Origin of the sequence: Streptomyces similanensis (assembly GCF_039543625.1) — a bacterium.
GTDB lineage: Bacteria > Actinomycetota > Actinomycetes > Streptomycetales > Streptomycetaceae > Streptomyces > Streptomyces similanensis.
On the sequence record NZ_BAABKC010000056.1, the window covers coordinates 1 to 57671 of the forward strand.

Here is a 57671-nt window from a genome sequence, read left to right on the forward strand (position 1 = left end):
CCGAGGATCGCTCATGTGGTTGAAGCACCTCACCTCAACCACATGATCCGAACCTCAAACAGCCCCTAGTACGGGTTGTACATCCAGGCCGAGGTGTGGCACTTCTTCTTCGTGCAGATCTCGACGCGCATGCCGACCAGCGGCTCCTCACCCTTGAAGAGCTTGTTCAGCCAGGGCTGAGCGCCCTTCTTGCACCCCCAGGTGTTCTTGCGCCAAGGGCCCTTCCACACGTAGGACTTCTGGTTGGCGTAGCTCCACTGGCCGGCGTGGATACGCATCTTGGGACCGTCGGCGTCGCACTTGGTGTCGCGGACGGACATGCTGACGGACGCGCTGGTGCGGCCGGTGAAGGTGACGGTGGCGCTGCCGCACGCGCCGGTGAAGCACACGTCCTTGCGCTGCTTGGCGCCCGCCTTCAGCGCGGCCGCCTGCTGTGTGCCGACCGCGGCGTGGGAGGCGGCGGACGGCGCCGCCTGGGCCGGGGCGGCGGCGACGAGCGTTCCCCCGATGACGGCCGCCGACCCGAGCAGCGCCCATGTTTTCTGCGTACGCATCGCTGACTGCCTTTCCGTAGAGGCGCCGGGTGGTCGGCCCGGCAGGTGGTCGTCGCCGACAGTACGAAGAACTCACGAGCGCCGCGTCCGGTGAGGGGTGGAAACGGATCTGCACCCCCCGTCGTAGCCACCGAGTCCGTACACCCTGCGCCGTACGGTGCGGGGAGGAAGCTCGTCTGCCGTGGCCCGTCGTTCTCTTCGGTCTCCGGCGTCAGTACGCGGCCGACGGGTCCCCGGTCTCCTCGTCATCGGCCCCCTGGTGTTCCTCCACCAACTGCTCGATCTCCTGGGGAACCCAGTACAGCGCGTCCAGGACCAGACCCCACGCCCGGTCCCGCAGCTCCTGCGGCACCTCGCTCCCGATCTTCTCCGCGAGAGTGTCGATCCTGGAGTGGGCGTCATACTCGGTGCCCGTGGTCGGTGCGGTCACCACCGCATGCACCAGCCGGCCCACCCCGACCACCGCTCGGCCCACCTTGCCCAGCACCGAGCCCACGTCCATCTGCGCTCCCTCCCTTGGCGGTTGGCGTCCTGCCGCGGCGAGGACCACCTCAGTATGCGGAATCGGGCGGGTTGAGCCGCACGCCGCTGTCCGTGCGTGTGTGCTCGGGCCGTCGTCCGGTGTCCTCCGGACGACGGGTTCGGGAGAGGTCCGGTCCTCAGTGCCGGGGGCTGTCGTGGTCGAGTCGGTGCTCCTCGGCGGACAGCAGGTCCGCGGCGCGGCCTTCGAGGGCGTGGGCCATCCCGGTCGAGCGGGGCAGCATGGTCTTCTCGTAGGCGCGGAGGGCGTCGTCGACGCCGTCGGCGTGGACGAGGGCGAGGGCGAGGTCGCTGGCGTCGAGCATGGCGAGGTTGACGCCGACGCCGAGCGGGGGCATGAGGTGTGCGGCGTCGCCGAGCAGGGTCACTGTCGGGTTGTGCCGCCAGGTGTGGGGGACGGGCAGCGCGAAGATCGGGCGGTGCACGAAGACTTCGTCGTTGTGCGTGATCATCTGGCGCAGGCGCGGCGCCCAGTGGGCGTAGTGCTCCAGCAGCAGGGCCCGGATGCCGCCGGTGTCGTCGTCGGTCAGGCCGTGGGCGCCGATCCAGTCGGCGGGGAGGCGCTGGATGAGGTAGGCGCGGATGTGGTCGCCGCCGTTGCGCTGCGCGAACATGGCGCGTTCGCCGTCAGCGGCGTGGGCGCTGCCCTGTCCGACCAGGTCGGCGAGGTCGCGGTGGCGGTTGTCCACGTCGTTGAACCACGCTTCCAGGAAGCTGATCCCGGTGTAGGCGGGGAGGGCGGGCGAGAGGGCAGGCCGCACTCGGGAGAAGGCGCCGTCGGCTCCGATGACCAGGTCGGTTTCGACGGTGGCGCCGTCGGTGAAGTGCAGGTGCCGCGGTCCGTGGTCGGGGCCGCTGACGCGGTCGAGGGCGTGGCCCCACCGGACGGTGCCGGGCCGCAGGGAGTCCAGCAGCAGGTCGCGGAGCAGGCCGCGGTCGATTTCCGGCTTGAACAGCTCGTCCGGTTCGGGGACGAGGTGGCCGGTGAGGGCGCCGGAGACGTCGAACCGGCGCATCTCCTGTCCCTCGGGCCGGGACAGGCGGAGGAACGCGTCGAGCAGGCCGGCCTCGCGCAGGGCGATCTGGCCGTTGTCGGCGTGCAGATCCAGTGATCCGCCCTGGTTGCGGGCGTGCGGACCGGCGTCGCGGTCGTAGACGGTCACGGGGATGCCGTGCCGCTGGAGGATACGGGCGCAGGTCAGCCCACCGGGACCGGCGCCGATGACGCTGATCCGGGCGTGGGCAGGGGTGAGGGAGGGCATGGGCGTGTCCTTTCGCCGAGGAAGAGGGGCGCCGCGGGGCGGCTGCGAGGCGGCCGGCCGCCGGCCCCGGGGAACCGCATGCCGGGACCCGCGCGCCGGACGGCGGCGGTGAGCGCGATCGAGCAGGCGTTCGCACCGTGCCGGAAGGCACTCGTGGCAGGGCTCACGGGACGCCCGCCGAACCGGCCGGCCAGAAGTAGAGTACGCAAAAAAGTAGAATCTGAAAACCTAGAGACCGATTCCACCGTCGGGTACGCTCAGGACATGACCGAGCTCCCCCTCAGCCGTCGCGAACGCAAGAAGGCGCAGACCCGGCAGGCGATCGCCGACGCCGCACTCGACCTCTTCCTCGACCGTGGCTACGACCACGTGAGCATCCGCGACATCGCCGACGCGGCCGACGTCTCGACCGCCACGATCTTCAAGCACTTCCCCGGCAAGGAAGCCCTCGTCTTCGACCAGGAAGAGGACGTGGACGCGCAGCTGATCGCCGCGGTACGGCGGCGCGGCGATGGCCAGAGCATCCTCGACGCACTGCGACAGCACCTGATCGACACGTGGCTGCCCCTCGCCGCACACCCGCAGCGTCAGGACTTCGACGAGCTGGTCCAGTCCACGCCGGCGCTGCGCGCCTACGCCGAACGCATGTGGGCACGCCACACCGACACCCTGAGCGCGGCCATCGCCGACGAACTCGGCGTTCCCCACGACGACCTCGCCTGCCGCACGCTCGCCCGCTTCGTCCTCAACACCCCCGTCCTGTCCCAAGGGCAGGAGGACCGCCGGGCCGCCATCGACGAGGTCTTCGGCATCCTCACCCGCGGCTGGCAGCCGCCGAGCAGGCCGTAGCCGATCCGCAGGCGGCCGAGGCCGGCGGCCACCGGGACGGCCGACGACCTCGGCCGGCGGCCGCGTCCGTGACGCAGACGGCGACTACGGCCTGCGGCGCGCCGGCCGGCTCGTCACCGCCGGGACGGCGGGGTTCACCGCCGGGACAACGGCTTTCAGCCGTTGCGGCGTACGAGGGCGGCCTTGCGGGCCTCGGCGAGCTTGCGGGCCTCGCCGGCCTTGCGGGACTTGCCGCCGCTTCCGCGGGCGGGGTCCTTGGTGGTGCCGAGGCCGCGGAAGGGTGCGTTGGCGTTCTTGGGCCGGGGGACGGCGGGGCCGCCGTCGAGCGGGATGCCCGACGGAGCCTTGGCTCCGGTGATCCGGCTCAGTTCCGCCTCGCCCGAGCGCACCTTGGTGACGGCCGGCTCGACGCCGGCCTCGGCCAGGACGCGACTCGTCTCACGGCGCTGACCCGCCGGCACGAGCGTGACCACGCTGCCGGACTCACCGGCGCGCGCGGTGCGGCCGGCCCGGTGCACATAGTCCTTGGGGTCGGTGGGCGGGTCCACGTTGACCACGAGATCGAGGTCGTCGATGTGCAGGCCGCGGGCCGCGACGTCGGTCGCCACCAGAACGGTGATCTGGCCGCTCTTGAACTGCGCCAGGGTCCGTGTGCGCTGGGGCTGGGACTTGCCGCTGTGCAGGGCGCCGGCGTGCACCCCGCTGGCCCGCAGATGCCGGGTGAGCTGGTCGACGGCGTGCTTGGTGTCGAGGAACAGCAGGACGCGGCCGTCGCGGGCGGCGATCTCCGTGATGACGGCGTAGCGGTCGGGGCCGTGGACGACCAGAAGGTGGTGCCGCATCGTCGCGGCGGTGCCGGCGGACGGATCGACCGAGTGGACGGCGGGCTCGTGGAGGTACCGGCGGACGAGCTGGTCCACGTCATGATCGAGGGTGGCCGAGAAGAGCATCCGCTGACCGTCGGGGCGCACCTGGTCGAGCACCTCGACGACCTGCGGCAGGAACCCCAGGTCGGACATCTGGTCGGCCTCGTCCAGCACCGTGATCCTGACCCGTGCCAGGCGGCAGGCGTTGCGCTCGATCAGGTCGTGCAGACGTCCGGGGGTGGCGACGACCACCTCGGCTCCCTGGCGCAGCGCGGCGATCTGCCGGCCGATCGACATGCCGCCGACGACCGTGGCCATCCGCAGCCGCAGTGCCTCGGCGTACGGCGTCAGCGCCTCGGTGACCTGTTGGGCCAGTTCCCGGGTCGGCACGAGAATGAGCGCGAGGGGCTGCTTCGGCTCGGCGCGCCGGCCGGCCGTACGGGTCAGCAGCGGCAGACCGAAGGCGAGCGTCTTGCCCGATCCGGTGCGCCCGCGCCCCAGGACGTCGCGCCCCGCCAGGGCGTCGGGCAGTGCGGCGGCCTGGATCGGGAAGGGTTCGCGCACCCCGAGTCCGCTGAGGGTGCGCAGCACCACCTGCGGCAGGCCCAGACCGGCGAAGGAGACGGCCGCGGGCGGCGCCGGACGTGTGGTCGCCGCCTGGGCGGGGTCGCCGTGAGCGCTACGGGCGTCGTCGCGATGCTTCATGAACAGCCTTCCGCAGGGGGAACGTACCGAGGAAGGCCCGGCAGGACGGAACAGCCCACGCGGAAGCGGAACTGAACAGGCGGGATCGCCCACTGCGACGATCCGCAAACAAGAAACGCTAACACAAGACATGACAAGCGTCCCCCGCGAACCGGGGCGCCTGCTCACTCCGAGGCGATGTGAAACTCGAATTCCGGCCGGTCCCACGGCACGGCGGGCGGGTTCGCCGGCGCGGTTCCGGTCCGCACCGCACCGACGCGGTCGTAGAAGCCCTCGGCGGGAGGATGCGACACGACCTTGACACGGTGGAGCCCGGCGGCACGGGCCTCGGACTCCATGTGCGCGACGAGCAGCCGCCCGATGCCCCGTCCCTGCGCTTCGTCGGCGACGAACAGCAGGTCGAGCTCCGGCGGATCGAGGACGAGCGAGTAGAACCCGAGAACCCGGCCCGCGTTCTCGACGGCATCGACGGCATCGACGGCATCGACGGCCACGAAGGTGCGGTGGGCCTCGATGTAATCAGGCCCGACCCGGTAGTCGGCGACCGCGGCCGCGTACTTGCCGTCGTAGGCGGCCGAGCCGCGCACGAGCCGCGTGAGCCGTCGGGCGTCCCGCGCGACGGCCCTCCGTATCGTGACCGACCGGCCGAGCGGGGAAGTGCGTGAACTCATCGGGAGAGTATTTCGCACCCGGGTGCGCCTTTCCGCGGCGGGCCGGCCGCTCGGGCAGGCGTTCCCGCGCCGCGCCCGGGGGCCGCTCGCCCGGGTCCCGGTCGGCCCCGCCTCGCCCGGCAGGGTCAGCGGATGCGTTCGAGGCGGGTCAGCGGGTGCGTTCGTAGTGGCGCCGGACCTTCTCGCGGTTGCCGCAGACGGCCATGGAGCACCAGCGGGCCCGGTTGGCGCGGCTGCGGTCGAGCAGGAACAGCCGGCACTCGGCGTTGGCGCAGGGGCGCAGCCGGCCGGGCAGTCGCTCTTCGGTGGCGGCCCAGGCGAGGACCATCTCGACGGCCAGCCGGGCGTGCGGGGGCGTTCTGACCGTCCACCGCAGACCCTCCGCAGTGATCGACGGGGTCTGGTGGACCCCGTCGAGCAGCGGACTCAACACGGCCGGTGAGCACTCTCCGCGCACGACGTTCCCCAGGGCGTCCCGCGCCTCGCGCAGCAGCGCCAGTTCCGCGAGGGTGCCCTCACCGCCGTGCTCCCGCGCCCAGCGCCTGCCCCCGGCCGGGTCGCCGAGCGCGTCCCGCTCCTCGCCGTCGACCAGCGGCCTGCTGTTGAGCAGGTCCAGCAGCGCGTCCATCGGACACCACTCCTTCTAACCGGACTGGATCGTTTGACAGGTTAGCTCACCGCGTGCTTGCATGACAGGGAACTAACCGCATCAGGCATGTGAAGGGGTTAGACATGAGCTCGGTGCACCACCGGACCGCCACCGTCGGCGGCCACGAGATCTTCTACCGCGAAGCCGGCCCCGCCGACGCCCCCGCGATCGTCCTGCTGCACGGCTACCCGACCAGCTCGTTCATGTTCCGCGAACTCATCCCGCTGCTGGCCGACGACTACCACGTCATCGCACCGGACCACCTCGGCTTCGGCCACTCCGCCGCCCCCGGCGCGGAGGAGTTCGCCTACACCTTCGACGCCCTCGCCACACTCACCTCCGAACTGCTCGACCAGCTGGGCCTGGACCGCTACGCCCTCTACGTCCAGGACTACGGCGCGCCCATCGGATGGCGCCTCGCGCTCGAACACCCCGAGCGGATCTCCGCCCTCGTCACCCAGAACGGCAACGGCTACGAGGACGGCTTCGTCGAGTCGTTCTGGGCCGACGTCTGGGCCTACGGCGCGAACCCCGGCCCCGCCACCGAGAGCGCCGTCCGCGCCGCGCTGGGCATCGACGCCATCCGCTGGCAGTACGTGCACGGCGTGCCCGACCCGAGTCTGGTCAGCCCGGATACCTGGGAGCACGACTTCGCCCTCGTCTCCCGCGAGGGCAACGACGAGATCCAGCTCGCGCTGTTCCGCGACTACCGGAACAACCGCCCGCTCTACCCGCTGCTGCACGAGTTCCTGCGCACCAGCGAGGTCCCGGTGCTCGCCGTGTGGGGCCGCAACGACGAGATCTTCGGCCCGGCCGGCGCGCGGGCCTTCGCCCGCGACGCCGAGGACGCCGAGGTGCACCTCGTCGACGGCGGCCACTTCCTGCTGGAGAGCCACCTGGACGTCGTCGCCGGCTACCTGCGCGGTTTCCTCGGGCGCGTGCTGGCGGATCAGGGTCCGGTCACACGAAAGCGCTGATGCCGGTGGCGGCGCGGCCGACGATGAGCGCGTTCATGTCCCGGGTGCCCTCGTAGGAGTAGAGCGCCTCGGCGTCCGCCCAGAACCGGGCCACCTCGTGGTCGAGCAGGATGCCGTTGCCGCCGAGGATCTCCCGGGCGTGCGCGACGACTTCGCGGACCCGGCTGGTGCTGAACATCTTGGCCATCGACGCCTGCTGGTCGGTGAGCCGGCCGGCGTCCTGGAGCTGCGCCGCCCGAACGTTCATGGCCTGGCAGGCGGTGATGTCGGCGAGCATGCGGGCCAGTTGGTCCTGGACGAGCTGGAAGGCGGCGATCGGCTTGCCGAACTGCTCACGCTCCAGGGCGTAGGCCCGGGCCGCCTCGTAGGCGCCCATGGCGCAGCCGACCGCGTTCCAGGAGACGCCGAGCCGGGTGGAGCGCAGCACCTTGGCGGTGTCCTTGAAGGAGTGCGCCTCCTGGAGCCGGTCGGTCTCGGGGACCCGGACGTCGCGCAGGTCGATCTCCGCGTTCTGCACGCTGCGCAGCGAGACCTTGCCCTCGATGCGGTGGGGGGTGAAGCCGGGGGCGCCCTTCTCCACGACGAAGCCCTTGACCTCGCCGTCGGCCTCGTCCTTGGCCCAGACCACCACGAGATCGGCGAAGGTGGCGTTGCCGATCCACTTCTTGCGGCCGTTGAGGATCCAGGTGTCGCCCTCGCGGCGGGCGGTGGTGGTCAGGCCGCGCGCGGTGGCGGAGCCGACGTCGGGCTCGGTGAGGGCGAAGGCGGCCAGCTTCTCCCAGCGCAGCATGGCGGGGATCCAGCGCTGTTTCTGCTCCTCGCTGCCGCACTGCATGACCGTGGCGATGCCGAGTCCGCTGTGCACGCCGTAGAAGGTGGCGAACGAGGGATCGACGCGGGCGAGTTCCATGCTGGCCAGGCCGGCGACCAGCGCGCCCCTGCCGGGCGCGCCATAGCCGCTGAACTGGAGTCCGGCGATGTCCAGTTCGGGGAGCTGTGCGATCAACTGGTGCGGGAACTCGCCGCGTTCCCAGTACTCGTCGGCGATGGGCGCGACGTTCTCGCGGGCCCAGTCGCGGACGGCGGCGAGCCGTTCCCGGTCCTCGGGCGGCACCAGTTCGCCGATGTGGAAGAAGTCCGCCTCGACGGCGGCCGGATCGGCCGCGTGGATCCGCACGGCGGGCCGGGCGGCGGCGTCGTGCTCGTGGGCGGACTGGGAGTGCTCGGTCATGACGGCCCCTTCCGGGTCGGGGTGCGGCGGTCCGCGGGTGCTCCCGGCCGGTCCTGCCGCCCCGCGCGCGGGAGGCCGGTTCCGTCCAGAAGATCAGTGCAGACGGCAACTAGCGTGGCCGCGATCTTCCGCCGGAAACCTTCCGGGGCACGTCCTGTCCGTCACATCGCGAGAACGTCTCCGTGTGCGGCCGGCCGGGGCGGGCCTCAGGAGGGGCCGGCGCGGCGCGCGGACGGGTAGGCGTGGAAGCCCCGTCCGCTCTTGCGTCCGGTGTCGCCCGCCGCCACCAGCCGCGCCAGGAGCGGGCAGGGCCGGAAGCGGGGGTCGCCGGTGCAGTGGAGCAGGACCTCCAGGGTGTCCAGGACCGTGTCCAGACCGATGAGGTCGGCGGTGGCCAGCGGGCCCATCCGGTGGCCGAAGCAGGCACGGAAGATCTCGTCGACGCGTGCGGCGTCCGCGGTGCCCTCCTGCACGACGGTGGCCGCCTCGTTGACGGTGAGCATCAGCACCCGGTTGGACACGAACCCCGGGGCGTCGGACACCACGAGCGCCTTCTTGCCCAGGCCGGCCAGCAGTCCCAGCGTCCGGTCCATGGTCGGCCGGTCGGTCCGCGCCGTGCGGACGACCTCGACCGTGTCCGTCACCGGGGCGGGGTTCATGAAGTGCGTGCCCACGACCCGGCCGGGGTGTGCGGTGACCTCCGCCAGCCGGGTGACGGGGATCGCCGAGGTGCAGGAGGCCAGGACGGCGTCCGGCGGACAGCGGCGGTCCAGTTCCCGGAAGATCTCCTCCTTGACCGGGATCCGCTCCCGCGCGCACTCGATGACGAAAGCGACCGATCCCAGGTCGGCGAGGGTCGCGCTCCAGCGGACGGGGGGCGCGGAGCGCACGGTACCGGTACCGCGTGCGCTGCCGCTGCCGCTGCCGCTGCCGCTGCCGCTGCCGCTGCCGCTGCCGAGGAGGCTGCCCAGCCGCTGTGCCTGGCGCAGCCGGTGCGGCCCGGTGCCGAGGGCGGCCGGGTCGGTGTCGACCACCACGACCGGGTGCCCCGCCGAGACGAGGCACTGCGTGATGCCCAGGCCCATCACCCCCGCGCCCACGACCCCGACCGGGGCGCGTCCTTCGTCCGTCACGTCCGCCGCCTCCGCCGTGTCCGCCCCGCCCGTCATCGCCCGGCCCCTTCCTGTCCGTCCTGTGCGAGAACCACCCGGACGTGGCCGGACCGCGCCGGGCGCGGCCGTGCCGGGTCGACCGCCAGGACCATCCGGTCACCGTCCTGCTCCAGCACCTCGAAACCGGCGAAGCGCAAGGTCACCAGCATGGCCTGGTTGACGGGGGTGGTCACGAAGTGGGCGACCGGACGCCGTCCGGCCGCCAGGGCGCGGGCCACCAGGTGTTCCAGGAGTACGCCGCCGGCTCCGCGGGACAGCACCCGGCAGGAGGTGAGCAGCAGCAGGAGCACGGCGTCGGCGCCGGTCAGCTCCGAGACGGTGAGCCCGATCGTGCCGTACGAGCCGAAGCGGTCGCGCAGGGCGGCCACGAGCACCTCGTGACGCGGTGAGCGGCACAGCCGGCGCAGCTCCGACAGGTCGAAGGTGACTCCCGTGGTGTTCAACTGATGGGTGCGCACGGTCAGTTCCCGGGCGCGCTCCAAGTCCGCCTCGCCTGCCCGCCGTACGGTCATCACCAGGTCGAGCGAGGCCAGGAAGTCGCCCCTCGTCCCGGGGAACTCCCGCTCCGCGTCGCCGCGTCGCCGCTCGACGCGGTAGAGGTCGCGCCGGCCGCGCGCCTCCTCGGTGACGGGGCCGGTGCGGAACTCCGCCAGCAGGGCCAGGCCGCCGACCTGGTCGGCGCGGTAGCAGCGCACCTGGGGCAGGGCGGAGGCGACCTCGGACCGCTCGGCGGGGTCGTTGTCCACGAAGGCCACGGCGTCCAGGGGCATGCCGAGGGCGTCGGCGATGCGCCGTACGGCGTCGGACTTGCTGCCCCAGCCGATCTCCACCCGGGAGAACCACGTGTCCAGTCCGAGCGCGGCCAGGTGGGCGGTGGACGCGGCGCGGTCGCCCCGGCCGGCGACGGCGTGCAGGACACCGCGCCGGTCCAGGGTCTGGAGGGCGCGGACGGCGGGTGCGAAGGGCGGCGGCCGGTCGCCCTCCAGCACCACGCCGTCCCACAAGGTGTCGTCCAGGTCCCACACCAGGCACTTGACCGTGGTCACCGCGGTGTCCCCACGGCCGCCGTACGCGCGACGGCGGGCCGCGCCCCGGCGTGTTCACGCGGTGCGTGTTCGCGCGGTGCGTGTTCGCGCAGGGCGAGGTCGCCCATCCTCACCTCCGCGGCCAGCTCGGCCCCCTCGATGATCTGCATGATCCGCGCGTCCCGGAAGAAGCGGCCCACCGTGCTGCCGGGCGCGCAGCCGCCCGCCCCCAGCAGCTGGACGGCGTCCTGGCTGACCTCGGCCGCGGTGCGCGCGGCGGTGTACTTGGCGACGACGGTGTCGGTCAGGGCGGCCGGTGTGCCGTCCTGCCGGGAGACGGCCGCGCCCAGGCATACGGCGCGGGCGGCGGCGACGGCGGCCAGTGCGCGCCCGAGGGCGGCCCGGACGGCCTGGTGGTCGCTGAGCCGGACTCCGTCCTGCTCGCGGGCCGCGGTGTGCCGGGCGGCCAGTTCCAGACAGGCCCCGGCCATTCCCACGCAGCCCCAGGCGATGGTGAAGCGCCCGTGGTCGAGGGCGGTGCCGACGACGTGGGACAGTCCGAATCCGGCGGGCGCCACCTGGTCCCGAGCGGGCACGCGCACCGCGTCGAAACGGACGTGGGCCACGTGGGCGGCGCGCAGGCCGAGTTGGCCGCGCACCGGTTCGACCGAGACGCCGGGGCCGCCGGCCTCGACCACGACGGTGGCCGGCTTGCCGTCGAGTCGGGCGAGGACCAGGAAGACGTCGGCGCTCTCCCCGAAGCTGACCCACTTCTTGGCGCCGTCCAGGACCAGATCGCCGCCGTCACGGCGCAAGGTGGCGGCCACCGCGCCCAGTTCGGTTCCGGCGCCGTCCTCGGTGGCGGCGAAGGCGGCCAGCCGCTCGCCCCGGACCAGTGCGGGCAGCAGGCGGGCCCGCTGTTCGTCCGTCCCCCACCGGGACAGCGCGGCGGCGACCATGCCCTGGACGGTCACCGCGCTGCGCAGCGCCGTGCACACCCCGCCGAGGCGGGCGCACAGCGCGCCCAGCGCGGCCGGGGTGAGACCCTGTCCGCCGTGGCGTGCCGGCAGGTCGGCGGCCAGCAGCCCGGCGCGGCCCAGTGCGCGGATCAGGCCGTCGGGCAGCCGCTGCGCCCGGTCCCAGTCGTCGGCGTGTGCCCGCAGCCGGGCGGCGGCGTCCCGGTCCCCGGAGCCGGTGGCCAGGCGGGCGAGATCCGTGCCGTCCCATTCAGCCATCCCCCGCTCCTCCCGGACGTCGTTCGACCGTCGCACCGGCGCGTTTGCGGCGTACGAAGGCGGCGGTCCGGCCCAGGGTCCGGAAGTTGTCGAGATCGAGGTCTTCCACGGCGATCTCGACGCGGAAGTGCTGTTCCACGAAGGTGACCAGTTCGAGCGCGAACAACGAATCCGCATTTCCCCGGAGGAAATAATCTTCGTCCGTCCGGAAGTCGGTCCCCGGAAAAACCTGGCCGAAAAAGTTCCTCAGCTCCGCGAGGACGTCGTCGGGCGCAGGATCACCTGATGGTTGATCTTTCACACGGCCTCCCGGAAAGGATCGACACGGAACGATCACCGCGGATCATGGGAAACCCCGGCGCGCACCATAATGGAGAGGGGGTGGCCATGGTCGTCAATACCCTCGCCCGCGACACCGCATTGCCGCACCGCGGTGTCGTTGTTAATATCCCGCATCTGACACCGGAGTCCCGGCCGTTCCGGGTGCGGTGCCAGAAAGCGGTGGACGACACCGCTGTCTTCGGAAAACCGCGCCACCCCGCACGTTTCGCACGTTTCGCAGACTGAACTGTGCACGGCCGGACGGGAAGGCGTCGCATGCACGGACGGGACGGGGACGGCCGGCTGCTGGACGATCTCTTCGCCGCACAGGCCGCGCGGACGCCCGGGGCGACGGCACTCGTGTGCGGGGACGCCCGGCTCACCTTCGCCGAACTGGACACCCAGGTAGCGGAGTTGGCCGTGCTGTTGGCCGGTCACGGCGTCCGCCCGGAGGCGCCGGTCGCCCTGTGCCTGGAGCGGGGCCCGGACCTGATCGCCGGGACACTGGCCGTCCTGCGCGCGGGCGGCGTGCTGGTGCCGCTGGATCCCGGGCACCCCGCTCAGCGGCTGGCCGAACTGCTCGCGGACTCCGGTGCCTTGCTCGTCCTCACCGACCGGGAGGCGGCGCGCCCACTGCCCGCGCACGGACCGGCCCGGCTGTACACCGACGAGGCGGACAGTCCGGGGGGCGCGGGAAGGCCAGGCGGCGCGGGAAGTCCGGGCGGCGGCGCGGACAGGCCGGGCGGCGCGGGGCCAGGACCCGGGGCCCCGGTGCGCCCGCTTCCGGCGAACGCCGCCTGTCTCATGTACACCTCGGGCTCCTCGGGCCGCCCCAAAGGCGTCGTGATCCCGCACGCCAACCTGGTCAACCTCCACCTCGACTACCTCGCCCGGTGCGTCGGGCCGACGGTGCGGGCGGCCGGGGGCAGACGGCTGCGGGTGGCCCACACGCTGCCGGCCGCCTTCGACGCCTCCTGGGCGCCCCTGATGTGGCTGGTGGCGGGCCACGAACTGCACGTCGTCGATTCGCTGACCCGGGACGACCCCGAAGCCCTGGCCGACCTGTGCGCCCGCTCCCGGCTGGACGTGCTCGACGACACCCCGTCCCGGCTGCGGCTGCTGCTGCGCGCGGGCCTGCTGTCCGGGGGCGGTCACCGGCCGCTCGACGTCACCGCGGGCGGCGAGGCCCTGGACACGGCGCTCTGCGCGGAACTGGCCCGCGCCGACGGGGTCGTCTGCCGCAACACCTACGGCCCGACCGAGGCCACCGTGGACGCGCTGAGCTGGCGCGTCCGCCCGGGCGCCGGGCCGCTGATCGGGCGGCCGGTGGCCGGTGCGCGCGAGCGGGTGCTGGACCGGGACCTGCGGCCGGTGGCCGCCGGAGAGACCGGCGAGCTGTGGCTGGCGGGCCCCGGCCTCGCCCGTGGCTACCACGGCCGGCCGGGGTGGACCGCGCGGAGCTTCACCGCCGACCCCTTCGGCCCGCCCGGCTCCCGGATGTACCGCACCGGCGACCTGGTGCGCCGCCAGGCCGACGGGCAGCTGGAGTTCCTGGGCCGCGCGGACGACCAGGTGAAGATCTCCGGGGCCAGGGTCGAGCCGCGCGAGGTGGAAGCGGCGCTGGAGCGGCACCCCGGGGTCGAGCGGGCCGTCGTCGTCGGCGCCACCCGTTCCGACGGCCGGCCCTTCCTCGCGGCCTACGCGGTGCTCTCCCCCGCCCACCGGCAGACGGAGGCACCCGGTGGGGGTGCCGACGCCCACCGGAAGGCGGAGGCACCCGGTGCCGAAGCCTCCGCCCACCGGGAGGCGAAGGCACCCGATGCGGAGGCCGACGCCCACCGAGAGACGGAGGCACCGGACACGGACGCCCCCACCCACCGAGAGGCGAAGGCACCGGACACGGACGCCCCCACCCACCGAGAGGCAGAGGCACCGGACACGGACGCCCCCGCCCACCGGGAGACGGAGACGCCCGACCCCGCCGCCCTGCGCGCCTTCCTCGCCGCCGTGCTGCCGCGGCACGCGCTCCCGGCCGCGCTGGTCGTCCTCGACCGGCTGCCGCTGCTGCCCGGCGGCAAGGTGGACCGGCGGGCCCTGCCACCGGCCCGGCCCGGTTCCGACCGCGCCCCTGTGCCGCCGCGCACCGCCGACGAACGGCTCCTGGCCGGAGTCTGGGAACGCGTCCTGCGCGTCGAGCGCGTCGGTGTGCACGACGACTTCCTGGCGCTCGGCGGTGACTCGATCCTCGCCATGCAGATCGTCTCCGAGGTCCGCCGCAGCGAGGAGGCCGCCGGCCGGATGGCGGCGCTGCGCGCCCGGGCACTGTTCGACCACCCCACGATCGCGACCCTCGCCGCGGCCCTGGACGCCGGCCGGGCGGCCGATCCCGGGCAACGGCACCCCGGCCCCGCCCCCGCGCCCGCTGCCCCCGTCACCCGGCGACCCCACCACGGCCGCACCCTGCCCCTGTCACCCGCCCAGCGCCGCCTGTGGTACCTCGCTCAACTGCGGCCGGGATCGACGGAGTACAACACCGCGACCGGCTTCCGGCTGCGCGGCGACCTGGACGCGGCCGCGCTCGGCGCCGCCCTGGACGCCCTGGCCGCCCGGCACGAACCGTTGCGCACCACCTTCCACACCGTCGACGGCGAAGGGGTGCAGCGGGTCGGCGCACCCCGACCGGTGCCGGTCGGGACGGTGGACCTCACCGGCCTTCCGGAGGCCGACCGGGCCGCCGCCGAGGACCGCGCCGTACGCGGGGAGCTGGGCCGGGCCTTCGACCTGGAGCACGGGCCGCCGCTGCGCGTGCTCGTGGTGCGCCGGGACGCCGACGACCACCTCCTCGTCCTGCACCAGCACCACCTGGTCACCGACGGTTGGTCGGTCGGAGTCCTCACCGAGGAACTGGGCGCCCTGTACTCGGCCGCGCTGCGCGGCGAGCGGGCCCGGCTCCCGCCGCTCGCGCTCCGGTACGCGGACCACGCCGTACGGCAGGCGGAGCGCGCGGCGGCGCCGGAACGGGAGGCGTCCCTCGCCCACTGGCGGCGACGGCTGGCCGGCCTCGTACCGCTGGAGCTGCCGACGGACCGGCCACGGCCCGCCGTGCGCGCCGCCGCCGGCGCGGTGCACCGCTTCCTGGTGCCCGCGGAGCTGACCGCCCGGCTGACGGAGGTGGGCCGGGCCGTGGGAGCGACGCCGTTCATGGTGCTGACGGCGGCGCTCCACGTGCTGCTCGCCCGGACCTGCGGGCGCCAGGACATCGCGCTCGCGACCGTGCTCTCCGGCCGGGACCGGGTCGAACTGGAGCCGCTGGCGGGCTTCTTCGCGCACACCGTCGTGCTGCGTTCACAGGCCGAGCCCGCTCTGCCCTTCGACGGCTTCCTGCGGGCGGTGCGGTCCACGGTGCTGGACGCCTTCACCCACGGCGAGGTCCCCTACGACGAGGTGGTCCGGGCCGTGCGCCCGGAGCGCGACGCCAGCCGTTCCCCGCTGGCCCAGGTCGCCCTGGTGCTCCAGAACGCGCCGCGCCCCGGACTGCGGATGGCCGGCCTGCGCGCCGAGGACGCCGAACTCCCGGACCTGACCTCGCTGTTCGACATGACCTGGGAGTTCGAACCGCGGCAGGGCGCGTTGGCCGGAACGGTGCAGTACGACACCGATCTCTTCGACCCCGCGACGCCCGCCCGGCTGGCGGACCGGCTCGGCGTGCTGCTCGCCGGCATCGCGGACGACCCCGGTCGGCCCCTGGACCGGCTTCCTCTGCTGCCGGCCGCGGAGGCGCGCCAACTGGCCCGCTGGAGCGCCGGCGAGGCCGCCGACCTGCCGGAGACCACGGTGCACGCGCTCGTGGCCGAGCAGGTCCGCCTGCGGCCCGAGGCGGTGGCGCTGTCGTACGGTGGCGCCCGGCTGACCTACGCCGAGCTGGCGGCCCGCGCGGACCGGCTGGCCGCCGCGCTGGGCGCGCACGGCGCCGGTCCGGGCAGCGTCGTCGGGGTGCTGCTGGAGCGCGGCGCCGATCTCGTCGTGAGCCTGCTGGCGGTGCTGCGGTCGGGCGCCGCCTACCTGCCGCTCGACCCCGGCGATCCCGCCGGGCGGTCGGCGTTCCTGCTCGCCGACTCCGGGGCCGCTCTGGTCCTCACCCGCGCCGGGCTGCGCGACCGGCTGCCCGCCGACGGCCTCCGGACGCTGTGCGTCGACGACGCGCCGAGCCCGGCGCCGGCCGCCTCCCCCGCCCGCGCGCACCGTGCCGGCCCGCGCGATCTGGCCTGCGTGTTCTACACGTCGGGTTCCACCGGCTCCCCCAAGGGGGTGCTGGTCGAGCACCGCGCGGTGGTACGGCTGTGCCGGGCGCCGTCGCTGCGGGCCGCGCCCGGGGACGTGCTGGCGCACGCGGCCACGCCGTCCTTCGACGCGGCCACCTACGAGATCTGGGGGGCGCTGGCCAACGGCGCGCGGCTCGCCGTGCGGCCGCCCGGGGTGCCGTCGGTGCAGGAGCTGCGGGAGTTCCTGACGGCCGAGCGGGTGACCGCGCTGTGGCTGACCGCCGGGCTCTTCCACGAGGTCGCCGACGCCGATCCGGGGGCGCTCGGCGGACTGCGGCGGCTGATCGCCGGCGGCGACGTGCTCTCGCCCGCGCACTGCGCGGCGGTCCTGGCGGCGTGCCCGGACCTGGAGCTGGTCAACGGCTACGGGCCCACCGAGGGCACCACCTTCACCACCTGGCACCGGGTGACGCCGCGGGACACCGCCCGCTCGGTGCCGATCGGACGGCCGCTCGCGGCGACCCGCTGCCATGTCGTGGACGCCCGGATGCGGCCCGTCCCGGTCGGGGTGGCCGGCGAGCTGCTCGTCGGCGGCGCCGGACTGGCCCGCGGCTACCTCGGCCGGCCGGGCCTGACGGCGTCCCGGTTCGTCGCCGATCCGGGACTCGGCGACGGCCCGCCCGGCGGCCGGCTGTACCGGACCGGGGACCTGGTGCGGCTGCGCGGTGACGGCGCCCTCGAATTCCTCGGCCGGCTGGACGCGCAGGTGAAGATCCGGGGCTTCCGGGCGGAGCCCGGGGAGGTGGAGGCCGCCCTGACCCGCGATCCGTCCGTCGCGGAGGCGGTGGTCACGGCCCGCAGCGACGGGGGCCACCGCCATCTGGTCGCCTACGTCACCGGGCGGCCCGGCGGTCCCGTGCCGACGGCCGCCGCCCTGCGGGCCCGGCTGGAGCGGACCGTACCGGGCCATCTGGTGCCCGCCCGGTACGTCGTACTGGACCGGCTGCCGCTCACCGCGCACGGCAAGGTGGACCACCGGGCGCTGCCCGCTCCGGTGCGGGCGGCCCGGCCCGCCCGCACCCCGCCGCGCGGCCCGGTCGAGGAGGCGCTGTGCCGGGTGTGGTCCGAGGTGCTCGGCGTCGACCGGGTCGGCGCCGACGACAACTTCTTCGACCTGGGCGGCGACTCCATCCTCAGCATCCGGGCGGTGGCGGCTGCTCGGGCGGCCGGGATCCGGATCACCGTCGAGGACGTCCTGCTGCGCCAGACCGTCGCCCGGCTCGCCGCGACCGTCGCCTCCGGGCCGCCGCCGCGCCCGCCGGCCGCGCCCGCGCCGGGGCCGGTGCCGCTGACGCCGGTGCAGCACTGGTTCCGGGAGACGGTCGGCGCCGGCCACCGCCCGTTCAACCAGTGGATCGACGTCGAACTCGCCGACGGGGTGCGCCCCGAGGCGCTGCGCCGTGCCGTCGCCGCGGTGGCCCGCCGGCACGGCGCCTGGCGGCTGCGGTTCTCCCGCGACGGGCTGGGCCAGCACACCGTCGGCGACGACGCGGGCGACGGCCTCGTCCTCCACCACCGCGACCTGTCCCCGCTCGGCCCGGCGGCGCAGGACCGCGCCATGGCATCGGAGACCGCGCGGGCTCAGAGCGGACTGCGCCCGGACCGGGGGCCGTTGGGCCGCGCCGTGCTGTTCTCGCTCGGCCCGCACCGTCCGGCCCGGCTCTTCGTGACGGTCCACCACCTGGTGATCGACGCGGTGTCGTGGCAGGTGCTGCTGGCCGAACTGGACCGCGCCCACGGGCAGGCGGCATCCGGCACGCCCGTCGACCTCGGGCCGCCGCCCGCCTCCTTCCAGGACTGGGCACACCGGCTGGCGGAGTACACGGCGGACGGCGGGTTCGATCCGGAGGCCGCGTACTGGTCCCGTACGGCCGGCCGGGTGCACGCCGGCCTCCCTCGGGATCTGGACGGCGTAGAAGCCCCCGGCGACGAACGGGCGGTGACCGTGCGGCTCGGCGCCGCGTGGACCGAGGCGCTGCTGCGGGACGTGCCGCGGGCGTACCGCACCCAGGTCAACGACGTGCTGCTGGCCGCGCTGACGCATGTCCTGGCCCGCTGGAGCGGCCGGGGCGAGGTGGCGATCGCCCTGGAGGGACACGGCCGGGAGGCGAGCGCCCTGGGCGGCGGGCTGGACCTGTCCGGCGCGCTGGGCTGGTTCACCACCCTCTTCCCCGTCGTGCTGGAAGTGCCCGGCACGCCGGGCTGGGGAGCGCTGCTGAAGTCCGTGAAGGAGCAGCTGCGCGCCGTGCCGCACCGGGGCGTCGGGTACGGGGCGCTGCGCCATCTGCGGCCCGGGACGTCCGGCGGGCGACCACTTCCGGACCACGCGGAACCGCCGGTGAGCTTCAACTACCTGGGCCGCTTGACGCCTTCGGACGCCTCCGGCCCCCTCTTCGCCCGGCCTCCCGGGCGGTTCGAGCTGTTCGGCGGCGACCGTGGCGCGCGCACGCGCCCGCTGGACGTCACGGCGCTGGTCGCGGACGGGCAGCTGGAGTTCACCTGGCACCATTCGGCCGCGCGGCACCGCGAGGAGACCGTGCGGCGCCTCGCCGAGGAGGTGCTGGAGGCGCTGCGCGCGATCGTCCGCCACTGCGCCGGGCCCGACTCCGGTGGCGCCACCCCGTCGGACTTCCCGCTCGCCGGTCTGGAGCAGGCCGAGGTGGACCGGCTGGTGGGCGACGGACGCACGGTGCGGGACCTGCTCCCGCTCACCCCCGTGCAGAGCGGCATGCTCTTCCACCACCTGTCCGCCCCGGACGCGGGTGTCTACCTGGAGCAGGTGCACCTCGACGTGCGGGGCGTGCCCGATCCGGACGCGCTGGCCCGTGCCTGGCAGGAAACCGTGGAGCGGACGCCGGAGCTGCGGGCCGCCGTGGTGTGGGCCGACGCGGGCCGCCCCCTGCTGGCCGTGCACCGGCACTGCGTGCTGCCCCTCGCCCACCACGACTGGCGTGCGCTGTCCCCGGCGCGACAGCGGGAGCGGCTGCGGGACTTGCTGGCCGCCGACCGCGCCGCGCCGCCGGCCCTGGACCGGCCGCCCCTGATGCGGCTGGCCCTGGTCCGGCTGACCGGAGACCGGGTGCGCGTGGTGTGGACGTTCCACCATGTGCTGCTGGACGGCTGGAGCGTCTTCCACGTCCTGGCCGACGTGCTGGCCCGGCACGCCGACCCCGCCACCGTCCTGCCGGCGCGGCCCGCGTCCGCCGAGTACCCGCGCCGGCTGGCGGCCCGGGACGCGTCCGCCGCGGCCGGGCACTGGCGCGCGCGCCTGTCCGGGCTGCGCGCGGTCACCCCGCTGCCCTTCGACCGGCCGCCCGCACGCGCCCACCGCACCCGGGCGGACACCGTCGTGGACGTCCGGCTGACCGCCGCCGCCTCGGCCGAGCTGTACGACTTCGCCCGCCGGCACCGGGTGACGGTGAACGCCGTCGTCCAGGGCATGTGGGCGGTGCTGCTGTGGCAGTACGGCGGTGTGACGGACGTGTGCTTCGGGGCGACCGTCTCCGGACGGACCCCGGACGTACCCGGTGTCGAGGCCATGATCGGCATGTTCGTCAACACCGTGCCGGTACGGGTGCGCACCGACCCGGAGGCTGAACTGGCCCCGTGGCTGGCGGAGCTGCACGCCGAGCGGATCGCGGACCGGCGCCACGACCACGTCGCCCTGACCTCCCTGCCGCGTCCCGGCGGCCGGCCGGGCGGCGCCGCCCTGTTCGACAGCATCGTCGTGTTCGAGAACTACCCGGTGGACACGGCCGCGTTCGCCGCGCTCGGCGCCGACCTGGCCGGGCTGGGCGCGGTGGAGGTGACCAACTACCCGCTCAACGTGGTCGTCTCCGCCGCCGAGGTGCTGGCGCTGCGGCTGGTGTACGACCCGGCCCTGTTCGACGCGGACACCTGCCAGGCCGTGGCCGGCCATCTGGTGGCCCTGCTGACCGCGGCGCCCGGCGCGGCCCGCCGCCCGCTCTCCGCGCTGCCGTCGCCGCCCGGCGCCGGCCGGACCTGGGCGCCTCCGGCCGTACCCGAGCCCCGGGCGGCGGCCGGACCGGCCGGCCACGTGGCGCCGCGCACCCACGTCGAACGCACCCTGGTCGGCATCCTCTCCGAGGTCCTGGGCCGGGAACGGGTGGGTGTGCACGACGACTTCTTCGACCTCGGCGGCGACTCGCTGCTGAGCGTGCGCGTCACCTCGCGCATCCGTGCCGAACTGGGCGTGGACGTCCACCCCCGCGACGTATTCGACCACCCCACCGCCGCCCTCCTCGCCCGCGCCCTGCCCGACACACGTGCCCTTCCCGACACCCCCGCCCTTCCCGACACCCCCGCGCTTCCCGACACCCCCGCGCTTCCCGACGGCCAGGCCCTGCCCGACCGGCGCCCGGCCGCCGCCGCTCCGGACACCGGCGCCCGTGCCGGGCGCTCCCGCCTCTCCCCCGGCCAGCAGCGGCTGTGGTACCTGTACGAACTCGCCCCGAACAGCGCCGAGTACAACTCCGTACTGCCGCTGCGGCTGCACGGCAGGCTCGACCTCGGCGCACTGGACACGGCCCTCACCGTGCTCGCCGAGCGCCACGAGGTGCTGCGCGCCACCTTCGACGGGACCCACCAGCACGTCCACCCGCCCGCCCCGGTGACGGCACGGGTGACGGATCTGTCGGCACTGCCCCCGGACGCCCGGGCGCGGGAACTGGCGCGGTTGCTGCGGGTGTTCACCACCGAACCCTTCGACCTGCGGCACGGCCCGCTGCTGCGGGCCCGGCTGCTGCGACTCGGCGAGGACACCCATGTCCTGCACCTGGCGACCCACCACATCGCCTGCGACGGCTGGTCGATGGCGGTCCTGCTGGCCGACCTGACGGCCGGCTACACGGCGGCCGTCCAGAAGCGGTCTCCCGACCTCGCGCAACTGCCAGTGCGGTACGCCGACTTCGCCGAGCGGCAGCGGCGCCGGGCCGGCCCGGACGCCGAGGCGGGCCTGGCGTACTGGCGTCGACGCCTGGCCGGCGCGACCCCGCTGGACCTGCCCCTGGACCGGGCCCGCCCGGCGGCCTGGGACCCGGCGGGACGCACCGAACGGCTGACGGTGGACGCCGAGTCCACCCGGCGGCTGCGCGCGCTGGGGGCCGGCGGCGACACCACCTTGTTCACGGTCCTGACGGCGGCCGTGCAACTGGTCCTCGCCCGCTCCTGCGCGCAGGACGACGTCCCGGTGGCCACCGTCGTCGCCGGACGCGACCGCGTCGAGTACGAGGGGCTGGTCGGCTTCTTCGTGAACACCGTGGTGCTGCGCACCCGGGTCGACGAGGCGTTGTCCTTCACCGGACTGCTCGCCCGGGTCCGGGCCGGCGCGCTGGCGGCCTTCGACCACGCGGACACGCCGTTCGAGCAGGTGGTCGCCGCTCTCGGACAGAGCGGGGAGCTGGGCCGTCCGGCGCTGAGCCGGGTCGCGGTGGTGCTGCACAACACCCCGGCGGCGCGGACCGCTCCGCCCGGGCTCCGGGTGACGGAGGAGGACGTCGACGTCCCGGCCGCCCAGTTCGACCTCGCCTTCGAGTTCCGTGTCCGTGACGGGGAACTGCTGGCCGAACTGCGCTACCGCACCTGCCTGTTCGACCCGGAGACCGTCGCCGGGATCGGCCGCCGTCTGCGCGCCGTACTCGACGCCGCCGTCGCCGCCCCCGACGTTCCGCTGCACCGCTTCCCGTTGACGGACGCGGCGCGGCGGCGTGCGCTCACCGCGCCCGGTCCCCGGCCGGCCGGTGGTCCCGGAGGCGGCACGGTGACCGAGCTGTTCGACGCCGTCGTCCGGCGCGCGCCGAACGCCCCGGCGCTGCGGGTGCGGGGCCGGACGACGAGCTACGGCGAGCTGGACCGCCGGGCCCGTGCGCTCGCCGCCCGGCTGACGGCCTCGGGTGTGCGGCGCGGCGATCGGGTCCGGGTCGTGCTGCCGCCCGGCGCCGAGGCCGTCACCGCGTTCGTCGCGCTCGCCCGGATCGGGGCGGCCTGCCTCAGTGCCGAACCGGACGCCCCGGCCGGGCGGCTGGCCGCCGTCGCGGCCGATTCCGGCGCCGTGCTGCTGCTGGACGCCGACAGCGAACTGCCTCCCGCGCGGCCCGGCGCCTCGCCGCCCGCGCCGCCGCCCGGCCCGGACGATCCGCTGGCCGTCGTGCACACCTCCGGCTCCACGGGGCGTCCCAAGGGCGTCGTTCTCACCCACGGCGGTGTGGTAAACCTGCTGGCCGGCTACGCCGACGCCTTTCCCGCCCGCTCCGGCGAACGGCACGGGCAGGTCGCCGACCTGTCCTTCGACGCCTCCGTGGGCGAGGTCTGGGGCGCGCTGTGCCGGGGGGCGTGTCTGTGCGTCGCCGAGCCCGCGCTGCGCCGCGACCCGCGCGCGCTGGGCCGCTGGGTGGCCGAGGAGGGGCTGACGCTGTGCTTCTTCCCCACCGCCGTCGGGGAGCGGCTGTTCGCGGACGACGCCCTGGCCGGCGCCCACCGGCTGCGCCATGTGCTGCTCGGCGGGGAGCGGCTGACCCGGCTGCCGGCCGGGCCGGTGCCGTTCACCGTGGTCAACGGGTACGGTCCTGCCGAGGCGACGGTCTTCGCCACCTGGTGCGACACGAGCGGCCTGCCGGTCACCGAGCCACCGCCGATCGGCCGTCCCCTGCCGGATGTCCGGGCGTACGTCCTGGACCGGTGGCTGCGGCCCGTGCCGCCCGGGGTGACCGGCGAGCTGTACCTCGCCGGGCCGGGCGTGGCGCAGGGCTATCTGGGCGCGCCCGGAGAGACCGCCCGGCGGTTCGTGGCGGACCCGTTCGCGCCCGCCCCCGGCGGCCGGATGTACCGCACCGGCGATCTGGCGCGCCGCCGCGCCGACGGGCTCCTCGACCATCGCGGCCGCGGCGACCGGCAGGTCAAGGTCAGCGGGGTGCGGGTGGAACTGGACGAGATCGAGCACCTGCTCGCGCGGTACCCCGGGGTGAGCGAGGCGGCCGTGATCGCCGTCCCCGGGAGCGACGGCCGCCTCGGCTTCCGGGCCTTCGTGACGGGTGGCGCTGTGCACGGCGGCGAGCTGCGCGCGTGGCTGGGACACCATCTGCCGCGCGCGGCGGTGCCGGGCTCGGTCACCGTGCTGGACGCGCTGCCGCGGCTGCCGTCCGGCAAGACCGACCGGCGAGCACTGGCCGCCCGGGGAGCACCGGCGCACATGGCCGCGACACCCTCGGACCGGCCGCCGGGCACGCCCGCCGAAAAGGCGGTGGCCGGCGCCTGGGCGGCGCTGCTGGGGCGGGACGTGCCGGACGTGCGGGAGAAGTTCTTCGACGCGGGCGGCACCTCCCTGCAACTGGTCGACCTGCGAGGGCGGTTGGAGGAGATGTCCGGGCGGGAACTGTCCGTCGTCCAACTCCTCGAACACCCGACGGTCGAGGCCATGGCACGGCTGGTGGACGAGGGCGCCGGCGGCACCCGTACCGCCGGGCACGACCTGTGACGGGCGCGCCGGGGCGGCCCGGAGAGCGTGACGAGCGAGGACCGACCGGGGGTGGGGTCATGCGGCACGAGGACGTGGCGATCATCGGGGCCGCGGGGCTGTTCCCGGGAGCGGACGGCCTGGACGACTTCCACCGGCGGCTGCGCACCGGTTACGACGGCATCGCGCCGCCCACCGCCGAACGGGTGCGCCTGCACGGCGCGCCGCCCGGCGACCGCTACCTCTCCCTCGGCCACCTGGACCGGATCGACCTCTTCGACCACGCCTTCTTCAGGATCTCGCGGCGCGAGGCCGAACTCATGGACCCGCACCAGCGGTTGGTCCTGCAACTGTCCCACCGGGCGGTGGAGAGCGCCGGGTACGCCGTCGGCCGGCTGCGGGGATCGCGCACCGCGGTGTGCCTCGCCCACACCGACTCGCTGTACGGGACGCTGTGCCCGGGTGACGACCCGCAGGGCATCCTCGGCACGCTGTCGGCCGCGACGGCGGCCCGGGTGGCGTACCTGCTCGATCTGGTCGGACCCGCGCTGGTGGTGGACACGGCGTGCAGCAGCGCGCTGGCGGCCGTCGCCCAGGCGGTGCGGGCCCTGCGCTGCGGGGAGGCCGACCTGGCGCTGGCCGGCGGAGTCAGCGTGCAGACGGTGCTGACCGTGCGGGACGAGCGGGAGACGCTGCGCGGCATCGAGTCGCCCTCCGGCTCCTGCCGGCCGTTCGACGCCCGCGCGGACGGCACCGTCGGCGGCGAGGGCGGCGGGATCGTCCTGCTCAAGCCGCTGCGCCGGGCGCTGGCGGACGGCGATCAGGTCCTCGCCGTCCTCAAGGGCATCGCCGTGAACCACAACGGCTACCGCGCGGCCAGCATGGGCGCCCCCAGCCAGCGGGCCCAGACGGAGGTGATCACCGCCGCGTGGCGGGACGCGGACATCGACCCGCGCACCGTGGGATACGTCGAGTGCCACGGGTCGGCGACACCGCTGGGCGACGTCGTGGAGGCCGACGCGCTGCGGCTGGCGTTCCAGGGCGCCGGGGTCGACACGCCGTCCTGCGTGATCGGCTCCGTCAAGGGCGACATCGGACACCTGGGCAACGCGGCGGGGATCGCGGGCCTGTTGAAGGCCGTGGGCAGTGTGCGCGACGGGGTCATCCACCCGTTGGCCCACTTCAGCGAGCCCAACCCGCTGATCGACTTCGGCGGTCCGCTGCGGCTGCGGCCGGCCGGCGGGCCCTGGCCGGAGGGGAACGGTCTGCCGCGGCGTGCCGGGGTCAGCTCCTTCGGCCTCACCGGGACCAATGTGCACGCGGTGCTGGAGCAGGCCCCCGGCCCGCGGCCCGTCGGGTCCCCGCCGTCCCGCGTCCCGGCCGCGCAGCTGGTCACCGTCTCGGCGAGGTCCGTCACCGCCCTGGACCGGTACCGGCTGCGGCTCGCCGACTTCGCGGAGAGCACCGCACACGATCTGCGCACCCTGGCCCATGTGCTCAACCGCGGCCGGGACGACCATCCGTACCGCCTGGCCGTCACCGCCACCGACACGGCGGACCTCGCGCGCGCCCTGCGCTCCGCACCGCTGCCCGCACCCGAGGACGCGGCCGAACAGCGGCCCGTCGTGCTGCTGTTCTCCCCCGACGCCGTCATTCCGTCGGGCGCCTGGGCGGAGTCGGCCGCCCAGGCGCCCGCCCTCGCGGACGTCGCGACCGTGCCCGACGCTGGACCGCGCGGTACCACGCTCCTGCGCCAACTCGGCCTCCACCAGCTTCTGGTGAGCTGGGGCCTGACCGGCGCCCAGCTCGTCGGGCGCGGCACCGACGCCCCGGCCGTGCGTGCCGTCCGGGGCGAGCTGAGCCCCGAGGAGGCGGCCCGCGCCGCCGACGCCGAGGAGCCGGCCGCCGTCGATCCGGACCGGCTGCGCCGGGCGGTCGGCGTGTTCCGCGCCGAAGGGGCGGTGCTGGTCGAGATGGGCGCCGACGGGATGCTCTCACGGGCGCTGCGCGAGGCGGCGCCGGACCTGACGGTACTGCCGCTGCTGACCGGGTCCGGACTCCCGGGGCTGCTGGAGCGGTTCGGCAGGCTGTACGCACTGGGCGGCACGGTCGACTGGGAGCACCACTACCGCGACAGCGCCGTACCCCGGATCGCGGCGCCGACCTACCCCTTCGACCCGGTGCGCTGCTGGGTCCGCGCCCCCGAGAACGTTCCCCCGGCCGCAGGACGCACCGCGCCCCGCGCCCCGGAGCCGGAGGACCGGCGGTCGCCCGCGCCCCGCCGGGGCGGGGCGGCGACGGAACGGCTGGTCGCCGCCGTCTGGCGGGACGTCCTCGGCACCGGTGAACTCGACGGCGACGCGGACTACTTCGCCCTCGGCGGCACCTCGATCGCCGGCATCAGCGTCCTGCGGCGACTGGAACACGACCTGGGCGTCCCGCTCACCTTCGCCGACCTGTACGCCCACCGCACCGTGCGCGCCCTGGCGGCCCACCTCACCGGCCGGCAGCGGGCGGACCAGACCCCGACCGGACGGCGGACGATCCCCCCGCTGGCCTCCCGCGACCGCCTCCCGCTGTCCTACGGGCAGGAGCAACTGTGGTATTTGGACCGGCTGCACCCGCCGGGACCCCTCTACAACATCCCGGCCGACCTGCGCCTGCGCGGCCCGCTCGACGCCGGCGCGCTGCGCGCGGCGCTGGCCGGCCTCGCCGCCCGCCACGAGGTCCTGCGGGTCCGTATCCGCGACGAGGAGGGCGAGCCGTACGCCGAACCACTGCCCGCCGGCCCGGCCCTGGCGCTGGTGGACCTCACCACGCTGCCGGCCGCCGAACGCGAGCCCCGCGCCGTCGCGTTGGCCCACGAGGAGGCGCTGCGCCCCTTCGATCTCGCCGAAGGCCCTCTGCTCCGGGCGACGTTGCTGCGGCTCGCGGACGACGACCACGTGCTGCTGTACACCCACCACCACATCGTCTTCGACGGATGGTCGCCGTCGGTGTTCTTCCGCGACCTCTTCGCCCTGTACCGCGCCCGGACCACCGGCATCCCCGCCCGGCTGCCCGAACTGCCCCTTCAATACGCCGACTTCGCGGCCTGGCAGCGGACCCGGCTGAGCGGGCGGCAGCTGGCCGCGGATTTGGACTTCTGGCGGACCGAGCTGGCCGGCCTGACCACCGAGCCCCTGCCCCTGGACCGTCCCCGGCCGGCCGTCCAGGACGTCCGGGGCGCTCTGGCCGGGTTCACCGTCGACGCCCCGCTCGCGGCCCGGGTGCGCGCCTACAGCCGCGCGCAGGGCGTCACCACCTTCGTCACCATGCTCGCCCTCGTCGACGCCGCCCTGTACCGCTGGGCCGGGATGACCGACGTGGTGGTCGGCGTGGGCACCTCGGGCCGGACCGAGCCGGCCACGCACGAGCTGATCGGCTACTTCAACAACCTGCCGCCCTTCCGCACCCGGGTGGAGGGCTCGCTGGCCTTCGGGGACCTGGTGCGCCGCTGTGCCGCGACCGTCGCCGGCGTGCTCGACCACGAGGACATGCCGTTCGAGAAGATCGTCTCCGCGCTCTGCCGTCACCGCGAGCCCGGCCGCCACCCGCTGTACGACGTGGCCTACACCTACCAGAACGCGCCCGCCCCCGACCTGCCGCCCGGCGACCTGACCCTGTCGAGGCTGCTGGACTCGCCGACGGGCGGCATCGCCCCGGGCACGGCCAAGTTCGACCTCACCGTGGGGGTGACCGACCAGGACGACGGCCCGCTGCACGGCTACCTGGAGTACGCGCTCGCCCTGTTCGACCACGCCACCATGACCGGCCTCGCCGACTGGCTCCCCCGTCTGCTGGACGCCGCGCTGGAGGACCCCGGCCGGCCGCTGGACACCCTGCCCGCCCCGCCGCCCCGCCCGCGGGCCGGTCCGCCCGCCGTACTCGTCGGCGCGGAACCGGCCGCTCGGGACGAACGGCTCGTCGACGACCTGGTACGGCGGCAGGCGGCGCGCCACCCCGGCCGGCCCGCGGTGGTCGGCGCCTCGGGCTCGCACACGTACGCGGAGATCGACGCGGCGGCCGACCGGCTGGCCCATGCCCTGGCCGTCGCCGGCGCAGGGCCGGGCAGCCTGGTGCCGGTGGTGACCGACCGGGGCCCGGACCTGGTCGTGGGCTGGCTCGGCGTGGTCCGGGCCGGCGCCGCCTTCCTGCCCGTCGACCCGGCCTGGCCGCGCGGGCGGATCGAGGACGTCCTGGACGGCGCGCGGATCCCGGCGTCCGCCCCGGTGGTCGGCAGTCTGCCCGGCCGCGTCTGCCTGCCCGCGCGCCCGGCCGGACCCGGCGACGGCCCGGGCCCGGGCCCGGGCACCGGCACGGCTCCGGCGCGGCGGCCCGGGCCGGACGACCTGGCCTACGTCGTCTACACCTCCGGCTCGACCGGTGAGCCGCACGGCTGCGAGATCCGGCACGCCGGTCTGCGCGACCTCGTCCTCTGGTACCAGGACGCGATCGGGCTGACCGGCGAGGACCGGGTGGCGCAGACGGCGGCGCCGGGGTTCGACGCGGCCGTGCTGGAGATCTGGTCGGCCCTGTGCGCCGGCGCCACCCTCCACTTCGCGCCCACCGCGCTGGAGGAGCCGGGCGCGTTCCTGCGCCGGCTCGCCGAGGACGGCGTCACCGCGGCCTTCCTGCCGACCCGGCTCGCCGAGATCGTCCTGACGGAGTGCGCCTGGCCGCCGGATCTCCGGCTGCGGGTGGTGGCGACCGGCGGCGACCGGCTGCGGGTGCGGCCCCCGGCCGACTGCCCGTTCCGGCTGCTGAACATGTACGGCCCGGCCGAGTGCACGGTCGTCTCCACCGCCGGGTGGATCGAACCCGCCGACACCACCGCGGCCACGGAGCCTGCCGACACCACCGGGGCGTCAGGGCCCGCCGACAGCACCGGGGGGATCGAGCGCGATGCCGGCCAGGATCTGCCCGGCATCGGACGGCCCGTCACCGGCACGTCGGTGTACCTGCTGGACGGCCGCGGCGCGCCGGTCGCGGCGGGCCGGACCGGGGAGATCACCGTCGGCGGCCGTGCCGTCGGCCGCGGGTACCGGGCCCTGCCCGGTCTGACCGCCCGGCGCTTCACCGCCGACCCGTTCGGGCCCGAGCCGGGCGGCCGGATGTACCGGACCGGCGACCTCGGGCGGCTGCGCCCGGACGGCACGATCGAGTTCCGGGGCCGCCTGGACGACCAGGTGGAGATCCACGGTCAGCGGGTGGAGCCCGCCGAGACGGAACGGGTGCTCCTCGCCCACCCCTCGGTCCGCGCCGCCGTGGTGGTGCCGTCGCCGGGTCCCGGCGGGACGGTCCGGCTGACCGCCCATGTGACCACCGTCGACCCGGCGCCGACCGGGGAGAGCCTGCGCCACTGGGCCGGCCGCAGGCTGCCCGCCTTCATGGTGCCGAGGACGGTCGTCCGGCACGACCGGCTGCCCCTGACCTCGACCGGAAAGCCCGACCGCGCCCTGCTGCGACGGCTCGCCCATGCCCCTGTGGAGGAGACGGCTGTGCCGAACACCCCGACCGCCCCGCCGAGCGCGCCCGCGCTCCGGCCCGCTGCCGCCGCCGACGAGAGCGGGCCCGGCGCCTCGTACGCCGAGGAGGTGCTGACCCGTGTGGTGGCCGAGCTGCTGGGCGCCGAGCGGGTCCGGCCCGAGGACAACTTCTTCGACGTGGGCGGCGATTCGGTCCTCGGCGTCCGGGTCGCCGCCCGCGCCGCCCGCTCGGGCGTCCACTTCACCCCCCAGCAACTGCTCCAGCACCACAGCCTGCGGGAACTGGCGGCGGCGGCATCGGTCACCGCGCCCACCGCACGACGCGGCGGCGAGAGCACGGACGTCAGGAGCCCCGAGGGCGAACGGGTACGCCGGGGGCCGGTCCCGCTCACCCCGATCATGCGCACCTTCCTGGACCGCATGCCGCCCGGAGCGCCGGACTTCGCGGACGCGCACCTGCTGGAGCTCACCGCGCGGGTCGGCGCCGAGGACCTGCGGGCGGTGATCGGGCACCTGCTGGCGCGGCACGAACCACTGCGCTACCGCTTCCCCCGCAACGACCTGGGCTGGCGGATCGAGCGCGCCGCACCGGGCGACGTCCACGTGTTCGACTCGCTGGTGCTGCCGCCGCTGGACCCGGCGGCCGAGCGTGACTTCCTGACGGCCGACCTGGCACGGCTCAGGACACGGGTCGACCTGGAACGCGGGCCCGCCCTGCGCGTGCGCCACTACGACCGCGGGCACGGCCGCCCGGCCTGGATCGTCCTGCTGATCCACCACTTCGTCTTCGACAACATGTCCACCGTCGTCCTCATCGACGAACTCGACACGCTCCTCGGCGAGCTGGCCGCCGGACGCCCGCTGCCGGCGCCCGTGCCGGTGCCGACCTGGCCCGACTGGTCCCGGCATCTGACCGACATGGCCTCCTCGGACGAGCTGGCCGGCGAACTCGCCTACTGGACCGGCGTCCTGGAGAGCGGCGCCCGCTCCCACCCCGCCACCGAAGCTCCCTTCGGCGGACGGCCGGCCGGCGGCGCCGTGCAGCGCGCGGTGGCGGCGGACCGCGTGGCCCGGGTGCTGCGCGGCGGCCCAGACGCCGAACCGGCCGCCCTGACCGCGTTCGCCCATGCCCTCGCCCGCCGCCGCGGCGCCTCCACCGTCTCCGTGATGACGGAGGGCCGCGCCGAACCCAACGTCTTCCGGCCGGCCGGCGCCTCCCCCGCCATCGGCTGGTTCACCACCCTGCATCCGCTGACCCTGTCCGCCGACCCGGACGCCGGGGTCCGGGACGCCCTCGCGTCCGTCACGGACACGGTCCGCTCCGTGCCCAACGACGGTGTCGGCTACGGCATCCTGCGGCACCTGAGCCCCGGCTCCCCCGGCGTGGACCGGCTGCGCGCCCTGCCCGAGCCGGAGGCCCTGGTGATCCACGGCACCCACGACGGCTCCGGCTTCGACACCGGCGTACGGCTGCTGCGCACCCGCCGCGACCTGACCTCCGGCGCGCCCCGGCTGCTGCCCGGCGGGTTTCCCCTGGTGCTGACGTCGACCGTCACCGAGGACGGCGCGCTGCGGCTGGTGCTGCTGTACGACGACAGCCACAGCGAGAAGGAGGCCGACGCCCTCGCCGACGAGACGGTACGCGCCTTCACCGGACTGCGGGACTGAGATGGCCGCCATCGCGCTGCGCGCGGCCTCCTGGTACCTGCCGCCCACCGCGGTCGCCGTGGCGGACCTGCCGGAGCTGGCCGCTCTGCCGGCGGCCGAGCGAGCGGTGTGCGAGGCACTGGGCATCGACGAGATCCGAGCCGACGACAGCCTGAGCACCGTCGACCTGGCCCTGCGCGCCGCCCGGCAGACCCTCGCCGAGGCCGGCCTCGAACCCGGCGACGTGGACGCCCTCGTGGTCGTGGAGCCCCGGGCGCCCGAGGCGTTCATCACCTCGGAGGTCACCAGACTCCAGGCCCTGCTGGGCACCGACCGGGCGCTGACGTTCTCCGTCGGCGGCCTCGGCTGCGCCTCCCTCACCCCGGCCCTGCTGACCGCGCGGGGCCTGCTGTACGGCGACCCCGACGTCCGTCACGTCCTGGTGGTCCACGGCAGCAGACCGGCGGCCCCGCACCGCTACCGCCACCCGGTCACCGTGTACGGCGACTGCGGTCAGGCGCTGCTGGTCACCCGGGACGGCGGCCCGGTGCGGATCACCGACATCCTGATGGAGAGCGACGGCGCCTACTGGGACCTGTTCCGCGTCGACTTCCGCGACCGCCCCGAGCAGGCGTGGCGGGAGGTGTGCACCGACGTGCCGCGCTACTCGTTCACCCTGGCCATGGAGAGCCGGGCCCGGCTGCGGGCCCTGCGGGACCGGCTCCTGGACCGCAACAACCTGCGCACCGCCGACATCCGACGCCACGTCGGCCAGAACCTCTCCCTGAGTGCCTTCCGCTTCCACGAGGAGGCACTCGGCGCGGCCCTCGACACCGCGTGCCGCGACAATCTGCGCCGCTTCGGCCACCTCGGCGCCAACGACCCCCTCTTCAACCTCTACACCGCGCTGGCCCGCGAGGATCCGGACGATCCCGGCCCCTCCGTCGTCCTCAACATCAGCCCGGCCGCCTCCTGGAGCGTCCTGCTGGTGGACGACGGCGCGGCCTCGCAGAGCCGTTCGCTCGCCTTGTGAGGACGATCCCGGGGCGCGGCCCCGAACCGCCGCCGGGTGCGGGCGTCTTCGGCCGGGAGGCACGTCTCAGTTCCCCGTGCCGGGGGCGCCCGCCCACGCGGTCAGTGCCCGCGCGCGCCCGGCCCGCCGCCCGGCCGGGTCGGCTGCCCGGCTCGCCCAGGCGACATGGCCGTCGGGGCGCACCAAGACCTCGGACACACCTACCAGTTCGGGGTGCTGGTCCCAGCCCGTCACCGTCACGGCTTCGACGCGTTCGCCCCACCCGACCTCGACGGTGGATGCGAGCGCCCCGTCCCCGGCGAAGTCCAGCAGCACGAAACAGCTGCGGTCGGTCAGCTCGTAGAACCGCGTGGCGGACGATCCCGCGGCGGTCAGGCCGATGTCCGGCATGCGCCGTCCCTCCAGCGGGTCGGCGTCCGGACGGCGGGCGGGGTAGACGGTGCCGAGGGCGGACACCCGCGCGGCCAGGGTCCGGTTGACCTCCGCCATGCCCAGGAACTCGTCGAGCATCCCGCGCAACGCGGCGCCGGGTCCCGCGTACTGCGGGACGAGTGTCAGTTCCGCCAGCAGGGTCTGGACCTCCGTGTTCTCGACGACCGCAGCGCCGACCGGCCGGCGCTCGGCGTCGTAGCCGTCCAGCAGCCCGGGCGGCGCCCAGCCGCCGATCTCGGCCGCCAGCCGCCAGCCCAGGCCGGCGGCGTCCTGCAACCCGGTGTTGAGGCCCTGTCCGCCCGCGGGGAAGTGGATGTGGGCGGCGTCGCCCGCCAGCAGGATCCGGCCCGCGCGGTAACAGTCGGCGAGGCGGCTGGCGTTGCCGAAGCGGGACAGCCAGCGCGGCCGGCCGACACCGCAGTCGGATCCGCAGATGTCCGTCAGGGAGGCCCGGAACTCCTCCAGCGTCACGGGCTCCCGGGAGGGGACGCGCATCCGCGCGGGGTCGAGGTAGACGAGCCGGGTGGCCCCGTCCTCCAGCGGTGCGACCAGCACACCGCGGGCCCGCGCGCGCCGAAGCGCCGGATCGGCCGGGTCGATGGTCTCGAAGTCGCCGAGCACACCGGTCAGCGTCTCGTCCGTTCCGGGGAAGCCGATTCCCGCGGCCGTGCGCACCAGGCTGCGTGCGCCGTCGCAGCCCACCGCGTAGGCCGCCCGCAGGGTTCGCCGTCCGCCGGGGCCCCGTACGTCCACCTCGACGCCGTCGGCGTCCTGGCGCACGTCGACGGTCTCGTGCCCGCGCAGGATCTCCACGCCCAGCTCGCCGGCCCGCTCCGCCAGCAGGGCCTCGGTGCGGGCCTGGGCGATGAACAGCGTGTAGGCGTGGCGGCTGTCGAGGGCGGTGAAGTCGAGCCGGGTCTCCAGGCCCGCGAAGTGCCAGCCCGGCACGGTGGCGCCGGCCGCGAGGAAGCGGGGGGCCAGGCCCCGCAGGTCCATCAGCTCGATGCTGCGCGGGTGCAGCGTCAGGGCCCGGGAGTCGCGCTGCGGTGCGAGGCGGCGCTCGACGAGCAACGGCCGGACGCCCGCCAGCGCCAGTTCGCAGGCGAGCATCAGTCCGGTCGGGCCGGCTCCGACGACGATCACATCAGGGGTCACATGCGCCTCCTCATTAATGAACAACGTTCACGTGAACGTCGTTCACTATAATCACCGCCATGAGCGATCCGTCAACCTCCCGTCCCGCCCGCGGCCGGCCGCCCCGCCTCGACCAGGCGCGCACCGTCGAGACCGCCTTGGCGCTGCTGAACGACGCCGGCCTCGACGCGCTGACCATGCGGCGGCTGGCGGAGGCGATGGGCGTGCAGGCGGGGGCGCTGTACCGGTACTTCCGGACCAAGGAGGACCTGCTGACCGCGATGGCCGAGCGCATGATGGCCGGCGTCCGCGGCCCTGCGGGCGGTGCGGACTGGCGTGACCGCCTCTCCGGCCTGGCCGGGGCGTTGCGGCAGGCCCTGCTGGCCCACCGCGACGGCGCCCGGGTGTTCGCCGGGACGCACTCCACCGGTCCGGGCACCCTGGGCTTCGCGGAGGCCTGCACGGGCGTCCTGCGCGACGCCGGATTCAGCGACGCGGACGCGGCCCGGGCCGTGATGGCGGTGGTCCACTTCACCGTCGGGCACACCCTGGAGGAGCAGGCCGCGCTACGGCCGGACGGCGACTCGCCGGCCGACCCGGAGGTTCTGCGCGAGGCGGTCGCCTCCGGCGCGTACCCCCACCTCACAGCCGCCCTGCCCACCCTCGCCGAGCCGGACTACACGCCCCACTTCGACTTCGGCCTCGCTTTGCTGGTGGCGGGGCTCGAAGCGCTGCGTCGGCCGCACCCCTGATGCGAGGGTCCCGGGCCGCCGGGGCCGAGTTCGGAGACTGCGGGATCTTCGGCGTCAGCGGCCCGTACGCGCCCGTACGTCGACCTCCGTGACGCAGGACAGGGGATGCTCACGCCCTTCCAGGACCGCGTCGGACCGGTGGTCGCCCATCAGGTGTCTGCGGAAGAAGGCGTCGGCGTAGGTGCTCAGGACCTTGCGTTCCTGCGGCTCGGTCAGCTGCGTGTCGGGCGCGTCGGCGCCGCCGTCGCCGCACCGGCCCGGCAGTGCCGGGGAGTGGCTCGCGTCGTCCTTCGCGGCCACTTCGCCGCTGTCGGGCGACCATCGGGTGTTGAAGAAGTTGTGGTTGGCGCCGCGCACGGCGAAGCGGTAGAAGGCGGCCGTGCCCCGCGCGGTCGCGTCGTCGGCGAAGGAGAACGCCTCCTGACCGACCTGCCCGTCGCAGGAGCCCCGCATCACGGCCAGCGGTGTGCGGTCGACGCGGTAGACGGACATGTCCTCGGTCATGACGTTGTAGGCGGGGGCCAGTGCCAGGACCGCCTTGACCCGCACACCGGCGGGCCATCGGCCCCGGTGGGCCTCCGCGGCCTGCCAGGTCACCCCGGCGCCTCCTCGTGAGTGGCCCAGGGTGCCGACCCGCCGCATGTCGACGCGGTGCCGGAAGTCGACGTTCACCCGCTTGCCCGTGGCCGGGTCGACGAAGCGTCCGGCCAGTCCGCCCGCGCCGGTCGCGTCGAGTCGCTGCCACAGGGCCAGATGGCGGTCGAGGAGATCGGCGCGGGCGGAGGCGTTCTGGTCTCCGGTGACGGACGAGGCGTTGACGCCGTTCGCGCTGACGGACACCACGACGAAGCCCTGCGCCGCCAGGTCGCGGGCCAGGTAGTCGTACCCGTGGTCACTGGCGATCGGCCGTATGCCCGGTGCGCACGGCCAGTTGTACAGTTTCTGACCGGCCGCGGCGTAGGCGTCCCAGTCCCCGGCCTTCTCGGCCGCGTCCCGCTCCGTCGCGGCCTTCCGGTCGGCGCACGTCTCGTGCAAGCCGTGGAGCAGGACGACCATCGGATGGCGCACCGCGCCCCGATGGTCCTTCGGGTAGTGGACGGTCCCGGCCAGCTCCCCGGGCTCGCCGGTTTCGGCGAGCCGGTAGGCCGTGGAACCGAGGTCGTAGTCGACGACTCCGACGGCGTACCGGCCGGTGGCCGTTCCGGCGTGGGGCCGAACGCCGGCTTGTGCGGTGCCCGCGGCCGAGACCGCCAGCACGGTGGCGGCGGCCACGAGACCCCGGCGCGTACGCCGTCGGAGGCCGGCGGTGTTCCTTGTCCGGTGCTTCACGAAATGCTCCAGGTGAAAGGGGTGAACTGGGCGGGTCGAGCCGTACCGGGGCAGGTGGAGTCCCCCCGATGACGGGTCGCTCGCCGGGAGTGCGGGACGGGCCGGGCTCAGCGCTCGCGCCACCAGCGCGCCGCGGGGCCGAAGACGTCCCGGAGCGTGTTGGTGGCGCAGTGGATCTCGCCCTCGCCGACGTGCGCGCTGATGAGGTCGTCCACGTAGCTGACCTGGTATCCGGTGCCGCGGAAGGCCGCGGTGACGGCCTCGGCGAAGACGTCCTTGCCGTCGACGACCGGGCCGTAGGGCTTGGGGGCGACGTAGTGCCCGCCGTTCAGCACAAGCCCGTTGGCGGTGCCGGGGATCTCGGCGACGGCGTCCCGCATCGCCTCCAACTGCCTTTGCTTGGCGTCCTTTTCGGGGCCGTCCTGCATGCCGCGGATCTCGGTCTCCAGCATGGCGTAGTCCAGGGACCGGGCGGTGAACAGGGCGGGGACCCGGACGATCTCCGCGCCCGTCAGACCCGTCTTCGCCTTCAGTACGGCGAGGTCGGCGTCGATCCGCTCGGCGGCCCGCTCGTTGGTGCCGGTGAACTGGGCGTCGGCGAGGAAGGCGTCGACGCTGCGCTGGTCGATCCGCCCGTCGTACGGCCACTCCAGCTCGGGCAGGCCGCCGTGCAGCGGGTCCGCCCCGTGGCCCTTGGCCCGCACCTCGCGCAGGAGGGCGAGGCCGGCCTGCGGATCGGCGACCACGGCCCGCCGGCCCAGGCGGCTTCCGGGCGCCGGCAGGAACTGGACGAACTCGTCGACGTGGCCGATGGTCAGCCACGAGGTGTCGAGGGAGACCGGGTCCTGCATGCCCTGGGCCCGCAGGAAGGCGAGCATCTCGGGCGCGGGACCGCTCGGGCCGGGAGCGAGGCCGTCACCGCCGATGACCACGCGGCCGTGCGGGTTGCCGGGGCTCGGCGGGACCGTCTCCAGATTGCCCATCGAGTCGTAACTGCTGTTCTCGTCGACGTCGGGCACGTGGCCGATGTGGACGGCCGCCACGTCATGTCCGGCCAGTTCGGTGAAGGCGGTCCGCGTGGCGATGCGCCGGTCGTCGTTGACCGAGGTGATCAGGACGCGCATGCCGTGCGGGCGGCCGTTCCGGCCGGGGACGGAGACGTAACCCGGCTCGAAGGCGTCCTGGGCCCAGGTGTCCCCCTTGGTGTCCAGCGCACGGGAGGGACGGCGCACTCCCCCGGCGGGCAGTGCGGCGTCCAGTTCCTTCACGAACGCCTGCGCGTAGGTGTCGCCTTCGTCGGTCCCGGCCCGCAACACCTCCTGTACGGAGGCGGTGTTCAGCTGGGTGAGCACGGGCGCCTGACGTAGCGTCAGGACGGCCGAGGAACTGGCCCCGTCCGCCGTCACGGTGAGGGTGACGCGGGTACGGCCGTCCCACCGCGCGGTGTCCCTGACCACGTCGCGGCCCTCCACACCGAGTTCCACACCGCGCCGCAGCTCCTGTGCGGTGAGCCGGGTCTCCGGGCCGATCGCCTCCCAGCCGCGCGGCGCGGAGCCGTCGGGCCGGTGGACGAACAGCCGTATCCGGCCGGCGTCCTGGGCGGGCACGGTGAGGCGTCCGCTCGCTGAGGCGGGGGCGCCGGCCCACGCCCGGGTGCGGAACCGGCCGAGGTCGGCCTCGTCGTCGCCGCCGTTGACCACGTCGTCCGCGGCGTCGTCGCACGCCGCCAGGTCGCGGTCGGTCTTGTTCTGTTCCCAGCGGTGGGTGCGGACCAGTTCGGCCCACTCCGCCTCGGCCTTCTCGCGGTCGGGTTCCTTCTCCAGCTCGGCGCGCTTCTCCCAGAACGCCTCGTCGTTGGCGCTCTCCCGGTCCACGGCCCCTTCGACCAGAGCGCGGGCGCGCTCGCGGCAGACGCCGGCGTCGTCGTCGATGTTCGGCAGGAAGAGCAGGTCGGGGCCGGCCTCGCCCGGCTGGTCCCCGACGAGTGCGGCGACGGGTGCGGCGGCGGCCGCGGCCGGGAGGGCCGACCAGAGGGCGCCGACGGTCACGGCACCGGTGAGCAGGATGCCGCGCGTGTGAAGTCTCATGGCGCGCATGCTGGCAGAACAATGTGCGCATCCTGTCAGGACATTGTGGGCCGTGACCGGTGAATGTCCGGCAGGCGAAGGGTGAACGTCGTCCCCGCCCCGGCGGTGCTGGCCACGGAGACGGCGCCGCCGTGCGCCTCCATCAGTTTGCGGACGATCGCCAGCCCCAGTCCGCTGCCGCCGGTGTCGCGGCTGCGGGATTTCTCCGCACGCCAGAACCTGTCGAACACCCGGGGCAGGTCCTCCGCCGCGATACCCGCCCCGGTGTCCGCCACCTCGATCGTCGTCAGGCCGCTGTCCGCCGTGACGCGCAGGGTCACCGAGCCGCCGGACGGAGTGTGCCGGATCGCGTTGGAGAGCAGATTGCCCACGACCTGCCGCAGCCGGACCGGATCGCCCTCGATCCAGTGCTCCCGCGGTGCTTCGACGGCGACCCGCACACCCGCCGACTCGGCGCGGGCCCGGTAGGCGGCCCCGGCCTGGCTCACCAGCTCGCCCACCTCCAATTGCTCGGGATGCACGCGCAGTTCGCCCGCGTCGGCCGCGGCCAGGTCCTGGAGGTCGTCGATGACGTGCTGCAGCAGGACGGCCTCCTCGTGCAGCGAGGCGAGGAAGTCCTCGTCGGCCGGTACGTGGCCGTCCTGAGCCGCTTCCAGCCAGCCACGGATGTTGCTCAGCGGCGTACGCAGTTCGTGCGCCACGTCGCTCACCATGACGCGACGCTGCTCCTCCAGACGGTCGCGGTGGACGGCCATGTCGTTGAACGTCCTCGTCAGCTGCCCGATCTCGTCACCGGTGGTCACCGGGACCAGCGCGCTGCCGCCGTCGCGCATGCGCTGGGCCGCGTCCGTCAGCGCCCGCAGCGGCCGGGCCAGCCGGGTGGCGGCGAGCACGCTGACCCCGACGGCCAGGGCGAGGACCAGACCCGCGGCGCCCACCACCCGCACGATGCCGGCGCCGGAGAGCCGGAACCCCTGGACGGCCGTCTCCCCGGAGCCCACGAACAGTCGCGCCGGCGGTGCCACGGCGGACTTCAGCAGCGCCTTGCGCCCTTCGGTGACGCAGGCCGGGATCCGCCGCTCCGCGCCCTCCCGGAGCGGGAGCGCCTCCGCCGCAACCAGCCGCCATGAGAAGTCCGGTGCCACTCTCACGCCGTCCAGCCCGGTGTTCTTCAGACACCCGGCGACCAGGACGTCGAGAGCGTCCAGCGCGACGCGCTCGGTCGGTACGGGCTCCTTCAGCGCCGTGCCGTCGCAGGCCGCGGCCCGCCGGTCGTCCGAGCCGGTGAAGGTGCGGATCCTGGGACGCCCGCTCGGCGTGCTGACGACAGCGGCCTCCACGCCCTGCTCGCGCAGACACCTGACCTGCCGCAGCGCGTAGGCGTTCAGCGTGCGTTCCTCGGCGGCAGTGAGCCGGAACGGGCCGGTGGCGCGCGGGTCGATGGGGTCGGCGCGGTTGACGGACAGGGGGTCGATGACGGCCCAGGCCCGGCCGGGCAGCCCGTCGGGCCGCGGCGCGCTGTCGGAGACGAGGGCGCCGGTCTGCGTGGTGAGCGCGATGCGGCGGCCGGTCCGGCGCGCCAGGTCGCGGACGACGGGCCGCACACCGTCCCAGGTCTTGTGCGTGGCGGCGTACCCGGTGAGGGTGTCCAGCAGCAGTGTGTCGTCGGCGAGGAGGCGGTCCTGCTGCTTGTCGATGGCGCCGGACGTCGTCTGGACCGCGATCCAGGCGGTGGCGGCGACCGAGCAGGTGGCGACCAGCACGGAGACGGCCAGCATCCGCATGAGCAGACCTCGGCGCCGCAGCAGTCCGACGGCCCCCGCTCCCCCGCGCGCACCCGTGCCCCTACCCACGGTCCGGCCCGGCGGTGAGCTTGTAGCCGACGCCGTACACCGTGACCAGACGGGACGGCCGGCCCGCGGACGTCTCGATCTTCCTGCGCAGGTTCATGACGTGCGCGTCCACCGTCCGGGAGGAGACGAACCGGTCGATGCCGTGCAGCTCGTGCAGCAACTGCCGTCGGCTGAACACCCGCTCGGGCTGCTCCGCCAGCGCGGCGAGCAGCCGGAACTCCCCCGCCGTGCACTCGACCGGCCGCCCTTCCACAGTCACCAGGTGCCGGACGGGGTCGACGGTGACCGCGCCGACGGACAGGACGGGGGTGGCGCCGGGGTCGTCCCGCCCCGCCGTCCTGCGCAGCAGGGCGCGCACGCGTGCCACCAGTTCGCGCGGGCTGTAGGGCTTGGTGAGGTAGTCGTCGGCGCCGAGGTCCAGCCCGAGGAGCAGATCGTCCTCGGTCGATCGCGCGGTGAGCATGAGAACGGGCAGCCCGGTCAGTTCCCCCTCCGAGGAGCGCAGGACGCGGACCACGTCCAAGCCGTCCACGCGGGGCATCATCACGTCGAGCACCACCAGGTCGGGCCTGGACCGCCGGATGTACTCCAGTGCGTCACGGCCGTCCCGGACGACCACGACGTGGTGCCTCTCGCTCTCCAGATAGACCCGGGCCAGCCGTGCCTGCTTCTCGTCGTCCTCGGCAACCATCACATGTGCGCACACGCCGACGAGGATAGGCAGCCGGCCGGGAAGGAAGGGAGGAGGTGCGGGCGTCCTGACCGGTCGCCGACCCCGGCATGACAGGTTCCTCACATTTCCCCGCGCGCTCGCCGCCCGGCGGGACATACGTCACGGGCCGGTGCCGGAGCGGGTCGGCCGCGACCCGAGTGCCGCCCGGGAGATGCGGCCGGCCCGCTCCGCCGTGATGGTGGAGGGGCTGGATCATCGCTTGCTTCCACATGAGGGGCGGACCGGGACATGGACAAGACGCAGCTCGTCGAGATGACCGCGCGGCGCGCCGGCGAGGACACAGACGGCCGGGACCTCTCGGCGGAGGACGTCAGCCGGGTCCTTGACGCCCTCTTCGGTACGGTCGAGCACCCCGGGTCGATCGCCGAGGCGCTCAAGGAGCGGCAGTCCGTCAACCTGGGAAGCTTCGGCGCTTTCCGGGCGGCGGACGGCACGGCCTCCTTCCGGCCGGGCAAGGCGCTCGACGAATACCTCCAGGAGCGGGCCGGGTGAGCGCACGGGCCGTGCGGTGACGCACGGGCCGTGCGGTGAGGTGACGACCGTCCCGCGTCGGTACCGCCGTCCGGACTCGGCCCCCCGGTCACGTTCGCGCGGCCGCGCCGGCGCCGGGACTTGCCACCGGCCTCGCTCCCGGCGGACAGTGTCCTGGGCGCATCCGTGATCACGCGCTCCCGGACGCCGGCGTTGTCCGGGTACTGCCAGGGGGAAGGTCGAACGGCGCATGGTCGTGAGTCTGAGCAAGGTCGAGCAGAGCGCACCCGCGCTGGTGAGCCTCTACAAGACGGCCGGGGCTTCGGTGGAGTCGCGGGGGCTGAGCGGTCAGAGCGTCGCCGTCTATCTGGTGGTCGACTACTCCTACTCCATGCGGCCCTACTACCAGGACGGCAGCGTCCAGGCGCTCGCCGACCGGGTGCTGGGGCTGTCGGCCCATCTGGACGACGACGGCACCGTGCCGGTCGTCTTCTTCTCCAGCGGCGTCGACTCCCTCACCGAGATCGCCCTGGAGGATCACGAGGACCGGATCGACCGGATCGTCGCGGGTCTCGGCAGCATGGGCGGCACCAACTACCACAAGGCGATGGACGCCGTCGTCCGTCACTACCGCGAGAGCGGCTCCACGGCCCCGGCCCTGGTCCTCTTCCAGACGGACGGTGCGCCCACCAGCAAGAGCGCGGCGGAGAAGCGCCTGTGCGAGGCCGCGACGCTGCCGATCTTCTGGCAGTTCATCGGCTTCGGCAGCCAGAACAGCGGCCAGTTCCGCTTCTTGCGGAAACTGGACGAGCTGGCGGTTCCGGAGAAACGCCCCATCGACAACGCGGGGTTCTTCGCCGTGGGCCGCGACGCGCGGAGCGTCTCCGACGCGAAGCTGTACGACCTGATGCTCTCCGAGTTCCCCACCTGGCTCGCCGCCGCCCGCGCCCAGGGCATCGTGCCGGCAGGCCAGGACAGCCAGGCCGACGCGGCCCCCGGGCCGACCCTCCCCGGCGCCCCGGCCTCGGCCACCCGGCGCCAGGGCTTCTGGGCACGGCTGTTCGGCCGCTGACCCGACACGGTCCGGCCTCCCGTGCCGACCGGCGGTGCGGAACCGGCGCGGGCACACTCCGGTGAGGCACCGGTCAGCACTGCTTCACAGCGGTACCGCGTGCGCTGCGCGCCCCACCGACGGAGTGAATCGCACGCGATGGCGGCCTGTTGGAGTCGGCAGGCCAGTATCTGTAGTGGCATACGTCGAGGTGAAGGACGAGCGGAGGAAGCGGCAGTGACGTTTGCCATGGGACTTCTGGAGCGAGAGGCGTTCTTGGCGGAGGCACGGTTCGGTGTGCTGTCCGTGGCGCAGGAGGACGGAGTCGCGACCCTCGCCGTGCCCATTTGGTACGCCTTCTCCCCGGGGCAGGAGGTGGTGATCCACACGCATCGGCATTCTCGGAAAGCCCAGCTCATCCGGACGACGGGCCGCTTCGGCATCTGTGTCCAGGCGGATACGCCACCGGTTCGCTACGTCAGCGTCGAAGGACCGGTGACGTCCGAAAGCGATGTCGAGCCGGGGGCCCGAGAAGCCATGGCCCACCGGTATCTGTCACCACAGATGGCCAGGGCCTACCTGAAAGCGACGGCAGAACAACAGGTGGGAGCGTCGGCCGCGTTCCACATGAGGCCGACACGCTGGCGCACCGCGAATTACAGCGCCATGTCCCTCGACCCGTCCTCGTGAGTTCCCCCGCCACGCCGGTCGGCGGGCGTGCGCGAAGCCTAGTCGCGGCCATGGCGTACCCCCGCCCTGCGGCCACACCTTCGACGACGGAGGGATCGGCGGTTTCACAAGCTCTCACAGTCCGTCCGACGACAGTACGGCGAAACTCATCAAGCTCACCCAGACGGCATGACCGGGGACCACACGCCGAACCACTGCTCGGCGCCGTACTCCTCGAACCGCCGTGCCTCGGTGAACGCCAGCTTCGCCGCGAGGCGCATCGAGCGGTCGTTGGCCGTCTGGGTGCACAGCACCACCGGTTCGCCGGGGAAAGCGTCGGCGAACCAGCCGAGCGCCGCCGCGCACGCCTCGGCGGCGTATCCGCTCCCCCACGCCTCCGGCAGGAACACGTAGCTGAGCTCGGCCTCCCCGCCGCCTGGACGGACGTGCCCCGGACGCTCCGCGCCGCGCCGATCCAACGTGACCGCGCCGATCATCGTTCCATCGCGCTCGACCACGAAGATACCCCGGCGCCGCCCGGGCACCTCAGGCACCACGTGTGCGAGTTCGTCACGGGGACGAGGGCCACCGAGGTAGGCGCGCACCTCGGGCGAGGCGAGCAATTCGACGAAGGCCGCACGGTCCCGAGCCTCCGACTCGCGGAGCACGAGCCGCTCGGTCCTCATCGGGGCAGGTGGCCAGGTGACGGGTCCCAACTCGGTCATGGCGGGCAACCTATCCCACACCCATGAGCAGCACAGTCGGCGACTTGGCGCAGCAGCACGGTCGCGGCGAACGCGGCAACGGCAGGCAATTGCGAGGATCGCGATCGGACTCCGCTGTTCATCCTGACCCACCAGGCCCGTGAATCGTGGTGGTCTTGCCCACGGCCGCCTTGGCGCCGGATTCCACCCATGCCCCGCCGCTGTTGCGTCCGGTGCCCTTGGCGAACCCGCGAACAGCGTGTCCAGGACGGCTCTGCGGCCGTGATCGCTCTCGCTGCATCGTGATCACCGCTCAGGCCGGCTCCATGACGAGACAATCCACCGCTACGCTGATCGGGGCAGTCCACAGTGACTACGACCCGAGGGAAGACCGTGAACCGACCGCTGCTGTTCCTCGATGTGGACGGGCCGCTCAACCCCTACGCGGCCAAGCCGGAGAGGCGTCCCGACGGCTACACCACACTCAAAGTTCCCCGACCCGACGCCGATCAGGACGACAGGGGTCTCTCGTCCCGACGGCGACCCCTGCGTGTCTGGCTCAACCCGGAGCACGGGCACGTCCTGCTCCAGCTCGGCTTCGAGCTGTGCTGGGCCACCACATGGATGGGCGACGCCAATCGGTGGATCGCACCGGTCCTCGGCCTTCCGGAGCTCCCCTTCGTCGACTTCGGCGCCGTCCTACTCCGAGAACGCGCCGATGGAGTCCACTGGAAGACCGGCCCGCTGGTGGACTACGCCGCCGGCCGTCGCTTCGCCTGGGTGGACGACGAGCAGAGTGAGCTGGATCAGACCTACGTGACCGCCAACCACCGAGGACCCGCGCTGCTTCACCACGTCAACCCGCGGATCGGCCTACGAGAGAACGACTTCCACATACTCGCCGACTTCGCCCGCGTACCGGCGTGAGCGAAGTGTCTCGGTGGGCGGTCTGGGGCGAGGGCGGCTGGACGAACCGCATCGCCCAACGCGTGCAGAACCTCCCGCGCTCCCGTCCACCCGGACTCACCGCATCCCCGGCAGGCGACGCAACTCGCTGATCTTCAGCAGCCGGGCGAGAAGGAGGTAGCCCACGGCTGTCGTGAGCACCCCGGCGGCCAGTGCGATGGCCGCAGGCCACGGTCCGCTTCCCAGGTCCGCGCACGCACGCGCCGTACCCCAGCCCAGACCCGCGGCCGGGCCCGCGGCGCAGAACAGTTTCCCGTAGGTGCGCCACACGCCGCCGTCGTCGATGCGGCTCCCAAGTCTTCTGCGCAGCAGGCGCGCGGTGAGTGCGAGACCGGCCACGTAGGAGAGCGTGTAGGCCCCGGCCATGCCGACCACCGCCCAGCGGGCCGGCAGCAGCGCATGACAGGCCGTGGCCAGCGCGATGTTCACCCCCGCGATCCAGGCCGCCATGAAGAACGGAGTGCGGGTGTCCTCGAACGCGTAGAAGCCGCGCAGCAAGAGGTACTGGGCGGAGAAGGGGATGAGTCCGAGTCCGAACGCCCGCAGCATGTATCCCAGCGGGCGGGTCGAGGCGGCGTCCGCCGACCCGTGGGCGAACAGCAGCGATGCGACCTGAGGTCCCAGAGCGAGGAAGAGGAACGCGGCGGGCACGATGACCACGCCGCTGATCCGCAGCGCCCGTGACAGGTCCGCGCGCAGATCCGGGACGCGCCCCTCGGCCACGGCCCGGCTCATGCGCGGCAACAGGGCCGTGACCAGGGACACTGTCACGATCGACTGGGGCAGCATCCAGATGGTCTGCGCGTAGGTGTAGGCCGAGTAGCCCGCGCCGGCCTGCGGCAGTTCCTGGTCGGCGGCGTTGGCGTAGTTCGTGACGACCGTCAGGGCGACCTGGTTGGCCAGGACGAACAGCAGCGTCCACTTCGCCGCGTGAACGCTCTTGCCCAGCCCGGTGCCCCGCCAGTCGAACCGCGGGCGGAAACGGAAGCCCGCGGCCCGTGCGAACGGGATCAACGCCAAGGCCTGCAGGGCGATGCCCGCTGTCGTCCCGATCCCCAGCAGCCGCACCTGGTCGGCGGTGATGTCCTCCACCCGGCCGGGAACCGTCATCAGCCCCAGATAGGCGCCGAACATGACGACCAGCACGAGGTTGTTCAGCACCGGGGTCCACATCATCGCGCCGAACTTCTCGCGGGCGTTCAACACCTGCCCGTAGATGCTGAAGAGTCCGTAGAAGAAGATCTGCGGCAACAGGAACCGCGCGAACGTCACCGTCAGCGCGAAGGCCGCGTGGCTGTCCGGGGCGTCCCGCATGTACAGGCCCACGATCCGCGGCGCCGCCCACACCGCCAGCGCCGTGCCCGCACCCAGTACACAGACCACGAGCGTGACCAGACGCTGCTCGTAGGCGCGTCCGCCATCGGGCTGCGTCGTCCTGGCCCGGACCAGCTGCGGCACCAGCACGGCGTTGAGCGCCCCACCGATCAGCAGCGTGTACAGGCTCGTCGGCACGGTGTTCGCCGTGTTGTACGTACTGGCCAGCAGTCCCGTTCCCAGCGCCGCGGCCTGTAACACTTGGCGGATCAGTCCCGTCGCCCGCGACACCACCGTGCCCACGGCCATCAGCAAGGACGAACGAGCCGGCCCGCCCTCGTTCTTCGTGCGCCGGGCGGCATGCCGCCCCCTTGTCCGCTGCTCCTGCGGCATGGTCCGCGCCGCGGAGTTCGCCCCCTCCACCATGCCGTCAATCTATGCCCCCTGCCTCAAGCGAAGCGTCGACGTCGACGCGCGACCCGCGCGAGGGGAACCACGGTTCCAGGGGTAGGCCGCTCACTGCGCGGCCGGCGGGTCGTCGGTGAAGGCGATGCCCGCGAGGTGGTCGCGGGACGACCGGTCCAGGAGGACGACGGAGGCCGCCTCGGGCACGGCCCGGTGGCCGTGGGCGGCCAACGCGTCCAGGAGCCGGCCGAGTCCGCGGACATGGCGGGCGAAGGGCCGCCGGGAGGCCCGACGGCCGCGGGCCCGCTGCCCGGCCAGCGCGACTGCGGGGCCGACGTCGAGGAGGACCAGGTGGACGCCGCCGGTGCGACCGGCGCGCAGCGCCGCCGCGCGGAGCCAGCCGCGCATCCAGGCGCGGCTTCCGCAGTCGTGCAGCAGGGTCGGCACTCCGGATGCCACGGCCCCGCGCAACCAGTTGAAGTACCGCAGCCGGGCCCACGGCCGGTACACCGCGTACGGCAGCCAGGAAGGCATCCTCGACTCGCACAGCACATGGGTGACCCGCGGCTCGATCACCTCGGCGCCCGCGGTGCCCGACCAGCGTTCCAGCAGGGTGCTCTTGCCGCTGCCGGGGAGTCCGGACACCACGACGACGGCGTCCCGGGGATACACGACGGTGCGCGCCGGCCCCGGCGGCGTGCCCCGCAGGTCCACCAGACCGCTGGGGCGCAGTTCGTGCTCGGCGGGAACGGTTCCGGCGGACGTCGTCGGTTCACGCGTCGTCCCCGTACCGGTGCCGAACCGGTACGGCCGTACCCGGCTGACCACTTGCCTCACCCGCTTCCCTCCGCCGGCCAGCTTCCCACACGGCCCCCCGCACCCGTCAGCACGGGTTCCCGCGCACCATCCGGTGACATCGCCTTCGGCGGGTCGGTCAGCGGCCGGGCCGGCGGTCGAGGTCCACGATCGCCAGGACCCCGTCCACCGTGAAGCTGTCGCCGTCCCCGTCCGAGAGCAGGACCGCGTCGAGGCGGCCGAGCCGGATCTCGGCCTGCCCGAGCGCGGCCGATCCGTCCAGGACGATCGCCAGGACACACGTTCCGGCGGCCGCGCGCACGGAGGTGCCGGCGCGCACCACGCGGACCCGCGCCGTCATCTCCGAACGCCGCACCATCACGTTGAAATCGACGATCGGCCCGTCGAGCAGCCGGCACTCCGTGACCGCGTCACCGGAGAAGGCGAACGGCTCGTACGCCGTGTCGACCTGCCGCGCGACCCCGTCGACCGTGAGGGTCATACCCGGTCCGTCGACGAGGGTGATGATCCTGTCGACTCCCGGGAACGCGGAGAACGGTCCGCCGGACGCCACGTCGGCGATGCTGACCCGCCACCCGAAGTCGCCCGCGGCCGCGTCCCGCGGATGAACGGCGATCTCCGATGTCAGACCTCCGCCGTTCTTCCACGGGCCGGGCGTCCTGTCCTCCGCGCGCAGTATCTGTGCCGTCATCTGTCTTCTGTCTTCCTTCCGGATCGAGCCGTCAGAGATGTCCCGGTGTCCCCGGGACGGGTCCAGGGGACACCGCGTGGCCGGCGCGGCCTCACCAGGGCCGGATCGGGCAGACGCCCACGCGCCGCCCGTCGTCGTCCAGCAGGTGTCCCATCCGTTTGACGGTGCGCATGCCGAGGACGCGTTCGGTGACGTCGAGGCTCGGCAGCTGGGCGCAGGCCGCCGTCTCGCGCTGCTGCACCGAGCCGATGTCGCGCAGCCAGTAGGTGGCGAGCACATTGGCGGAACCGGTGACGGCGGCCAGCAACCGGCACTCGGGCAGCGTGGCGAGGGTGCGGTGCAGACGGTTCACGTCGCTCGCCGGGGCACGGCCGCGGAAGGTGACGGACAGGGGCAGCCCCGACACCGCCGGAGCGATGTCGCAGCGGAACGCCACGATGCCGCTCGCCGTGAGCCGGCCGAGGCGCCGCCGGACGGTGGCGGCGCTGCTCCCGATGAGATCGGCCAGTTCCGTGAGCCGGGTCCGCCCGTCCGCCACCAGCGCGTCGAGCAGTACGTGGTCCGACGCGGTCAGGTCGGACACGGGACCGCCGGCCCCGTCCGCGCCGCCGGACCGGTTCAGCGCGGAGAGCTGCGCGGCGTCGAGCGAGCCCAGCCGCCATCGGGAGCCCTCCGCGTAGAGCGAGGTGGCGAAGACGCATTCCACGTCGAGGACGTCGGGCAGGACGGCCAGTTCCTCGCCGAGGAAACGGGCGGCGCCCGCGAGGTCCGGCGTCAGCACGTCCAGCATGAGGTCGGCGCGTCCCGGGGCGACCAGTTCGACCGTCACCGCCTCCCGCAGCCGCGCCAGCCGCCCGGCCAGCCGCTCCCGGGCCGCCGGAGCGCAGCGGACGAAGACGAAGGCCGTGCAGCCGCCGCGGGGGAAGGCCGGGCCGGGCACCGCGGACACCCAGGCCAGCCCCTCCGCGGTGAGCCGTTCCCAGCGGCGCGCGAGGGTCACCGCGGTGGCGCCGAGCAGGGGGGCCAGATCCGTCCACGCCGCCCGGGGCCGGACTTGCAGCGCGTGCACGAGAGCGAGGTCCAGCTCGCTCACCGTGGCCGAATCCAACAAGATGACCTCACCATCCGGCGGTTCTCGTCGTTCTTCCGTCCCGTTCGCTCTCCGGTCGCACTCTAGCCGCCAGGTCGTGTTCCAGCCAAAGAGAAGACCAGGGGTAGGAAGGTGAGACCGTGACGAGAGCCATCGGCCGGGGGCGCGGACTGATCGCGACGATGACCGTGATCGTGGTCTGCAGCGGTGTCGTCCAGGGGTATCTGACTCCGCTGCTGCCCGTCGTGGGACGGCACGCCGGCCTCGGCGGCGTGGGTCAGAACAACCTGTACCTGCTCGCGCAGGTGGCCTTCGCCGTACTGACCCCGCTGCTGTCGCGCTGGGGCGACCTGTGGGGCCATCGGCGGCTGCTGCTGATCGCCGTCACGGCGGTCTCCGTCGGGTCGCTGCTCATCGCCGTCCGGCCCACCACCGCCACGCTCGCGGCCGGCATGGTGCTGCAGAGCGCGGTGGTCGGCTTCTTCCCGCTGCTGGCGGGCATCCTGCGCTCCCGCTCGCCCGAACACGGCCGGGTCGGCATGTCGGTGCTGGTCGGCGCGCTGCTCCTGTCCATCGGCGCCGGCGGCTACCTGGCCGGAACGCTCAGCGACGCACACGCCCTGGCCGGGCTGTGGACCGCGGTCCCCTTCTGCGGCCTCGCGATCGGCGCCGCCCTGGCCCTCCCGACGAGCACCGTCGCCCGCGCGGGCCGCTTCAACTCCCGCGCCGCCCTGCTGCTGACCCTCGGCCTCGGCGCCTTGATGCTCGTCCTCACCGAGGGCGGTTCCTGGGGCTGGACGTCGGCGTACTCCCTGGCGACGGTCACGGCGGCGCTCGTGCTGCTGGCCGTCTGGGTCCGGGTCGAACAGCGCTCCTCGCATCCGCTGGTCGACCTCGGCCTGCTGCGCGATCCCCGTCTCGCGGCGATCAGCGCCCACACGTTCTGCCTCGCCTTCGGCGCCATCGGCTTCCTCGGCGCCAACTCCGTGTACCTCGGCACCGCACCGGACGGCGACGGCGACGGGCTCGGGCTCGGCGCCCAGGACATCTCGCTGGTGTCCCTCGCCATGGTCGCCGTCGGCTTCGCCGGATCCACCCTGACGCCCCGGCTGGCCCGGGCCATCGGCGACCGCGCCGTGCTCGCGGTCGGCGGATGCGCCGGCGCCGCCGGATTCCTCAGCCTGTGCCTCCTCCACTCCTCCGTACCGCAGTACCTGGTGGGCGCCCTGACCGTGGGCCTGGCCACTGGCGTGTTCGAAGCCGCCACCCGGACATTGTCGGTCGAGGCGGTCGACGAGGCCGAGACCGCTCTGTCCGTCGGCGTCAACGAGATGGCGCTCTCGCTCGGCGCGGCGATCGGCGCGGCCGTGATCGGCGCCCTGTGGGCCGGCCACGCCACCGGCGCGCACGGGGCCGTCACCGGTGCGGGATACCGGTGGGCATGGGCCGCGTGCGCCGTGGTGGCGCTCGGCGGAGCCGCGTTCGGCCTGCTGGTGCGCGCGCCGTCCTCGACGCCCACTCCCGAGACCCGCCTCGCCCACACCAGGAGGACCGCGTGACCGGCCATACGACACCGGTGACACCGGCACGGAAGCGCGCCCTCACCGCCGCCGCCGACGCCGTGCGCGACCACGGGCCGCGGCTCATCGCCCTGAGTCACAGCCTGCACGCCGAACCCGAGACGGCCCTGCGGGAGCACAAGTCGGCAGCCAAGATCGCGCTCCTCGCCGAGGAGGCCGGATTCGAGGTCACCCGCGCGGTGGCCGGCCTGCCGACCGCCTTCGTCGCCGCCTACGGCACCGGCGACCTGACGGTGGCCCTGTGCGCCGAGTACGACGCGCTGCCCGGCATCGGGCACGCCTGCGGGCACAACGTCAACGGCGCCGCCTCGGTCGGCGCGGCCCTCGGCCTCGCCGCCGTCGCCGACCTCCTCGGGATCACCGTGAAACTCGTCGGCACGCCCGCCGAGGAGGACATCGGCGGCAAGGCGCTGCTGCTGGAGGCCGGAGTCTTCGACGACGTGGCCGCCGCGTTCATGGTCCATGCCGCGCCGGAGGACTCCGTCGGCGCCTCCTCACTGGCCGTCGGCGCCTGGGACGTCGTCTACCGGGGCAGGCCGGCCCATGCCGCGCTCGCCCCCTGGGAAGGAGTCAACGCCCTGGACGCGATCACCCTCGCGCACACCGCCGTGGGGCTGCTGCGCCAGCAACTGCCCCCGGGCGCCCTGGTCCACGACGTCGTCTTCGAAGCGGGCCTCGCGGTCAACGTCATCCCCGAGACGGCCCGCGCCCGCTACGAGCTGCGGGCCCGCACCACCGAGGACCTCGCCCACGCCCGCCGCAGGGTGCGGGCCTGCCTGGAGGCGGCGGCCCTGGCCACCGGCGCCGAGCTGGAACTCACCCCGCGCGGGGCCGACTTCGCCGACCTGCGGCAGGACGCGTTCCTCACCGCGGCCTACACCCGCGCGGTGCGGGCCCTGGGCCGCGAACCGGTGGACCGCAGCGGAGAGGTGATGGCCTCCACCGACATGGGCAACGTCTCCCACGTCCTGCCCGCCCTCCACCCGACCATCGGCTACGACACCGGGGGCGCTCGCCACCACACCGCGCCGTTCGCCCGGTACGGCGACTCGCCGGGGGCGGACCGCGCCGTGCTCGCCGCCGCGACCGCCCTCGCCCACGTCGGCGTGGAGCTGGCGACGGACGCGGCACAGCGCGGGCGGTGCCTCGACCTGCTCGCCGCCCGCCGAGCGGCGGCCGCACCCGCGCCCTGACCGGCGGGCCGGCACACCGCCGCACACGCTCCGCGGTGTGCCGGCCCGGCACGGCCGACGGCCGACGGGCCCGGTGGGTTACAGCCCGACCGGATCGAGGTAGGTGGCCGGGTGGGTGGCGCCGTCCTGCTTCAGGATCTGCCCACCGAACGGCCACTTCAGGGTGAAGTGGGCCGTCTCGTTGGGCGGGGTGACCAGGAACCGGGCCGGGACGAACTTCTCCTTCTGCGGCGTGCTCGCGGCCACCGGGAGCAGGGTGATGCTGAGGTCCACCGTGTCGCCCGGCCCGAGGGGGATCGTCTCGGGCTTCTTGGAGGAGCGCGCCAGCGACCAGGTGCCGTCGGTCTTCTGCGCGCCGATCATGTCGACACCGGCGAAGCCGGACAGGGTGCAGGTGCGCTTGCTCCGGTTGGTGAACCAGATGTACGCCTGGGTCTGCTTCCCGCTCCGCCCCATCTCCGGCTTCGCGTCGCCCCCGGTGGCGAAGCCGGCCTTCAGGTCGGCGGTGTGGCAGCGGGTCGGCTTGGCGGCGGCGGCCGAGGCCGGCGCGGCGGCAGCGGCGGTGCCGGCGACGACGACGGCCGCGAGGGCCACGGCGGACAGCTTGCTCTTCATGAGGTGTCAGGTTCCCTTCCCTGAGAATCCCTGCGGATCGGCGCGCGAGGTCAGTGCGCGCTCGCACCTGAAGATGCACGGGACCCGCGGGGGGTTCGGTGGAGCGGGCCCTCTTTCCGGCATGGGCTCTCTTTTCTTTCCGACACGGGCTTCCGGTGACGGCCGGCGTCGGGAGGTCGTGCGCAGGACGGTGCCACACTGGATGGCGTGGCGGAGTCGGACCGGGATCTCGATCAGCGACTGGAGCGGGCCATCATGAGCCTGCTGGAGCGCCGTGCCGATACGGCGTCGATCTGTCCGTCCGACGCCGCACGCTCGGTCTACGAGGGTGACGACGACGGCTGGCGGGCTCTCATGGAACCGGCGCGCCGGGCGGCCTGGCGTCTGGTGGCGGCCGGCGAGGTCGAGGTGACCCAAAGCGGGCGGCCCGTCGCGGAGTCCGAGACGCGCGGACCCGTCCGCATCCGCCGCGCACACCGGTAGCGCAACCCTCGGCCCTCGGGGAGCAAGCCCTTGCCGGCATGGCCGTCGCACCCATTTACAACGATGTACAGACGGCTCTAGATTGACGCGACGCCCCCACATGTCCGCAGGAAGGAATGACGTGTTGCCGTTCCTCTCGTTCCTCGTCCCCCACCGCCGACGCCCCCCGTCCGCGGCCCACGGCGCCCCTCGCGCACGCCGGCCGAGACCCCTCGCGCGGCTCTCCCGGCGCACCGCGCTGACCGCCCTCCTCGCACCGGCCGTCGTCCTCGGTCTGTCCCTCGGCCAGTCCGCCGCCGCGGCGGCCGCCCCCACCCCCTCCCCCGCCGCGGGCGCCGCCACAGCGGCGGGCCCGGCACGGACCGCGAACGTGCGGGCCGGGAACGTCTCCGTCCTGGCGACCGGCACGACGCTGGGCACCGGCACCGGCCTGTATCCCCGGGCCGTCCGGCTCGCCCACAACGGCGCCGCCAACGGCAGGATCATCGCCGGCGTCGTCACCTTCGACGGCGACAACGGAATCGGGGCCATCCACGAGAGCACCGACTCCGGGGCCACGTTCAAGCAGGTGGGCAAGGTCGCCGACCCGGAGTCCTCAGGCGGACGGGGACTGTGCTGCACCACGCTCTTCGAGCTCCCCCGGCAGGTGGGCAACCTGCCGGCCGGCACCCTGCTGTGGGCCTCCTCCGCCGGTCAGGACGCGCCGAACCGGCGTATGTCACTGCGCATCTGGCGGAGCAACGACGTGGGCCGCACCTGGTCCTACCTCTCCGCCTGCGCCACCGCGACCGGCACCGCGGGCCTGTGGGAGCCCGAGTTCTCGGTGGCCGCCGACGGCGCGCTGGTGTGTCACTACTCCGACGAGACGGACCCCGCGCACAGCCAGAAACTCGTCGCCGTGCGCAGTTACGACGGCGTCACCTGGCAGGGCCGGCACGACACCGTGGCGAGCGGCCTGTCCACCGACCGGCCGGGCATGCCGGTGGTGCGCCAACTGCCCAACGGCACCTATTTCATGAGCTACGAGATCTGCACCCCCGGCGGCCAGTACCAGTGCGTGGTGCACTACCGGACCTCCGCGGACGGCTGGAACTGGGGCGACCCGACGTATCTCGGAGTCCGGCCCCAGACGGCCGACGGGAAGTACTTCCGTGCCGCGCCCACCATCGCCTGGGCGCCGGCGCCCGACGGCAGCCCCAACGGCAGGATCCTGCTGATCGGACAGCGCCTGCTCAACAAGGACGGCACCGTCGCGGCGGACAGCGGGCACACCATCCTCGCCAACACGGAGAACGGCACCGGAAACTGGTACGAGCTGGACTCACCGGTGAACGTCCCGTCGCCGGAGGTGAACTACTGCCCCAACTACAGCTCGCCGCTGCTGCCTTCGGCCGACGGCAGGCAGGTGCTTCAGATCGCCACCGACTGGGACGGTTCGGTGTGCCGGCCCTACTACGCCACCGGCGGTCTGCTCGGCAGCGCCGACGCCTCCGGTGTCGCCGACGGCGGGACCTACCGGCTCGTGAACGCCAACAGCGGTCACTGCCTCGACGTCTCCGCCGACTCCCGCGCACCCGGCGGCAACATCCAGCAGTGGACCTGCAACGGCCTCGGCCCGCAGAAGTGGAGGTTCGCCGCCCACGGCGACGGCGTCTTCACGCTGACCGGCGCCAACAGCGGCTACTGCATGGACGTCGAAAACGGCTCCGCCACACCGGGCGCGAACGTCCGGCAGTGGTACTGCAACGGCGCGGCGGCGCAGGACTGGCGCCTGTCGAACGTCGGCCGCGGGTACTACCGGCTCGTCGCCAGGTCCAGCGGCCAGTGCCTGGACGTGGCCGGCGGCTCCCGCGACCCCGGCGGCAACGTGCAGCAGTACACGTGCAACGGCCTGGAGCCGCAGATCTGGCGGCTGGAGCGGGTCTGACACACCGGCGCGGCCCGCAGTACACGCGTACCCGTGAGGACGCCTCCGAGCTCACACCTGGAGGCGTCCTCACGCGCGCCGGCCGCCTTCCGCGCCGGCCCGGTCACGGACGCCGCTCGGGCGGCAGCTCCACGGGGTAGGGCTCCGCGAAGTCCGCCGACCGACTCACCTGTTCCCAGGCCGTCGTCTCGGCGAGCCGGCCGCGGGAGTGCTCCAGGGCCATCGTCGCGGCGTTCACGCCGAGGAGGAGGTGGCCCGGGACCTGCTCCCGCCCCACGGTCCGCACGATGATCTCAGCGGCGCGGCGGGGATCCCCGGCCGCGCCGTCCGTGCTCTGCCGCACGCGCCGGTTCATCTCGCCCACGGTCCGGTCGTAGGCGTCGGGGACGGCGTGGACCGTCATGGACGAGCCGGCCCAGTCGGTGGCGAAGCCGCTGGGCTCGACCACCATGACCCGCACGCCGAACGGCGCGGTCTCCGCGGCCAGCACACGGCTGAAGCCGTCGACCGCGAACTTGGCCGCCTGGTAGGAGGCGATGCCCGGCGATCCGCCGACCCGGCCCCCGACGGAGGAGAACTGCACGACGGTGCCCGATCCCTGCCGGCGCAGGGTGGGCAGCGCCGCCTTCGTGACGTTGTAGACGCCCCAGAAGTTCGTCTCGAACTGGGCGCGGAAGTCGTCGTCGTCCGCGGTCTCGATGGGCGACACGTTCGCGTAGCCCGCGTTGTTCACGAGGACGTCGACGCGTCCGAAGTGTGCGGTCGCCGCCTCGACGGCCGCACGGGCCGCCTCGGGGCTGGTGACGTCCAGGGGGAGGGTGAGGACACGATCGCCGTACTCGGCGAACTCCTCCGCCAGGGTCTCGGGGCGGCGGGCCGTGGCGACGACGTGGTGACCGGCCTCCAGCGCGGCGGCGACCAGGGCGCGGCCGAGGCCGCGCGACGAACCGGTGATGAACCAGACCTGCGGGTGTGTGGCACTCATGGGTTTAGTACAACACCGTTCTCTTAATAGCGCAACACCGTTGCGCTAAGGATCCTTATGATGTCCTCCATGAGTGAGCCTGCCTTTCAGCGTGCGCGCAGCGCGGCGGCCAAACAGGCCCGTGAACAGGCGATCCTGGAAGCGGCCCACGCACTCGGCCGCCGCCATGGGGTGCGCGACGTCACCCTCACCGACATCGCGGCGGCCGTGGGCATGCACAAGTCGGCGCTGCTGCGCTACTTCGAGACCCGGGAGCAGATCTTCCTCGCCCTGACCGCGGACGGCTGGCGGCAGTGGTCCGCCGACCTGTGCGGCGATCTGGCGGGCCGGGCGCGGGCCACCCCCGCCGAGGTCGCCGAGGCCGTCACCGGCACGCTCGCGGCCCGCCCCATGTTCTGCGACCTGCTGGCCCAGGCCCCCCTGAACCTGGAGCGGAACGTGTCGATCGAGTCGGTGCGGTCCTTCAAACTGGTGACGCTCGGGGAGGTGGAGCGGATCGGCCGGGAGTTGCGCCGCCTCCTCGGACTGACCGAGTCGCAGGCCTTCGACACGATCGCCACGGCGACCAGCATGGCGGGGGCGCTGTGGCAGATGGCCACCCCGGGGCCGCGTGTGCGGGAGCTGTACCTGAGCGACCCCCGACTGGGCCATGCCCTCGTCGAGGTGGAGCCCCGCCTGACCCGCGTCCTCACCGCCTACCTCACCGGGCTCGGCACCGAGGCCCCGCCGGCCGGCTGACCCCGGCTCCACGGCTCCCCGGCTCCCCGGCTCCGGCAGCACGCGGTGGTCATGTCAGGTGTGCTCGGCCTCGGGTCCGGGGACGCCGTCGCCTCTGCGGGCATCAGGGCCGCCAGAGCAACCCGCTTGAGAGCGAGGGGCGTTCAGTCACGAGCGGGGACGGCCGGAATCCCGCGGGTCCCGCTCACACCTCGTTCGGTCGAGACCAGGCGCCGGCCGCCAGCCGCCGGGCCGGTCCCGCGCACCGCGGCCACGAGCCCGTCCACGGGCCGGGCACCGGCGCACACGTGCGCGGGCAGACCGCGCCCGGCCGACCCGTCCGCCGGCGCTTCGAGCGGCCGCCGCACGCACACCTCGGGCGCGGGCACACCTGCGCGCTCGCGTGATGGTCGACAGGTCGCACTGGGTTCGGGCTGTCGCATGGTCGGGCGCGCGGCGGCACATCGGCGGCTTCGCGACCCGCTCCTCCCGGCGCGAAAGACGGGCGGCGAACCGCGCCCGGGATGCTGGATGACATCGACCGAAACGCGTTGACCACGTCGATCGCGACCGCCCGCTACGGCACGGCGCCGTCTCCGTCGCCCGACCGCCTCGGCCACACGTGAGAACCCGTGCCGGACCGCCGGCGACCCGCCGAGAAACGCGGGCACCCGCCGCTGCCTGGGCGGCAGTTCCCGTCCCACCCCCGAAGAGATCGCGCAGAGCGGCCGGTCGGGGTTCTTCCCGTCGTCCGAAAGCGGAGCGTCGGATGCCCAGCCCGCGCCCGGGCCACACTGGTCGACGGGACAACGTTTCGGCCATCCTGTTTCCCGAACGGCCCAAGACACGACAGGGCCGCTGACACCGCACTTTGAGAGTTGTCCTGTCATATGACGGTGGTTCTGGCCGCACCGGTCCTCCAGGTCTCACAACCAAGGGTCTTGCGGGCCACAGCCATCGGTTGATTGGCTGGCCCTCCGACCACCAGGAGGGGGACAGGTGTGGCCACAGTCGAGGCAGTGTCCGACTCGGAATACCTGAAGTCGTTGATCATCAACACCGTACAGGAACTCTGGGAAGACAAAGCGGCCCTGGTGAAGTTCCTCAACGTCGTCCGCCGCAGCGAGGGTTTCGCCGACCTGGCCGACACCCTGGAGCGCTCGCACCTCCGGCCGGTGATCATCGATGAGGGAATGCAGGAACTCTGCGGCGCCCCGGAACGGCCGATGGAGTCCCACCCTCAGCAGGAACGGTCCTGCATAGTGTGTCAGCCGTCGGACGCGGCCGACCGGCAGGAAACACCCGTGCGATGCGGCGAGCCGCGCGCCTGGACAAGGGAAACGGAACGGGCCGCACTCCTGACTCCCAGGGAAATCGAAGTGTTCCTGCTGCTGGGTGTGGGGTCCTCGAACCGAACGATCGCGACGAGCTTAGGAATCACCGAACGCACGGTCAAAGCCCATGTCGCCCGGATCATGGCCAAGATCGGCGTGGAGTCACGACTGCAGGCCGGCCTGGCGGCGTACGTCTATCAGAAGTCCGCACAGGACGCGACGACCTCGGATCTGCGTCAGGTGAGCGGCATCACCGACGCGGAGAGCGCGCAGAAGAGTGCC

At 73.9% G+C, this 57671-nt stretch carries 40 protein-coding genes (1 of these 40 running past the window's edge); 17 read left to right on the forward strand and 23 right to left on the reverse strand.

Annotated features, from left to right (window positions below):
* Positions 1-65 precede the first annotated feature (65 nt).
* The 3 genes from ABEB07_RS19645 to ABEB07_RS19655 form a co-directional block, all read right to left on the reverse strand.
* Entirely contained in the window at positions 66-554 is a 489-nt protein-coding gene (locus ABEB07_RS19645; protein ID WP_176146667.1) for a hypothetical protein, read from the reverse strand.
* Positions 555-765: 211 nt separating this feature from the next.
* A complete protein-coding gene (locus tag ABEB07_RS19650) occupies positions 766-1056 on the reverse strand; it encodes a hypothetical protein (RefSeq protein WP_345669515.1) in 291 nt (96 codons plus the stop codon).
* 157 nt (positions 1057-1213) lie between these two features.
* Entirely contained in the window at positions 1214-2356 is a 1143-nt protein-coding gene (locus ABEB07_RS19655; protein WP_345669516.1) for an FAD-dependent oxidoreductase, read from the reverse strand.
* A 264-nt stretch (positions 2357-2620) separates the two neighbouring features.
* On the opposite strand from ABEB07_RS19655, the gene ABEB07_RS19660 reads away from it, so the two are divergent.
* Positions 2621-3205, forward strand: a complete 585-nt coding sequence (locus ABEB07_RS19660) for a TetR/AcrR family transcriptional regulator (RefSeq protein WP_345669517.1) — start codon at positions 2621-2623, stop codon at positions 3203-3205.
* A 155-nt stretch (positions 3206-3360) separates the two neighbouring features.
* On the opposite strand, the gene ABEB07_RS19665 is transcribed toward ABEB07_RS19660, so the two are convergent.
* From ABEB07_RS19665 to ABEB07_RS19675, 3 genes are all read right to left on the reverse strand, one after another.
* The gene (locus ABEB07_RS19665; protein WP_345669518.1) at positions 3361-4776 is read right to left on the reverse strand and encodes a DEAD/DEAH box helicase; all 1416 of its coding nucleotides are present in this window, start codon (positions 4774-4776) and stop codon (positions 3361-3363) included.
* 164 nt (positions 4777-4940) lie between these two features.
* Positions 4941-5447, reverse strand: a complete 507-nt coding sequence (locus tag ABEB07_RS19670) for a GNAT family N-acetyltransferase (RefSeq protein ID WP_345669519.1) — start codon at positions 5445-5447, stop codon at positions 4941-4943.
* A 148-nt stretch (positions 5448-5595) separates the two neighbouring features.
* Positions 5596-6075: a CGNR zinc finger domain-containing protein gene (locus ABEB07_RS19675; RefSeq protein WP_345669520.1), complete on the reverse strand. Its 480-nt coding sequence runs from the start codon at positions 6073-6075 to the stop codon at positions 5596-5598.
* A gap of 104 nt (positions 6076-6179) precedes the next feature.
* On the opposite strand from ABEB07_RS19675, the gene ABEB07_RS19680 reads away from it, so the two are divergent.
* The gene (locus ABEB07_RS19680) at positions 6180-7073 is read left to right on the forward strand and encodes an alpha/beta fold hydrolase (protein WP_345669521.1); all 894 of its coding nucleotides are present in this window, start codon (positions 6180-6182) and stop codon (positions 7071-7073) included.
* Here ABEB07_RS19680 and ABEB07_RS19685 read toward each other — a convergent pair.
* The 5 genes from ABEB07_RS19685 to ABEB07_RS19705 all read right to left on the reverse strand — a co-directional run bounded on the left by ABEB07_RS19685 (position 7057) and on the right by ABEB07_RS19705 (position 12037).
* Positions 7057-8304 carry an acyl-CoA dehydrogenase family protein gene (locus ABEB07_RS19685; RefSeq protein WP_345669522.1) on the reverse strand — a complete coding sequence of 416 codons (1248 nt, stop codon included), beginning with the start codon at positions 8302-8304 and terminating at the stop codon, positions 7057-7059. The two genes, ABEB07_RS19680 and ABEB07_RS19685, sit on opposite strands and share 17 nt — an antisense overlap.
* A 206-nt stretch (positions 8305-8510) precedes the next feature.
* On the reverse strand, positions 8511-9473 hold the full coding sequence (locus tag ABEB07_RS19690; RefSeq protein WP_345669523.1) for a 3-hydroxyacyl-CoA dehydrogenase family protein: 963 nt from the start codon (positions 9471-9473) through the stop codon (positions 8511-8513).
* A complete protein-coding gene (locus ABEB07_RS19695) occupies positions 9470-10522 on the reverse strand; it encodes an HAD-IIIC family phosphatase (protein WP_345669524.1) in 1053 nt (350 codons plus the stop codon). The genes ABEB07_RS19690 and ABEB07_RS19695 overlap by 4 nt, the downstream gene beginning before the upstream one ends.
* Positions 10519-11736, reverse strand: a complete 1218-nt coding sequence (locus ABEB07_RS19700; RefSeq protein ID WP_345669525.1) for an acyl-CoA dehydrogenase family protein — start codon at positions 11734-11736, stop codon at positions 10519-10521. The genes ABEB07_RS19695 and ABEB07_RS19700 overlap by 4 nt, the downstream gene beginning before the upstream one ends.
* The gene (locus ABEB07_RS19705) at positions 11729-12037 is read right to left on the reverse strand and encodes an acyl carrier protein (RefSeq protein WP_345669526.1); all 309 of its coding nucleotides are present in this window, start codon (positions 12035-12037) and stop codon (positions 11729-11731) included. Before ABEB07_RS19705 ends, ABEB07_RS19700 begins: the two co-directional genes overlap by 8 nt.
* A gap of 80 nt (positions 12038-12117) precedes the next feature.
* Between ABEB07_RS19705 and ABEB07_RS19710 the strand changes: the two genes are divergently transcribed.
* The 4 genes from ABEB07_RS19710 to ABEB07_RS19725 are packed head-to-tail and all read left to right on the forward strand — an operon-like array spanning position 12118 to position 32058.
* Positions 12118-12303 carry a hypothetical protein gene (locus tag ABEB07_RS19710; protein ID WP_345669527.1) on the forward strand — a complete coding sequence of 62 codons (186 nt, stop codon included), beginning with the start codon at positions 12118-12120 and terminating at the stop codon, positions 12301-12303.
* A 30-nt stretch (positions 12304-12333) separates the two neighbouring features.
* Complete coding sequence (locus ABEB07_RS19715) at positions 12334-23871, forward strand: amino acid adenylation domain-containing protein (protein WP_345669529.1); 11538 nt, start codon at positions 12334-12336, stop codon at positions 23869-23871.
* A gap of 59 nt (positions 23872-23930) precedes the next feature.
* Positions 23931-31046: an amino acid adenylation domain-containing protein gene (locus ABEB07_RS19720; protein WP_345669530.1), complete on the forward strand. Its 7116-nt coding sequence runs from the start codon at positions 23931-23933 to the stop codon at positions 31044-31046.
* Between the two features lies 1 nt (position 31047).
* Positions 31048-32058, forward strand: coding sequence for a 3-oxoacyl-ACP synthase (locus ABEB07_RS19725; protein WP_345669531.1), 1011 nt, complete (start codon positions 31048-31050; stop codon positions 32056-32058).
* 66 nt (positions 32059-32124) lie between these two features.
* On the opposite strand, the gene ABEB07_RS19730 is transcribed toward ABEB07_RS19725, so the two are convergent.
* The gene (locus tag ABEB07_RS19730; RefSeq protein WP_345669532.1) at positions 32125-33645 is read right to left on the reverse strand and encodes a monooxygenase; all 1521 of its coding nucleotides are present in this window, start codon (positions 33643-33645) and stop codon (positions 32125-32127) included.
* Positions 33646-33704: 59 nt separating this feature from the next.
* Between ABEB07_RS19730 and ABEB07_RS19735 the strand changes: the two genes are divergently transcribed.
* Positions 33705-34376, forward strand: a complete 672-nt coding sequence (locus ABEB07_RS19735; protein WP_345669534.1) for a TetR/AcrR family transcriptional regulator — start codon at positions 33705-33707, stop codon at positions 34374-34376.
* Between the two features lie 54 nt (positions 34377-34430).
* Here the strand turns inward: ABEB07_RS19735 and ABEB07_RS19740 are convergent, their stop codons facing one another.
* The 4 genes from ABEB07_RS19740 to ABEB07_RS19755 form a co-directional block, all read right to left on the reverse strand.
* Entirely contained in the window at positions 34431-35648 is a 1218-nt protein-coding gene (locus ABEB07_RS19740) for an alpha/beta hydrolase (protein ID WP_345669536.1), read from the reverse strand.
* A 164-nt stretch (positions 35649-35812) separates the two neighbouring features.
* Positions 35813-37792 carry a protein-arginine deiminase family protein gene (locus tag ABEB07_RS19745; RefSeq protein ID WP_345669537.1) on the reverse strand — a complete coding sequence of 660 codons (1980 nt, stop codon included), beginning with the start codon at positions 37790-37792 and terminating at the stop codon, positions 35813-35815.
* 35 nt (positions 37793-37827) lie between these two features.
* Positions 37828-39576 carry a sensor histidine kinase gene (locus tag ABEB07_RS19750; protein WP_345669539.1) on the reverse strand — a complete coding sequence of 583 codons (1749 nt, stop codon included), beginning with the start codon at positions 39574-39576 and terminating at the stop codon, positions 37828-37830.
* 61 nt (positions 39577-39637) lie between these two features.
* On the reverse strand, positions 39638-40351 hold the full coding sequence (locus tag ABEB07_RS19755; RefSeq protein WP_345669540.1) for a response regulator transcription factor: 714 nt from the start codon (positions 40349-40351) through the stop codon (positions 39638-39640).
* Between the two features lie 255 nt (positions 40352-40606).
* Here ABEB07_RS19755 and ABEB07_RS19760 point away from each other — a divergent pair, with 255 nt between their 5' ends.
* From ABEB07_RS19760 to ABEB07_RS19770, 3 genes are all read left to right on the forward strand, one after another.
* Positions 40607-40870 (forward strand): HU family DNA-binding protein, encoded by a 264-nt coding sequence (locus tag ABEB07_RS19760; protein ID WP_345669541.1) that lies wholly within the window; start codon positions 40607-40609, stop codon positions 40868-40870.
* A gap of 229 nt (positions 40871-41099) precedes the next feature.
* Positions 41100-41921, forward strand: coding sequence for a vWA domain-containing protein (locus tag ABEB07_RS19765; protein ID WP_345669542.1), 822 nt, complete (start codon positions 41100-41102; stop codon positions 41919-41921).
* 216 nt (positions 41922-42137) lie between these two features.
* On the forward strand, positions 42138-42590 hold the full coding sequence (locus ABEB07_RS19770) for a pyridoxamine 5'-phosphate oxidase family protein (RefSeq protein ID WP_345669543.1): 453 nt from the start codon (positions 42138-42140) through the stop codon (positions 42588-42590).
* A gap of 155 nt (positions 42591-42745) precedes the next feature.
* Here the strand turns inward: ABEB07_RS19770 and ABEB07_RS19775 are convergent, their stop codons facing one another.
* Complete coding sequence (locus tag ABEB07_RS19775) at positions 42746-43294, reverse strand: GNAT family N-acetyltransferase (protein WP_345669544.1); 549 nt, start codon at positions 43292-43294, stop codon at positions 42746-42748.
* A gap of 372 nt (positions 43295-43666) precedes the next feature.
* On the opposite strand from ABEB07_RS19775, the gene ABEB07_RS19780 reads away from it, so the two are divergent.
* A complete protein-coding gene (locus ABEB07_RS19780) occupies positions 43667-44200 on the forward strand; it encodes a hypothetical protein (protein WP_345669545.1) in 534 nt (177 codons plus the stop codon).
* A 96-nt stretch (positions 44201-44296) separates the two neighbouring features.
* Here ABEB07_RS19780 and murJ read toward each other — a convergent pair whose 3' ends face one another.
* The 4 genes from murJ to ABEB07_RS19800 form a co-directional block, all read right to left on the reverse strand.
* Positions 44297-45979 (reverse strand): murein biosynthesis integral membrane protein MurJ, encoded by a 1683-nt coding sequence (gene murJ / locus ABEB07_RS19785; RefSeq protein ID WP_345669546.1) that lies wholly within the window; start codon positions 45977-45979, stop codon positions 44297-44299.
* Between the two features lie 90 nt (positions 45980-46069).
* Positions 46070-46795, reverse strand: a complete 726-nt coding sequence (locus ABEB07_RS19790) for an AAA family ATPase (RefSeq protein ID WP_345669547.1) — start codon at positions 46793-46795, stop codon at positions 46070-46072.
* A 97-nt stretch (positions 46796-46892) separates the two neighbouring features.
* Positions 46893-47465 (reverse strand): HutD/Ves family protein, encoded by a 573-nt coding sequence (locus tag ABEB07_RS19795; RefSeq protein ID WP_345669548.1) that lies wholly within the window; start codon positions 47463-47465, stop codon positions 46893-46895.
* A gap of 91 nt (positions 47466-47556) precedes the next feature.
* Positions 47557-48576 carry an Lrp/AsnC family transcriptional regulator gene (locus ABEB07_RS19800; protein ID WP_345669550.1) on the reverse strand — a complete coding sequence of 340 codons (1020 nt, stop codon included), beginning with the start codon at positions 48574-48576 and terminating at the stop codon, positions 47557-47559.
* 119 nt (positions 48577-48695) lie between these two features.
* Between ABEB07_RS19800 and ABEB07_RS19805 the strand changes: the two genes are divergently transcribed.
* Together ABEB07_RS19805 and ABEB07_RS19810 are read left to right on the forward strand one after the other, a co-directional pair.
* Positions 48696-50114: an MFS transporter gene (locus ABEB07_RS19805; protein ID WP_345669551.1), complete on the forward strand. Its 1419-nt coding sequence runs from the start codon at positions 48696-48698 to the stop codon at positions 50112-50114.
* Positions 50111-51328 (forward strand): amidohydrolase, encoded by a 1218-nt coding sequence (locus ABEB07_RS19810; protein ID WP_345669552.1) that lies wholly within the window; start codon positions 50111-50113, stop codon positions 51326-51328. Before ABEB07_RS19805 ends, ABEB07_RS19810 begins: the two co-directional genes overlap by 4 nt.
* A 78-nt stretch (positions 51329-51406) precedes the next feature.
* On the opposite strand, the gene ABEB07_RS19815 is transcribed toward ABEB07_RS19810, so the two are convergent.
* Positions 51407-51943: a DUF4232 domain-containing protein gene (locus ABEB07_RS19815; RefSeq protein ID WP_176146695.1), complete on the reverse strand. Its 537-nt coding sequence runs from the start codon at positions 51941-51943 to the stop codon at positions 51407-51409.
* 207 nt (positions 51944-52150) lie between these two features.
* Here ABEB07_RS19815 and ABEB07_RS19820 point away from each other — a divergent pair, with 207 nt between their 5' ends.
* Together ABEB07_RS19820 and ABEB07_RS19825 are read left to right on the forward strand one after the other, a co-directional pair.
* On the forward strand, positions 52151-52426 hold the full coding sequence (locus tag ABEB07_RS19820) for a DUF3253 domain-containing protein (RefSeq protein ID WP_176146696.1): 276 nt from the start codon (positions 52151-52153) through the stop codon (positions 52424-52426).
* Between the two features lie 124 nt (positions 52427-52550).
* Entirely contained in the window at positions 52551-54353 is a 1803-nt protein-coding gene (locus ABEB07_RS19825) for an RICIN domain-containing protein (protein ID WP_425589043.1), read from the forward strand.
* A 103-nt stretch (positions 54354-54456) separates the two neighbouring features.
* Here the strand turns inward: ABEB07_RS19825 and ABEB07_RS19830 are convergent, their stop codons facing one another.
* The gene (locus tag ABEB07_RS19830; RefSeq protein WP_345669554.1) at positions 54457-55338 is read right to left on the reverse strand and encodes an SDR family NAD(P)-dependent oxidoreductase; all 882 of its coding nucleotides are present in this window, start codon (positions 55336-55338) and stop codon (positions 54457-54459) included.
* A gap of 69 nt (positions 55339-55407) precedes the next feature.
* Between ABEB07_RS19830 and ABEB07_RS19835 the strand changes: the two genes are divergently transcribed.
* Both ABEB07_RS19835 and ABEB07_RS19840 read left to right on the forward strand, forming a co-directional pair.
* Positions 55408-56076, forward strand: coding sequence for a TetR/AcrR family transcriptional regulator (locus ABEB07_RS19835; protein ID WP_345669555.1), 669 nt, complete (start codon positions 55408-55410; stop codon positions 56074-56076).
* Positions 56077-57056: 980 nt separating this feature from the next.
* Positions 57057-57671, forward strand: partial view of a helix-turn-helix transcriptional regulator gene (locus ABEB07_RS19840; RefSeq protein ID WP_345669556.1) — the 5' portion only. Its footprint extends 198 nt past the window's final position; only the first 615 of its 813 coding nucleotides appear in the window; its start codon is at positions 57057-57059; its stop codon lies off the right edge, out of view.

Excerpts from the sequence above, each read along its gene's own strand:
- ABEB07_RS19645 (WP_176146667.1), bottom strand. The coding sequence starts at position 554 with ATGCGTACGCAGAAAACATGGGCGCTGCTCGGGTCGGCGGCCGTCATC.
- ABEB07_RS19650 (WP_345669515.1), bottom strand. The coding sequence starts at position 1,056 with ATGGACGTGGGCTCGGTGCTGGGCAAGGTGGGCCGAGCGGTGGTCGGG.
- ABEB07_RS19655 (WP_345669516.1), bottom strand. The coding sequence starts at position 2,356 with ATGCCCTCCCTCACCCCTGCCCACGCCCGGATCAGCGTCATCGGCGCC.
- ABEB07_RS19660 (WP_345669517.1), top strand. The coding sequence starts at position 2,621 with ATGACCGAGCTCCCCCTCAGCCGTCGCGAACGCAAGAAGGCGCAGACC.
- ABEB07_RS19665 (WP_345669518.1), bottom strand. The coding sequence starts at position 4,776 with ATGAAGCATCGCGACGACGCCCGTAGCGCTCACGGCGACCCCGCCCAG.
- ABEB07_RS19670 (WP_345669519.1), bottom strand. The coding sequence starts at position 5,447 with ATGAGTTCACGCACTTCCCCGCTCGGCCGGTCGGTCACGATACGGAGG.
- ABEB07_RS19675 (WP_345669520.1), bottom strand. The coding sequence starts at position 6,075 with ATGGACGCGCTGCTGGACCTGCTCAACAGCAGGCCGCTGGTCGACGGC.
- ABEB07_RS19680 (WP_345669521.1), top strand. The coding sequence starts at position 6,180 with ATGAGCTCGGTGCACCACCGGACCGCCACCGTCGGCGGCCACGAGATC.
- ABEB07_RS19685 (WP_345669522.1), bottom strand. The coding sequence starts at position 8,304 with ATGACCGAGCACTCCCAGTCCGCCCACGAGCACGACGCCGCCGCCCGG.
- ABEB07_RS19690 (WP_345669523.1), bottom strand. The coding sequence starts at position 9,473 with ATGACGGGCGGGGCGGACACGGCGGAGGCGGCGGACGTGACGGACGAA.
- ABEB07_RS19700 (WP_345669525.1), bottom strand. The coding sequence starts at position 11,736 with ATGGCTGAATGGGACGGCACGGATCTCGCCCGCCTGGCCACCGGCTCC.
- ABEB07_RS19715 (WP_345669529.1), top strand. The coding sequence starts at position 12,334 with ATGCACGGACGGGACGGGGACGGCCGGCTGCTGGACGATCTCTTCGCC.
- ABEB07_RS19720 (WP_345669530.1), top strand. The coding sequence starts at position 23,931 with ATGCGGCACGAGGACGTGGCGATCATCGGGGCCGCGGGGCTGTTCCCG.
- ABEB07_RS19725 (WP_345669531.1), top strand. The coding sequence starts at position 31,048 with ATGGCCGCCATCGCGCTGCGCGCGGCCTCCTGGTACCTGCCGCCCACC.
- ABEB07_RS19735 (WP_345669534.1), top strand. The coding sequence starts at position 33,705 with ATGAGCGATCCGTCAACCTCCCGTCCCGCCCGCGGCCGGCCGCCCCGC.
- ABEB07_RS19745 (WP_345669537.1), bottom strand. The coding sequence starts at position 37,792 with ATGAGACTTCACACGCGCGGCATCCTGCTCACCGGTGCCGTGACCGTC.
- ABEB07_RS19750 (WP_345669539.1), bottom strand. The coding sequence starts at position 39,576 with ATGCGGATGCTGGCCGTCTCCGTGCTGGTCGCCACCTGCTCGGTCGCC.
- ABEB07_RS19760 (WP_345669541.1), top strand. The coding sequence starts at position 40,607 with ATGGACAAGACGCAGCTCGTCGAGATGACCGCGCGGCGCGCCGGCGAG.
- ABEB07_RS19765 (WP_345669542.1), top strand. The coding sequence starts at position 41,100 with ATGGTCGTGAGTCTGAGCAAGGTCGAGCAGAGCGCACCCGCGCTGGTG.
- ABEB07_RS19775 (WP_345669544.1), bottom strand. The coding sequence starts at position 43,294 with ATGACCGAGTTGGGACCCGTCACCTGGCCACCTGCCCCGATGAGGACC.
- murJ (WP_345669546.1), bottom strand. The coding sequence starts at position 45,979 with ATGGTGGAGGGGGCGAACTCCGCGGCGCGGACCATGCCGCAGGAGCAG.
- ABEB07_RS19795 (WP_345669548.1), bottom strand. The coding sequence starts at position 47,465 with ATGACGGCACAGATACTGCGCGCGGAGGACAGGACGCCCGGCCCGTGG.
- ABEB07_RS19815 (WP_176146695.1), bottom strand. The coding sequence starts at position 51,943 with ATGAAGAGCAAGCTGTCCGCCGTGGCCCTCGCGGCCGTCGTCGTCGCC.
- ABEB07_RS19830 (WP_345669554.1), bottom strand. The coding sequence starts at position 55,338 with ATGAGTGCCACACACCCGCAGGTCTGGTTCATCACCGGTTCGTCGCGC.
- ABEB07_RS19835 (WP_345669555.1), top strand. The coding sequence starts at position 55,408 with ATGAGTGAGCCTGCCTTTCAGCGTGCGCGCAGCGCGGCGGCCAAACAG.